Genomic DNA, 56,327 nt, shown 5'->3' on the forward strand with positions numbered 1-56,327 from the left:
CCAGTGACCATCGAGCGGCCCGAGCGGCGGCTCGGTCCACAACGCCTTCCAGCGGCCGTCGGCGCTGCGCAGGTACGCGCGGCCGTACGCTTCGTCGCCGAACGGCGTCGTATGCACTTCGCCCGTCGCCGCACCGGTGAGCACCGGCAGCAGCGACTGCCCCGTCACCGGATAGACGTAGCGATTGTTGTAGACGACCTTGCCCTTGTTCTGATCGACGCCTGTCAACGTGTTCACGAGCGGCGGCGCCGGCTGCGACGGCGCCGTGACGCCCGCGACCGCGAGGAAGGTCGCCGTGTTGTCGGTCACGTGCGTGAACGCACGCAGCGTCGGCAACTGCCGCGCCTGCCCCGGCAGGCGCACGATCGTCGGCGTCGACACGCCGCCTTCGGCCGAATAGCCCTTCGTGAGCCGGAACGGCGTCGCGCTCACTTCGGCCCAGCGCAGCCCGTATTGCAGCCGTTGCGCGTTCTGCTTGCCGTTGTCGGTGCCGAGCGTCGAATAGACCGGGTCCTGCCCGTTCGCGGTGTCGGTCGCCGTCGGGTCCGCCCCGGAGTCGATCGGCCAGCCTTCCGCGCCGTTGTCCGACTGGAACATGATGAACGTGTTGTCGTATTCGCCGATATCCTTCAAGTGCTGGATCAGGAGGCCGATGTTGTAGTCGAGGTTCTCGACCATTCCCGCATAGATCTCCATGTAGCGCGCCTGCGCGCGGCGCTCGGCCGGGCTCAGGCTCGACCACAGCTTGTCGACCTTGCCGGTGCCGTAGTCGCTGTAGCCGTCGGCGGCCGAATGCATGGCGCTGATGTACTTCGCGTTCGCGGTGCCGTTGTTCGCCGTGGCCGGCGATGCCGACGTCGTTTCCGGAAGGCCGTCAAATGGCTTGAAGTCGGTGGGGATTAGGCCGAGCGCCTTCTGTCGCGCGATCCGCGCGTTGCGGATCGCGTCGTAGCCGGCGTCGTACACGCCCGCATATTTGTGCAGCCACGGGTCCGGTACCTGCAGCGGCCAGTGCGGCGACGTGTAGGCCGCGTACGCGAAGAACGGGTTGCCGTCCCGCTTGTTCGAATCGATGTACGAGATCAGCTTCTGCGTATAGAAGTCGGTCGAATAGAACACGGCCGGACTGCCGCCCGCGCCGCCCGGTTGTCCGGGCTGGCCCGGCTGCACGTAGCTGCCGTCCTCCGTGTAGTTCGACGAGCCGGCCGGTTCGTGCGCGAAGTGGTTCGTCGCCGCGCCCGCGAGCAGCACGTAGCTGCGCTCGAAGCCCCACTGGTCCGGCGTCTGACCGCTGCCCGTCGCGCTGCCGACGATCCCCGAGCCGATGTGCCACTTGCCCGCGATATAAGTGTGATATCCGGCGTCCTTCAGCAGTTGTGCGAACGACAGCGCGCGATCGTTCAGGTAGCCCTCGTAGCCGGGAAGCCCGCGCCGCTCGTCGGTCGGCACGCCCATCGTGCCTTCGCCGACGAGGTGGTGATCGGTGCCGGAAATCAGCATCGCGCGCGTGATCGCGCAGACGGTGCCCGTGTGGTGGTTCGACAGGATGCGGCCCGACGCGACGAGCGCGTCGAGGTTCGGCGTGTTGATCTCGCCGCCGAATGCATGGATGTCGGAATAGCCGAGATCGTCGGCCATGATGTACAGGATGTTCGGGCGCCTGGCCGCGGGCGTCGCATTGGCCTGCGGCGGCGGATCGCTGTCGACGCCTCCGCACGATGCGAGCGACAGCGCGCCGACGATCGCGGCGCAGACGACACGGAAACGGAAGGCATGCCACGGCGACGCGGATTTTTTCATTTTGTCGAACGCACGATCTACGGATCGGCGATCTTAGCGTCGCCCGCGCGGCGCCCAAAGTCCGATTCGTCACATGCTAACGGCAACGGGGAATATGCGCGCCGGCCCCTGTCTTATGGCTCGCACCGCAATGCTTGCGTTGCGTCAGCCGCGCCCGCCGAGGCTGCCGCCGCCGTCCACCGCGAGCACCTGCCCCGTGATGAACGCCGCATCGTCGGACAGCAGGAACGCGATCGCCGCGGCTACATCGTGCGGCGTGCCGAGGCGACGGGCGGGAATCGTCGTGAGTACCTTCCGCTCCGCGTCGCTCCCGACCGGACGCGTCTGCCGAAACAGCTCCGTCTCGATCGGGCCCGGCGCGACCGCGTTGACCGTCACGCCATGTTCGGCCAGTTCCAGCGCCCACGTGCGGGTGCAACCGACGAGCGCGCTCTTCGCGGCCGAGTACGCGGTGCGATCGAGACTGCCGAAGATCGCCCGGCTGCATACGTTGACGATGCGGCCATGGCCGCGTGCCTTCATCGCGTCGGCGAAATGCTGCGTGACCTGGATCGCCGCGCGCACGTTCAGGTCGAACACCGCCTGCAGCGATGCGAAATCGACTTTGCCGAGCGGCTGCGGCAACGCGATGCCCGCATTGTTCACGATCCCGTCGATCTCGCTCGACGCGCCGATGCGTGCGAGCGTCGTGGCCGTCGGTTCGATGTCGGCGAGATCGCACGCGATCAACTCGCCCGGAAAGTCGATGTCTTGCGCATGCCGCGCGAGGCCGATGACGCGATGGCCGCGCTGCGCGAGCAGCGTGCTGGTGGCCAGGCCGATGCCGCGCGACGCGCCGGTAACGAGATAGGTGCGTGATGACATGATTCGAGCCTCTGACGAAATTATCGAAGACGGCGCGATGCGCGCGCTCGCGCGGCGCATTCACGATCCTCACCGATTGTGCGTCAGGTGGAGAAAACGCGTACGGTCGCCGTCGTTCGCGTCGACGACTCGATCGTGCGCCGTGGCTACGAAGCCTGAACGATGCGCCGCGGCACGCGCTCGCCGTCCGCGTCGTCCGACGCCAACATGCGCGGAATCTCGTCAACGAGCGCGTCGATGACGACGCGCACCTTCATCGGCACATTGCGCGACGCCGGCCGCACCACGAACACTTCGGCGCCCGACACGCTCTCGCTGTCCATCACGAGCGCGAGGCGGCCGTCGCGCACGTACGGCGCCATCAGCCAGCACGGCAGCCACGCGAGTCCCGCGCCGGCAGCCGCCGCGTCGGCGATCGCCTGCAGGTCGTCGAATCGCAGGCGCCCTGCCGGGCGATGGTCGTGCACCGCGCCGTCCGCGCCGATGATTCGCCACGGCGCCGGCTGCCCGCCGCGCGAATACGCGATGCCGCCGTGCGACGCGAGTTCGTCCAGCCCCGACGGCCGGCCATGGCGATCGAGATAGGCGGGCGATGCGCAGATGCCCATGCGCTGCACCCCGAGCTTGCGGCCGACCAGCGTGCTCGTGTCGGCCAGCGAGCCGATACGCACCGCGATGTCGAAGCCGTCGTTGACCAGATCGGCGACGCGATCGCTGAACGACACGTCGATTTCAAGCCGCGGATGACGCTCGACGAGGCGCCGCACGACGGGCGCCACGCATTGCCGGCCGAACAGCACGGGCACGCTGACCCGCACGCGCCCGGTCGGCTCGCGCCGGCCGGCGTCGAGCGCGGCTTCCGTCTCGCCGAGTTCGGCCAGCAACCGCCGACACTGCTCGTAATAGACGTGCCCTTCGTCGGTCAGGCCGAGCCGGCGCGTCGTGCGCTGCAAGAGCCGCGCGCCGAGCCGCTGTTCGAGCCGCGCGACGATCTTCGCAACAGCCGAGCGCGTCATGCCGAGGCGCAGCGCCGCCGCGGCGAAGCTGCCCGACTCCACGACATCGACGAATTCGACGATGCCTCTCAGCCGCTCGTCCATGCAGTTCCGCTCCGATGGAATGACAGGTTCGTGTCCGCGCTGGCGACAATCGTTGGCCGAATTCTCGCCAATGTGTCCCGTTGCGCAACACTATGATAGTCCGGTCCATCTCGAAAAAGGAGCCGACATGCACGCATGGCAAATCAAACCGGGGGACGGCATTGCCGGGCTCCGGCGCATCGACGCGACGCTTCGCCCGGTCGGGCCGACCGACGTCGTCGTGAAGATCCACTCGACCGCATTGAACTATCGCGACCTGATGTTCGCGCGCGGCGACTATCTCGGCATCGGCACCGACGCGCTGATACCCGTCGCCGACGGTGCCGGCGAAGTCGTCGAAACCGGCCGCGACGTCACGCGGTTCAAGCCTGGCGATCGCGTGATCAACACGTACTTCCCGCACTGGATCGACGGGCCGCCCACGCCGCCCAAGGTCTCGGGGTCGCCCGGCTCGCATTTTGACGGCGTGCTCGCCGAACGCTTCGTCTCCGACGAAACCGCGCTCGTCGGGATTCCTCCGCATCTCGACTACGACGAAGCGGCAACGCTGTCGTGCGCGGGCATCACCGCGTGGAATGCACTGTTCGTCGACGGCGGGCTGAGACCGGGCGCGACGGTCGTGCTGCTCGGCACGGGCGGTGTTTCGATCATCGCGTTGCAGCTTGCGCATGCGGCCGGACTGCGCACGATCGTGACCTCGTCGAGCGATGCCAAGCTCGAACGCGCCCGCGCACTCGGTGCGGACGCAACGATCAACTACCGCACCACGCCCGAATGGCAGCATGAAGTGCTGCGGCTCACCGACGGTGCGGGCGCGGATCTCGTCATCGAAGTCGGCGGACGCGATACGCTCGCGCGCTCGGTCGCCGCGACGAAAATGGGCGGCATCGTATCGGTCATCGGCGGCCTCAGCAGCTTCGGCACCCCGGAACTCGGGCTGCTGTCGCTGATCGGCGGCTTCAGGAAGCTGCACGGCCTCATGGTCGGCAGCCGCGCGATGCTCGACGACGTCGTGCGGCTCGTCGACGCGAAAGGGATCAAGCCGGTGGTCGATCGCGTGTTCGGTTTCGACGAAGCGCCGCAGGCCTATGCCTGCCTGCAGTCGGGCCAGCATTTCGGCAAGGTCGTGATTCGCGTCGCGTCGTGACGGATGAAGGCGGCGCACGCCGCCTTCTCATCACCGCACGCATCGCGACCGCCCCGCGCACCGTCGTCAGAACATCTGGCGCAGGCCGATCGCGGCCCCGACGTTGTTGGTCCTGCCGATCTGGTCGACCTTGCCGGTGAGCCGGTTGGTGGCACCCGGATAGTCGGCCGCGAACGCGCCGTTGCCGCGTGCGAAATCGACTGTCCCATATACCTCCGTGTGCTTCGACAGCGCATATTCGGCCAGCACGGTCGCCGAGTAGTTGATCCCGGAGCCGAGCGTGCCGTCAAGCCGCTCCGCGTTGCGCGCGTGGCCGTAATAGCCGGCCACCGTGATCAGCAGCGGCGCGGTGGCCTGCCAGTTCGCGCCGACGTAGAACGTATCGTCGATGCGATTCGGGCTGCCGCCGGCGAGCGTGGGCGCGCCGGCCTGCTGCATGTTGAAGTCCGTCGTGCCCGTCTTGTCCTGACCGTGCAGCCAGCCGGCCAGCAGGCGCACGGACGGCGTGACCTGATACGCGCCGCTCACGTGCAGGAAGTTCACCTTCGCGCCGTTGACCGCACTGCCGTTCACGGACGACACCGAGGTCTGCTGGTAGCCGGCGTTGATCGACGCGGGCCCTTGCGCGTAAGTCAGCTCGACACCGTACGTGCTGTCGAGGCCCATCGCGCCGGCATGATTGCCGAGCCCGTAGATCGCATCGATGCTGAAGCCGTTGTACGAGAACTTGTACTTCACCGAGTTCGGCACGGTCAGGAAATTGCCGATACCGTTGTATGCCCAACTGTCCTGCCAGTAGTCGCCGACGGTCATCGGATCGAACACGTCGCCCATCGTGTCGTACAGCGGGGCGTACTGGTTGCCGAAGGTCAGCGAGCCGTACCGGTCGCTCGACAGGCCGACGTACGCCTGCCGGCTGAACAGCGTGTTCGCGACGTGCAGCTTGCCGTCGCCGAGCTCGAAGCCGTTCTCCAGACGAAAGATCGCCGACAGGCCGCCGCCGAGATCCTCGCTGCCGCGCAAGCCCCAGCGGCTGTGCGTTTCGGGGCCGACGGTCATTCCGATCAGGTCCTTGCCGTCGGGGCCGGCGTTCGTCTGATAACGGATCGCCGTATCGACGAGGCCATACAACGTGACGGAACTCTGCGCAAATGCGGACGACGCCGCTGTCAAGACGAATACCGCGCCGGCACCACCGGATACGACGATGCGTTTCATGAAAGGCCTCCCTGAGCGATTGATTTTGTAAGCAGTCCGACAGCATTCGTGTCGGCCTGCCGGTATAGCGCTCGGGAGAATAATCGGTCATATTCGCCGCACCTATTGCTGCTTCCGGATTGGACCTTTCCAATACGCTCAACAATCGCAGTAGCAGCCGTGCGGCGACCGGTGAGTCGCGCCCGGGGTAAGATGAACGCCCCTTCCGTCGCTTTGCCGCCCAAGCCATGTCGACAACCATCGCCACCCTGCTGCCGCTCGCCGGCGTCCTGCTCCTGAGCGTGGCCAGCCCGGGCCCGAACTTCGTGATCGTCACGTCAACCGCGGTCGCGCAACGCCGCGCCGGCGTGATGACCGGGCTCGGCCTCGCCGCCGCGTCGGGCACCTGGGCGGCGGTCGCGATTGCCGGCCTCAGCCTGCTCGTGACCCACGTCGCCTGGGTGCACACCGCGCTGCGGCTCGCCGGCGCCACGTACCTGATCTGGCTCGGCCTGAAAATGGTTCTGACCGCGCGCAGGCCGCTCGCTGTTTCCGCACCGGCCGCGTCCTCCGACTGGCATGCCGCGAAGAAGGGCTACGTGGTCAGCATGACGAACCCGAAATCCGTCGCGTTCTACGGCAGTATCTTCGCGTTGATGGTGCCGGCACATGCGCCGGCGTGGCTCGATCTCGCGGTCGTCGTGTTGTCGATCGGAATTTCGGGCGCGTGGTACTGCACCATGGCGCTGCTCGCGTCGCACCCGTCGGTGCGCCGGCTGCTGATCCGGCGCAAGGCCGTGCTCGACACGACGGCCGGGCTGCTGCTGATGGGGCTCGGCGGGCGGATGCTGGCCGGGCGCTGAGCGCCGTCACGCGCCGGCATCGCCAAAAAAATGGCTGCTTGCGATACGCAGCATGCGACGCGCTGCATATTGCAACGGAATCCGAAATGAAATCGGGCGCCGGGTCGAATGGCGCGCTTCAACGGATCGACGAACGATGGCCGACGGGCGTGGCGCATCGTCGACGCACCCCGCCCATCACCGCATCAGCGTACCGGATCAATCGCCACGATCGGCGCGCCGCGCGCCTCGATGTCGCGCCCCGCGAGCAGGCACAGATCCTCGCGATGATGCGCGGCAACCACTTGCACGCCCACCGGCACGTTGTTCACGACCCCGGTCGTCACCGCGAGCCCCGGCAGCCCCATCGCCGGCAGCGCCCGCAGCGTGAGCTGCGCTTCCCAGACGCGCTCGAACCCTTCCGGCCCTTGCCGATCGAGATCGTCGGGAAACGGCAGCTCGGACGACACCGGCAGCAGCAACACCGCATATTCGTCGAGAAAGAGCCGCCATTGCCGCGTCAGCGTCGTACGCCGCACGAGCGCGCGGCTGATCACGTCGGCCGGCAGATCGCGCACCTTGCCGCGCACGGCGTCGATCACCGCGGCCGCACCCGGATCGCCGTCGCTTGCGACCGCGTTCGCCAGCGTATCGAATCCGTCGCCGAGCCAGAGCTGCTCCTGCAACAGCGCGGCCTCGCGCATCGGCGGCGTATCGTCGATTTCGTCGACGGTCCAGCCCGCGTCGACGAGCCGTCGCGCGGCATCGCGCAGCGCGGCCTCGACCTCGGGCACGACCTCCAGACCGCGCGGACGCACGCATAGCGCCGCGCGCTTCGGCACCGCGCGACCGTCGATCGGCACCGGCACGTACCACGGGTCGCGCGGGTCCGGCGCGGCGAATGCACGCAGCGCCAGCGCGAGATCGTCGATCGTGCGTGCGATCGGCCCCGTCGTCGACATCAGTTGCGCGCCGATCGCGCGCTCCGGCGATGACGCATTGAATGCCGGCACACGCCCGAGCGACGGCCGGATGCCGTGCACGCCGCACGCATAGGCCGGATAGCGCACCGAGCCGCCGATGTCGGTGCCGAGCGCGATCGGGCCGATCCCGGCGGCCACGGCAGCTGCCGCGCCGCCGCTCGAACCACCCGGCGTCAGCGAACGGTTGCGCGGATTGTACGTATGGCCGTGCACGAGGTTCGACGTGAACCAGCGCAGCGCGAACGTCGGCGAATTGGTGCGGCCGAGCAGCACGGCGCCGGCCTTTCTCAGGTTCGACACCGACGGGCTGTCGGCGCTCGCGATCAGGTTTTCCTGCAACCGCGTGCCGTTGGTCGTCGCGAACGTCGCGACGTCGACGTTGATCTTCACCGTCACGGGCACGCCGGCGAGCGGGCCCGGATCGTCGCCGCGGGCGATCGCGCGATCGACGTCGTCGGCCTGCCGCCGCACGTCGTCGGGGCGATGCTCGACCACCGCATTGATCGCCGGGTTCACCGCTTCGAGGCGCGCCAGTGTGGCATCCGCCACTTCCCGCGCCGACACTTCACGTTGCCGCACGCGTTTCGCAATTTCAGTCGCCGACAGTTGCCAGAGTTGCTGCGTCATGACTTCTCCTCGTGAAAGGACATCACAATCACCGACGGCGCCACGTCATCCGCAACGTGGCGCCGCATTCACTCACTGCGCGTCCTGCTTCGCACGTTCCGCGGCCGCGATGATCGCGTCGGCCACGGCCTTCGGCTGGCTCAGCATCGCGACGTGGCTGCCGTTCACGCGCGTGACCGTCGCGCCGATCCGCTTCGCCATCGCCTCCTGCAGTTTCGGGTCGATCATCCGGTCCTGCATCGCGACGACGAACGACGACGGCTTCGCATGCCACGCGGCCTGCGCGACCTTCTCCGAAATGCAGCCACCGTACCACGGCCCTTGCGTCGCCGCGACGACGCGTTGCTGCGCGGGCGGCAGGTCCGGTGCGAAATCCTGCGCGATCGCCTTGTCCGACAGCGTCGCGAAGCCGCCGCCGTCCTTGCGCAGCTCGCCGGCCCACGACGGTGCCGGCAACCCCTGCGTGACGTCGGCGATCGACTGGCCGTTGTCCGGCGCGAACGCGGCGACGTAGACGAGCGACTTCACCTTGTCGTCGTTGCCGGCGTCGCTGATCACGACACCGGCCCACGAATGGCCGACCAGCACGACGGGGCCCTTCTGTTCGTCGATCGCGCGCTTCGTCGCGGCTGCGTCGTCGGCGAGCGAGCTCAGCGGGTTCTGCACCGACACGACGTGCAGGCCGCGCGCTTCGAGCAGCGGAATCACGCGGTTCCAGCTCGAGCCGTCGGCGAATGCGCCGTGCACGAGCACGACGTTCGTGCCTTTCAGGTCTTCCTTCGGCGCGGCCTGCGCCGCGACCGCACCGAACAGCCCGCCGAGCACCGCCGCGGACACCAGAACCCGTTTCGTCAAACCGATCATCTTCATGCTCCTTTCCGTCGTGTCGTTCATCTGAAGTGTTGCCGATGCGGCCGCGCCCACATGCGGCGGGCGCGGCAATGCATCACGAATGTGCGTACAGGTCGTCGGCGTCCGTCCGCGCGTTCCGTGCGGCGCGCTTGTCGGCTGCTGCGTAGCGGTCGGCAGATGCCGACCCGGCAGCCACGTTGTCGTCCTGCGACTTCGACGGGCCGTTCTGGTCGGAGCGCGCGACCTGCTGCGCGGCGACAGCGTTCTGTGCTGCGGCGATATCGTCCGGGTAACGCGCGTCACTGCCGGCCGGGTTGTAGCCGGCCTTCTCGAGCCGGATGAGGTCGGCGCGCACGTCGGCACGCGTGAGGCCGTGGCCGGTATCGGCGAACGACAATGCGGGGATCGAAGCGAGCACGGCGACTGCGAGGATTCGAGCGGCTTTCATGAGATTTCTCCTTGGCGGAAGTTGGGGGTATCGATCAATCGGCGTCCGGTGCGAACGTCTTGCATCGAACGTTTTCTGCATGTCGACAGTAGAACCCGCTCACGTATCCGGCATGTTTCCGAAACAGGGGTGTTGTGCAATCCGATGTTTCCGCATCGGCTGCCGATACAGTGCGATACAAACTCGATAACCAGCACACCGCTCGCCCGCGCCCCACCACCACGAAAAAAGGCGTGCCTCGCGCGGCACGCCTTTCCGTCAAACCGATTCGGTCACGTCATGTCAGGGGGCAAGCCGCGTGAACACGAAATCGTGATTCTTCACGCGCGCCTGATGACACGCGAAGCAGGTCTGGTGCTGACCGATGTCGGCCGGCACGCCGTTGATGAAGCGCCCGAAGCCCCAGCCGCCCGTCGACGCATAACGGCGCGAATCCTTCACCATCACCTGCACGGTCGTCGCCTGGCCGGGCACCGTTGCCGGCGCGAACTCGTCGGACTGCTTGCGCTTGTAAGCGAGCTTCACGAGGATCGTGCCGTCCGGAAACGGCAGCGTCGACTGTTCGAGCGCGCGGATCGCGACGGGATTGCCGAGGACCACGCGCAGTTCGTCGAGCGGCGCCGCTTCCTCGGCCGGCGCGACCATTTCCCACTTCCGGTAGCCGGGCGGGATCGTCACGCCGTAGATCGGCGACGCCGCCGGCTTCGGCTGCTCCGCGAACGCGGCCGGACCGCTCGCCGACCACGCGCCCGCCAGCAGCGCACCCGCGACGAGCGCACGGCGCGCGCCGCGGCGCGACACGATCGTGCCGGCCCGCATCAGAGATGCTCCACTTGCAGGAGTGCATCGGCGAATGCCTGCGGCGCTTCCTGCGGCAGGTTGTGGCCGATGCCGCCCGTGATGGTCCGGTGCTGATACTTGCCCGTGAACTTCTTCGCATACGCGGCAGGCTCCGGATGCGGCGCGCCGTTCGCGTCGCCCTCCATCGTGATCGTCGGCACCGTAATGGCCGGGCCGGCGGCGAGCCGCCGCTCGATGTCGTCGTATTGGGCCTCACCCTTCGCGAGCCCGAGGCGCCAGCGATAGTTGTGGATCACGACGGCCACGTGGTCGGGGTTCTGGAACGATGCGGCGCTGCGTGCGTAGGTCTCGTCGGAGAACTGCCACTTCGGCGACGCGAGTTGCCAGATCAGCTTGTTGAACGCGTCGCGATTCGCCGCGTAGCCGAGCGCGCCGCGCTCGGTCGTGAAGTAGAACTGATACCACCACTGGAATTCCGCCTGCGGCGGTAGCGGCTTGCGGTTCGCCTCCTGGCTGCCGATCAGGTAGCCGCTCACCGACACCAGCGCTTTCACGCGCTGCGGCCACAGTGCCGCGATGATGTCGGCCGTGCGCGCGCCCCAGTCGTAGCCGCCGAACACCGCGCGATCGATCTTCAGCGCATCCATCAGCGCGACGATGTCGACGGCCGTCACCGCCTGCTGGCCGTTCCGCACGGTGTCGGCCGAGCGGAACGTCGTCGACCCGTAGCCGCGCAGGTACGGCACGATCACGCGATAGCCGGCCGCCGTGAGCAGCGGCGCGACTTCCGCGTAGCTGTAGATGTCGTACGGCCAGCCGTGCAGCAGGAACACGACGGGGCCGTTCTTCGGTCCGAGATCCGCATACCCGACGTTCAGCACACCGGCGTCGATCTGGTGGATCTTGCCGAGCGAGGCCGCGCCGGCCGTGCGCTTCGGCGTCGACGCATCGGGCGCCGACTGCGCGCGTGCCAGCGAGCCGAACCCGAGGTCGGCGAGGCTCAGGCTTGCGAGTGTCGTGCCCAGAATCAGGCGGCGGCGGGTGTTCACGGTATCAGGCATGACGCGTTCTCCATTGTCGATCGCTAAGGAAGTGACCCGCGGCACGTGCGGGTGCTTCGGTATTGCCATTCACTGCGGCGGCACATGGCACCGCGCCGCCCTTGTGAATCGCTTCACCGGTTTTATATCCGAACCATCCGGATGCCTTGTATCCCAACGTATCTGTGTTCGTGTACGACATACAACGATTCAAAATCGCATGCGAAACGGCGAGTCGCGGGGCCGCGCGGTACACGTGGCCCCGTGCGCCGGCGCTTCAGAACAGCTTGACGATCGCCGGCACGCTGAGCACCGCGACGTAATACCCCATGAACTGCACGCCCGTGTTGAACGCGAACAGGCGCGACAGCATCCCGCCGAACAGGCCGATCGTGACGATCACCGCGAGCCCCGGCAACTGCCCTTCCCACATGCCGATCACGACGATCAGCCCCGCGAACGTCGCGATGATCGCCTCGTGACTCAGCTTGCGCGCGACGAACGCCGCCGCGCGGTGCGCGTGATGCATCGCGAGCGGATACGCGATCAGCGCAGCCAGCAGGATCGACAGCAGGCCGTAGCCGAGGAACTCGGGCCAGCTCATCAGCGTATGCAGGTTGTGAATTTGCCCGCTCGCCGCGTCGACCGTGAAGCGCGGCGGCGCATTGAACAGCGGCGCGGCCGGGCCTGCCGCCACCGGGCTCAGCGGCAACCCGAACGCGATCAGCGGAATCAGCGCTTCCGCGATGTAGGTCGCCTCGGTCACACCGTTGCGCGCGGCGATCACGGTCGTCAGGCGCTGATACGCATGGCGCACGCGCGCGCCGACGATCTCGCCCATCAACACCGTCATCGCGACCGGGCTGAACACGAAGGTCGCGCTCGACACGACGGCCGTCCCGACCGTCCATCCGACCTGTTCGCGGTCGAGCACCTTCAGCGGATTCGGGAAGTAACCGCGCCAGCCCTTCACGTCCGGTGCGAGCACGAACGTCGACGGCCCGTCGCGGCGCATGCGCCGCCGCTCGGCCGGCGACAGGATCGAGAACAGATCGGCAACCAACGGGCCGATCGCGATTCCGAGGAAGTAGCTGACGCTCAGCTTCACGCCGTAACGACCGGTCAGCGCCTGCAGCCCGATCACCAGCATCACGAACGGCACGAGCAGCAGCACCGACGCCCAGCGCCCCGCCGAAAAGTACGCGATGCCGACCGCCGCCGCGAGGAACACCCACGGCGCTGCCTTCGAGATCGCCGCGCCGAACGGTGCGAGCAGCGACGCGAACAGCACTGCGAGCGGCAGCGCAACGAACGCGGCGACGATCGCGCCGGAAATCATCTTGCGCAGCGCGATGTGCGGTACGCCGAGCGCGCGCAGCAGCGTCGCCTGCTGCAACAGCGGCGCGGCCATCGTGTCACCGGGAATGCCGAGCAGCGCGACAAGCAGCGTGAGCGGCGCGATCGTCGTCGTTTCGTCCGTGCCGGAAATCAGGCCGATGCCCGAGAACACGATCGCGCCGAGCAGCCCCATCGCCAGCGCGGACGGCAACGCATGCATGAAGGCGTCCATTAGCGGCCTCCCGTGCGCGCCCGCGCGGACGACGCTTCATAGGAAGCGAACAGATCGAGCAGCCCGAGTTCTTCCATTTCGGCACGCGCGCTCGGTGACAGGTCGCTCGCCGAGCCGAGACCGCCCGATGCTTCGGCAAGTTGCCGGAGCGCTTCGTCGCGCTCGGGGCCGCCGGCCGCGTGCTCGATCACCGTGCGCTTCGGCTTGAACAGCAACGCGCACAGCACGCCGCCCAGCAGGCAGCCGCCCAGCCCGATCAGCATGGCATAAGCCCGCGCGATGGCCGCGTCCTGCACCCACGACGCGAGGGCGAACCGGCCGGCCTCGAAAGCGCCGAGGCTGATCGCGACGCCGAGCAGGACCGACCACGCCAGGTGTTTCGTGGCGACGGTGTCGCCCCACACCTCGACGAGCGTGTCGGCGGACGCATCGACATGCGCGGAGGGCCGCCCGCGAGGCGGCACCGCCGAAACGGCGCTTGAACCGGTCTGTTGCATGTGTCTCCTCCTTGATTGATATGTCGCCGGCCGTACCGGCGCGGCATGCGGCGTGCCGCACGAGCGCCGCGGATCAGGCGTCGCTGCGTCCCGCCGCCAGCAACGCAACCGCGAAATCCGCGCGCACGTCGTTCGCCGCGACCATCCGTTGCGCGATGCGGTCGATGTCCGCGCCGGTTGCGCCGGCCGCCACCGCGATGTTGCGCGCATGCAGCGCCATGTGACCACGCTGGATGCCTTCGGTCGCGAGCGCGCGCAGCGCCCCGAGATTCTGCGCAAGCCCGACCGCGACCGCAATCTCGCCGAGTTCCTGCGCGGACGTCACGTTCATGATCTTCAGCGCGAGACGTGCGAGCGGGTGCGTCTTCGTCGCGCCGCCGACGAGCCCGACCGGCATCGGCATCTCGATCGTGCCGACGAGGTCGCCGTTGCCGGCCTTCTCCCACGTCGTCAGCGACGTGTAGCGGCCGTTGCGGCTCGCATACGCGTGCGCGCCGGCTTCCACCGCGCGCCAGTCGTTGCCGGTCGCGACCACCACCGGATCGATGCCGTTCATGATCCCCTTGTTGTGTGTCGCGGCACGGTAAGGGTCGGTCGCCGCGAATACGTATGCATCGATCACGCGATCGATCACCGCTTCGCCCGAATAGTCGCCGGTCGCGAGCGTCTGCGCCGAGTACCGTACCTCTGCGCGCGCCAGGCGAAGATCGGCGAGGTTGGACAGTATCCGCAACCGTACCTGTCCGCCGGTGATCGCTTCGACGCGCGTCGCAACGGCTTCGGCCATCGTGTTGACCGTATTCGCGCCCATCGCGTCGCGCACGTCGACGATCAGGTGTGCGACCACCATCGGGCCGCGCGACGTGTCGGGAAACACGTGTACCTCGATGTCGCGACACCCGCCGCCGAGGCCGACGAGCACCTTGTCGCGACCGTTCGCCAGCTCGATCAGTTCGGCCGCGTGCCGCAGGATCGCGAGCCGCGCGCCGTACGGGTCGCCGAGGCCGACCACCTGCACCTGCGCGCGCATCAGCGGGCCGCTGCTCGACGTGCGGAAGCCGCCGGCCGCGCGCGACAGCTTCGCCATATACGATGCGGCCGCCACGATCGACGGTTCCTCGACGGCCATCGGCACGATCACGTCGCGGTCGTTGATCCGGAAGTACCCGGCAACCGCCATCGGCAGCTCGAACGTGCCGATCACGTTCTCGATCATCCCGTTCGCGGTTTCGAGCGACAGCGCGCCCGGCGAAGCGAACAGCGCGTGTTCGGCATCGCCGAGCCCGACGACGCGGGCAAGATGGGACAAACGTTGTGCGGGCGTAAGCGCACGGAAATTCGGCAATGCGGAATCGATGGACATGATGTCGTTCTGTCTCGGGGTGGCGATTTGGCCTGCGACGGTTGCCGCGGGCAGCGGATAGCCGAATAATAGTCACGCTGTACCCATTGAAAAGGTACAGACGGACCAGACAGCCGGACATCCGTACCCATGACAGTGAATCTGCCCGACGGAACATCGCGATGAAACAGCGTGCAAGAGCCAGCCTGTCTGGCGCCATGGCGGACAATCTCGCCAGACAGATCGAGGAAGGCGTGTTGCCGGCCGGCGCGAAACTGCCTTCCATCAGGGAATACGCCGAGGCGTCGGGGTGTTCGAAGAACACCGTGATCAGCGCGTTCGAGCTGCTCGCCGCCGAAGGCCTGATCGAGCCGCGCCGCGGCTCCGGCTTCTTCGTCACGCGACGCGCGGCGGCCGTGCCCGACATCGACGAGCCGAGTTCGCTCGACCGCGCGATGGACATCGTGTGGCTGATGCGCGAGCAGCTTCGCGAGAAGCCCGACGTACTCAATCTGGGCGAAGGCTTCCCGCCGATCGAATGGCTCGAGGAGACGCGGCTGAACCAGTACCAGCAGCGCATCATGCGTACCGGCTCCGCGTCGCTGTTCCGCTACGGCAGCCGCTTCGGGTACATGCCGCTTCGCCAGTCGCTGCAGCAGAAGCTCGCCGGCTACGAGATCGAGGCACCGCCCGCGCAGATCGTACTCACGCACGGCGCCAACCAGGCGATGGATCTCGTGCTGCGCTACTTCGTGCGCCCCGGCGACACCGTGCTCGTCGACGACCCGGGCTACTACCCGCTGTTCGGCAAGCTCAAGCTGAGCGGCGCGAACATCGTCGGCGTGCCGCGCGAGATCGACGGCCCCGATGTCGCGAAGCTGGCCGAGCATGTCGCCACATACCGGCCGAAGCTGTTCTTCACGCAATCGGTCGGGCACAACCCGACCGCGACCGATACCAGCGCGGCCAAGGCGCACCGGATCCTGCAGCTCGCGGAGGCGCACGACCTGATCATCGTCGAGGACGACGCGCTGGCCGACCTTCGACCACGCTCGCTCACGCGCATCTCGACACTCGATCAGTTGCGCCGCACGATCTATATCGGCAGTTTCTCGAAGTCGGTGTCGGCGGCGCTGCGCGTGGGCTTCCTCGCGTGCAATGCGGCACTCGCGAGCGATCTCGCCGACGTGAAGATGCTGACCCACGTGAGCAGCTCCGAATATTGCGAGCGCACGCTCGATGCAATCGTCAGCGACGGGCATTTTCTCAGGCATACGAATCATCTTCAGGAGAAACTGCGACGGGCGACCTCCACCGCGCTCAACGCGCTCGACCGGCTCGGCGCACAGGTCTATCGGTCGTCCGATCAGAGCCTGTATCTATGGGCCGCGCTGCCCGGCTGGCCGGATTCGATGGCGCTGGCGCAGGCGATGCTGGAGCGCGGCGTGATCCTCGCACCGGGCGCGGTGTTCTCGCCGCAGACAGATCGGCCGTCCGCGTATTGCCGGTTCAACGTCGCTTATCTGGCGGACAAGCGGTTTGCGCATGCGTTGAAGACGCTCACGCCGCAATGAACGCGGGCCGGCATCGCGACCGGCCCGCGTTTTCCCGTCAAACCCCGCTTACGCGCGACGCAACGGCCGGAACCCGGCACGCACTTCGCGAGCAAACAGCTCCGGCTCCTCCCATGCCGCGAAATGCCCGCCCTTGTCGACTTCGTTGAAGTAGATCAGGTTGTGATAGCTGCGCTCGGCCCAGCTGCGCGGCGCCTGGTAGATCTCGCCGGGGAACACCGTGATTGCCGCCGGCAGCGAGATGTCCACCGCGTTGAAGTTGTTCGAGTGATCCTCCCAGTAGATTTGCGCGGCGGATGTCGCCGTGTTGGTCAGCCAGTACAACGAAATGTCGTCGAGAATCTCGTCGCGCGGAATCGAGCGCTCGGGCACGCCGCCGCTGTAGGTCCACTGCGAGATCTTGTCGTACATCCATGCGGCCTGACCCGACGGCGAATCGGCAAGCGCATAGCCGACCGTCTGCGGGCGCGTGACCATCATCGCCGAGTAGCCGCAGTTGTCGCGGTAGAACGTCGCGAGCTTCTCGTACGCGGCCTTCTCCTTCGGCGCCAGCGACGCCGGTGCCGGCGCGTCCGTCTGGAGCAGCGTCGCGATGTCGGGCGGCACCGTCGCCGGCATGTTCACGTGAATCCCGGCCAGGCCCTGCACGCGCTGCATTGCCATCCGGTGCGAGATTACCGAGCCGCAGTCGCCACCCTGCGACACGAAGCGCGTATAGCCGAGGCGCGCCATCAGCTCGCCCCATGCGCGCGCGATGTGGTCGGAGCCCCAGCCCGTCTTCGTCGGACGGCCCGAAAAACCGAAGCCCGGCAGCGACGGCACGACGACGTGGAACGCATCGTCGGCACTCGCACCGTGTGCGGTCGGATCGGTCAGCGGGCCGATCGCCTTCAGCAACTCGAAGATCGAACCCGGCCAGCCGTGCGTCATGATCATCGGCATCGCGTTCGCGTGCCGCGAGCGCACGTGGATGAAGTGAATGTCGAGCCCGTCGATTTCCGTAATGAACATCGGGAAACCGTTCAGGCGCGCCTCGCCCTTGCGCCAGTCGTAGTCGGTGCCCCAGTAGCGCAGCAGCGCCTGCATGCGCGCGAGCCGCACGCCCTGCGATTCGTCGGCCACGGTCTCGCGGCCCGGCCAGCGCGTCGCGGCAATGCGGCGGCGCAGGTCGGCCAGTGCTTCGTCGGGGACATGGGCGGTGAACGGACGTATGCCGTCGCCGCCGGTTGCCGCATGCAACGCGGTGGGCAGCATCGCGGATACGCCGGCGGCCACCGAAGTGGCCAGCAGGTGGCGACGCATCGGAGAAAACTGTGTGGAAGACATCGTTCGGCATCTCCTTTCGTGAAGTGGAAAGTGAACATGCCGCGCGGCGGAACGCGCCTTCGCTTTCATCCGGGCGTGCACCGGTTGCGCGGCGTTGCCCATTTGAAAGGTCAGACGTATCCGGGATGTGTCTGGTTTGTACGCGTTTGTAGCGGGGACGCGGCCGACGTCGTCAGGGTGCGATCCAGCGCCCTTCGTAGCCGTCGTCGTTCACATCGAACACCGCGCGACGATGGCCGTCGCGGGCGAGGTCGAGCCAGTCGATGCGCGTCACCGTGACGTGGAGCAGGCAGAAGTTCCGGTAACCGTCGTCGGTGGTCGCCGTGCCCGGGTTTGCGGTGACGTGCGCGTCTTTCGGCGACGCGATCGGCGTGCCCGGGCGCAGCGGTGCGCGATACAGCAGCAGCGTATGCGGACGGCTCGATTGCCAGACCGCGCGCCGTTGCGCCTCGTCGTCGCATATCGTCACAATGCCTTCCGCGCGAATCTGCACGAGTGAATCGAGATCGCTCGCGACGATCGCGATACGCGGATCGCGGCGCAGCTCCACGACCTTCTCCGAGCGCGCATCGGTGTGGAACGACAGCCGACGATCGGCGCGGGTCACCTTCCGCAGCACGATCGTGCGCACCTTCGGCGCGCCGTCGAGGCCGAGCGTCGCGGCCTGCACCATGGTGAACGGCGAGCGCTGGGCGCCGACGCCGGACTCGAGGCACGACCAGAGGCGGCCGTACGTTTCCGTGAGCGATTCGATGTCGGACATGATGACGCGGCGATCCTGCGTGGTTCGATCGCGCCAGCTTAACCGTTTCGGCGGCGGGATTTCGATGCAGGCCCCCGCCATGCGGTTCAGTTGTAGCCGAGGACGACCGGTGCGGCGTCGTGCGTGTCGGTCGAGTCCGCGCCGAAGCGACCGAGCACGTCGGCGACGTACTGCGGCCCCGCGCCGATCTGCGACGACTTGTGTTCGACGGGGTGGATACCGTTCATGCCCGGCGCTTCGTCCATCCATGCGGTGTCGTTGACGGCGATGCTCATGTGTCTCTCCTCATCACGCGGCCAGCGCCGCACCATACGCGCGCACGAGGCGCGCCACGCCTTCCCGGATCGCGTCGACGTCGGGTGCGGCGAACGACAGCCGCAGCGAAGCGGCGTCGACGTTGTCCGCGAAGAACGCCTTGCCCGGCACGAAGACGACCTTGTTCGCGATCGCCTGTTGCAGCAGCACGTCCGACGACGCCGCGCCGATCCGCGCCCACACGAACATCCCGCCTTCGGGACGATGGAACGTGATCGCATCGCCGAAGCCGTCGCGCAGCGCGTCGCACATCGCATCGCACTTGCGCTTGTAGGCCGCCGTGATGCGCGGCAGATGACGCTCGAGCGCGCCGGCGGCAAGATACTCGGCGGCGGTGGCTTGCGTCCAAGGCGCGCTGCACAGGTCGACCGTCTGCTTCGCGATCACGCAGCGTCGCGCGATTTCGGCCGGCGCGATCGTCCAGCCCACGCGCAGCCCAGGCGCGACGATCTTCGACAGGCTCGCGAAGTGCACGATCCAGTCGCGGGCGCCTTCGACTTCGTTCGCGAGCGCAAGCATCGACGGCACCGGTTCGCCCGCGAAACGCAGGTCACCGTACGGATCGTCCTCGACGATCAGGAAATGGTATTGCACCGCGAGCCGCAGCAGCTTCAGGCGGCGTTCGCGCGCAAGCGTCGCGCCGGTCGGGTTCGCGAAGGTCGGCACCGTATAGAGCAGCTTGGGTTGCACGATCGCGCCGGATGCGAGTTGCGATGCGAGGCGGTCGACGTCGAGGCCATCGCCGTCGACGGGAATCGTCACGATGCGCGCCTGTTGCAGACGCATCGCCGACAGCGTCGCCGGATACGCCGGTTGTTCGGTCAGCACGACGTCGCCGGGGGCGACCATCACGCGCAGCAGCAGATCGAGGCCCTGTTGCGAGCCGGTGGTGACGAGCAGTTCGGCCGGCGTGCACGTCACGTTGCGGCGCGTCATCAACGCGATCAGTTGCTGCTTCAGTTCGGCGAGGCCGTCGGTCGGGCCGTATTGCAGGCAGCGAACCGGCTGCGCGTACGCGCGCTCGGCGGCCGCGTTCAGGCCGTCGACGTCGAACAGGTCGCTTGCCGGGTAGCCGCCCGCGAATGAAATCATCCCCGGTTCGGAGAGGTACTTGAACAGTTCGCGGATCGGCGAACCGGCGGGATTCTGGAATGAGGGCGTGAACGCGTACATGTCGTCGTGAGCTGGATGGCGGCGACGGCCGGGATAGCCGACAGGGGCCGCCCGCCAAGGCGCTTCTGGCGCAACGGCGGGAATTCGAGCCACGATTGTCGATAGTCATTAACGCCGCGGCAAACGATATCTACGCACTAGGTCTTGCGGTTTGGTCATCAATTGGACGGGACGCCAGCGGACCTTCGCGCGCCGGCAACCGGCTCATCGCCCCGCTGGCGAGCCATTTCCTCGGCGACGCGGAATCGCGCACTATTCATTCGGAGGCGATATGCCCTTCCCGACATAACACGCGATCGCCTCCAGCACGCCGAGATCCAGGTCTTGCACGCGCTCGGCGCCGAAATGGGACAGCCACTTGCGCCAGAGTGCCGTCTCGGCTGCCGTATATCCGGTTGCCGCACGGGGGTTCGTGTCTTCCAGTGCTGAACGCTGGTCCATATCTTCTCCTTGATTGACGCGAGCCGGGGCGGTTGCCGCCACCCCGGCATCAGGACGCCGTTAGACGGATTCCAGGGCGAGGGCGATGCCCTGGCCGCCGCCGATGCACAACGTCACCATGCCGCGTTTCACGCCATCGCGGCGCATCGAATGCGCAAGTCGGGTCGTCAAAACGGCACCGGTTGCGCCGATTGCATGACCGTGCGCAATCGCGCCGCCTTCGACATTCACCCGTTCCTCGTCGATGCCGAGCTCCCGGGCGACCGCGATCGGCACGGCGGCAAACGCCTCATTGATCTCGAAACGCTCCACGTCCTTCAACGACCAGCCGGCGCGGGCGAGCGCCATCTTGACGGCCGGCACCGGCCCGAGTCCGAACATGCCCGGCTCCACCGCCCCCACCCCATAGGAAACGAGCGTTGCGACTGGTTCGATGCCACGCGCCTCGGCATACTGGCGATCCGCCACGATCATCGCCGCCGCACCGCTGTTCAATCCGGGCGCATTTCCCGCGGTGATGGTGCCGTCGGAGCGAAACGCAGGCTTCAATCTGGAGAGCGACTCGACCGTCGTGTCCGGCCGCGGCTGCTCGTCGCGCTCGAATTTGACGGTCTGTTTCCGCCCCTCGATTTCGACCGCGACAAGCTCCGGGTCGAACACCCCGCGGCCTTGAGCCTGCGCGAAGCGCTGCTGCGAACGCTCAGCCCACCGGTCCTGCTGCGCGCGCGTGATCCCCATCGCTGCAACGAGGTCCTCCGTGTGCCATCCGGAATGCTGGTTGGAAAACGCGTCGACGAGGCCGTCCCCGAGCATGCTGTCGACGATCCCGGCATGCCCCATCCGATAGCCCCATCGCCCGCTTTCCAGCAGATACGGAGCGCGGTCCATGTTTTCCATTCCGCCCGCTACCGCGACCGAGCCGAAGCCAAGCCAGATTTCCTGCGCCGCATTCACGATGGCCTGGGCACCCGAGCCACACACGCGATTCACCGTAAGCGCAGGTACGGCCACCGGAACGCCGCCCCCGATGGCCGCTTGACGCGCGGGATTCATCTTGTTTCCTGCCTGAATGACGTTGCCCATCACGACCGCAGCCAATTCAGCCGGATCAACGTTGCTGCGACGTACCGCTTCGCGCACCACGACCGCGCCGAGCGCCGTCGCGGCAACGTCCTTCAACGTGCCGCCGAACGCGCCGATGGGCGTTCTGACGGGACTGCAGATCACTACATGTCGTGCAACCATTTCCACACTCCATTCAAAGGTCGGTTCCGGCGGAACGGATAGCACCGCCGCCGCACGAGTCGCCTGCCGGGAAGGGATGCCGCTTCACCTGTCCGGCACACGTAAAAACTGCTATTGCGCTGTCGAGCACGCGGAAAGGCGACGCGTGCCCGCCATCACGTCAGATCGACACCATTTCGAAATCTTCCTTGCCGACGCCGCACTCCGGACATTTCCATTTGGCCGGAATGTCTTCCCAGCGCGTTCCCGGCGCGATGCCGTCATCCGGCGCCCCTCGTTCTTCCGAATAGATCCAGCCGCACACCAGACACATCAACGTGCGCATCTCCACCGCTGTCGTGCTCATCTCGCCAACTCTCCAAAATTCGACATCTGTCGCGTCACAAATTCGCGCACCTGCTCGCGTACCCTCGCGTCGGACAGGATTCGCCCATGCCCCGCGCCCGGAGCCGGCCACAGCGTCGCATCCTGCAGACCGGCCACGACCCGCTGCGCTTCGCGATACGGCACCACCGAATCAGCCGGATCGTGCACGACCAGCACCGGAACGTCGAGCGACGTGCCGCGCGCGAGGATGTCCCAGTGGCTGACCGGTACGCCGTTGCGATGATGCAGTTCCTCAAAAATGCGCTCGACGACCGGGCGTGCGAGCGCCATGTCGCGGCTCGCCCAACGCTCCAGCACTTCGGTCAACCCGCTCGTCGGGGCGATCAGCACGATGCAGCGCAACGATGCAGGGCGCGAGCGTTCCGCCAGCGCGGAAACCGCCGCGATCGAACCGAGCGAATGCGCGATCACCACGTGCGCGCCTTCGATCGCGTCGAGCACCGCGCCGGTCGCGCGCGTGAACTGCGTCATCGTCGTATGCTTGCCCGGCGAACGACCGTGAGCCGGCGCGTCGAATGACGCCACCGAGAAGCCCAGGTTCTGCATCGGCTTCACGAAGCTCAGCATGCTGCTACTGTCGGTGCCCCAGCCGTGCACGAGCAGCACGCGCGACGCCCCGCCCTCCCAGCAATAAGCCCGGTCGATATCCGCATTGCCCTCGATCGGCATCTCCGTGGCGCCGAGCGGCACCCGATCGCTGACCGGGAGCCCGTAGCCGCGCGTGAAGCCGAACGCGTCGGCCGCCCGTCTCCCGGCGATGCGCGGCGCGAAGGCATTCAGCATCCGGAACGCGCGACGGCCCAGTCGCACGCGCAACGATGGCGCATTCGCCTTGCGCCGTGCGATCGGCGAGACTTCCGTATGGTTCACGGACACCATCACCGGCCCTCCGCCGCCGTACGCGCGCCGACGGGCACGGCTTCCCGGGACAGGCTCCGGTAGTAGCCCGATTCGGTGTCGTAGAAATGGCAATGACGAATCACGTGCCAAAGATCGCCGAACGTGAAATCCTTTTCGCGGATCATGCCGGGGAACGCCTCCTTGAGCGCCGCCTGGGCCTTCGGCAAGTTGTAGAACGGCACGATCGGCGCGACGTGATGCGCCGTATGCACCGAAATGTTGTGAGTCATGAAATGCAGCCACTTCGGATACCGGTAGTCGGTCGTCACGAGCAGGCGACTGGCGTTCGGCGTCCAGTGCTGCGACGGCAGGAACGGGATGTCGTCCGACGTGTGGTGCATCAGCGTCGTCGCGCTGAACCACGCGTGAATCATGAGCCACGGTACGACGAAGTACAGGAACAGGCCCGTGATGCCCGTGAAGTAGATCAGCGCCGGGAAGTAAAGCGCCGACGCGATCAGCACGAACGCGATCGAGCGTTTCACGTCGCGCCGCATCTCGCGCTTCGGATAGAAGCCCGGACGGAATCCCGACTCCTTCCAGTAGCTGACCGTGCCCGCCCAGAACAGCCACTTGCGCGTACCGGCGTACTCGAGACGCTTCAGGAACGACATGCGATCGTAAAGCGGCGCGGGAATGGGCCGCCAGTCCGTGTCGAGTTCCAGGTTGTTGGTATTCGCGTGATGCAGGTTGTGCGTATGGCGCCACGCGTGGAACGGATACAGCAGCGGCAGAAGCGACAAATGACCGATCGCCAGGTTGAACCATCGAGAGCGGGAGAACGAGTTGTGCCCGCAATCGTGCGCGATGCAGTGCAGCCCCCAGCCACCCAGGCCGGCGAGCAGCCACAGCGGAACGTAGAACAGCCAATGCGGTGCGTACGCGATGCCGACCAGCGCGCCGATGTACGCGGCATAGCTCACCACGAAACCGAGAACGCCGCGCCATGCACGCGGCTCGTACAACGACTTTGGAATCGCGTCGGTCAGCCGTACGCCCTCGAGCGCCTTCGATTTCTGCAGGAATTCATCGAAACGCGCGGGCGGCGCGCTCGGGAAGGTGTATTTGTTTGCCATGTCGATCTCCCGCTCATGCAGCCTGCAAGCCGAGCTCGGTCGACAGGTGGCGCGCCAGTTCGTCGATGCTGTTGTGTTCGAACAGCAGCGCCGGTGACAGCCGCTGCTCGACGACCTTCTCCAGATCGCCCGACACCTGTACCGCGACAATCGAATCGAGGCCGTATTCGTCGAAGCGCTTCGCGGGGTCGATGGCAGCCCGGTCCACCTTCAGCTGCCTGGCGAGCCGGTCGATCAGCCAGCTACGAATCGATGCTTCGGTGAGGGGGCCGATATCGGCGGCCACCGCCTTCTTGCGGCCGAACAGACCACCCAGAATTCCAGCTTGAGACATGATGAAAAGTCCTTCTATACGAGGGAAATGAACGAAATGACGACGGCAACCTTCTTCAATACGGATGCTTGGCGAGCTTGCGGATTGCGGCCGGCCCGGGTTGGCGCAGGTCCCACACGACGCCCAGCTTGCCGAGTGTCCACAACACCCACGCGCTGAGATCCGGCTCGTACCACTTCACCGAGTGGCGATATGACGCGGGAAACGCGTGGTGGTTGTTCTGCAGTCCTTCGCCGAACGTGAACACGGCGACCGTCCAGTTGTTTGCGCTGTTATCGTCTGTCTTGAACGGCCGTCCACCGAACATGTGGCACACCGAACCGACGCACCAGGCAGCCTGGTTGGCCAGGAAAATCCGCGCGAAACCGCCGAACAGCAGGCCGTTCCATGCGCCGTGCCAGGAACCGGCAATGGCACCGCCGATCCCGGCCGGCAGTGCGAGACCGAGCACGATCCACCAGACGTAAGTACGGTGATAGAAAAACAGCCGGCGATCGCGCAACACATCGGGGGCGAAGAACGTCCAGCCCGATACGTCCGCGGCCAGCATCCACGGCATGTGCGCATACCAGAGGCCGCGCAGCTTGGCGAACAGCCCCTGTCCGACCAGGTTCGGCGAATGCGGATCGCCTTGCTGGTCGCTGTACAGATGATGACGGCGATGCGTCGTCACCCAGAACATGATCGGGCCTTGGGCGGCCATCGACCCGCAGATCAGCAGCAGCCCCTCGAACCACTTCGAAGTCCGGAACGTCTTGTGCGCGAGGTACCGATGGAAGCCCATCGTGATCCCGCCCATGTGCAGAAAATAGAACACCCCGAACAGCACCAGATCGGTGACGGCGAAGTCTCCCAGCACGAGTTGACGTGCCGCCAGCGCAAAGCCGGCGAGCGGCACCAGCATCACGGCCAGGGCGGTGTAGCGCTTGACGCGCGCACCACTGCCCTTCAGCGGCGAAACACCGGGGATCTGGCCGTCGGCGGCCGACAGCCCGCCGGCGGCAGTCACGCCGGGTGCAACCTGAATCGACGAATTCATAGGATTCTCCAAACGCTAACAGGATTACGGCGAAGTTGAAGGGGCCGCCGCGCGGCGCTTCGGGGCGTAACGCACCTCCGTGACGAGCCCCAGCGCGTCGAGCAGGCGGATGATCCAGGCGGAGGGATCGAGTTGCCAGAACGCGTGATCGTTGTTGGCGAACGCCGGCTGCGCGTGATGGTTGTTGTGCCATGCGCCACCCACCGAAACGATCGCGAGCAGGCCCAGATTGCGACTGTGGTCGCGCGTCGCGTGCGGACGGGTGCCGATGGTGTGGCACAGGGAATTGACGGCCCACGTCGACTGATCGAGCAGGAAGATCCGCGCGAGACCACCCCACAGGAAGCCGCCGACGGCCCCGAACAAGGCCTGCCCGGCGGGCGCGAGCAACGCACCCGCGAGCGTGGGGATCGCGAGGCCCAGCATCACCCACCACGCGTATCGAAGATTGAGATTGACGATCAGGCGGTCGCGCAGCAGATCAGCGGCATATGCACTCCAGTTCTCGCGTCGCACGGTGAACAGCCAGCCCACGTGACCGTGCCAGAGACCCGCGAGCCGGCTCGGCTTGCCGTGCCGGTTCGCGCGCGGGCGCGGCGAATGCGGATCGCCGTCCTGGTCGGTAAACGCGTGATGCATCCGGTGCGTGGCGGCCCAGAACAGGATCGGCCCCTGGGCGGCCATGCTGCCGAGTACGCCGAGCATCACGGTGACGATCGGTCGCCCCTTGAACGAGCGGTGCGAAAAATATCGATGCATGCCGGTTTCGACGCCGATCGCGGTCGAGAAATACATCACCGCCAGCAGCACGAAGTCTGTTGCGCGCATGCCGTATATCCACGTGTAGGCGATCGCCAGCGCGAAACCGAGCGCGGGAATGCCCACGGTCAGATAAGCAAGCCGGCGTGCGCGCACGTCGGTGTCGGCTTCCGCGACAACGGCGGCTGCCGGTGTTCGCGAAGCCAGGGAATCCGCTTCAGCCATGACTGGCTCCGAAGAAATGGAATGTGAGAATGAAGTGTTGGCGGACGGCTTACGTGCGTGCCTCGAGCACGCTCAAGCGACCTTGCTGGAACGCTTGCTTGCACGCTTGCCGGCGCACCTTGCCGCTGGTCGTAAGCGGAATCGAGCCGGTCGGTCCCAGGTGCACCACCGCCGGTGAAACCCCGTGATCTCGCGTGACCGCCAACGTGATCGCCGCACGCACCTCGCGCATTTGCTCGGTATTCAGCCGGTGCGAGCGCTTGAGTTCCGCAACGACGACAAGCGACTCCACAGGACCGCCATCGATCGAAAACGCCACCACGCCGTTCGTGCGAATCGCGTCGTGCGCCGATTGCACCGATCCCTCGATGTCGTTCGGATAGAGATTGCGCCCGGCGACAATCACGATGTCCTTGATCCGCCCGGTCACGAACAGCTCGCCGTCGTTCAGAAAGCCGAGATCGCCCGTGCGGAGGTAGCGCATGGATTCGCCCTCGCCATCTCCGTCACTGGGCGTGGCCGCGAAAACGTCGGCGCTGTCGCCGCGGTTCAGATAGCCCGCGGCGACGTTCGGGCCACTGAACCAGATTTCGCCGATGGTCCGGTCCGGCTGTACGCGCTTCGTCTCAGGATCGACGATCAGCAGCCGATGCCCGACTGCCACGGGTCCGCACCCGACCAGCGTAGTGCGCCCGCGTCCGTCGGATTCCGGCGCGTGCGGCTCGCACCGGCCGCGAGCAAGTGCATCCTTGTCGACATCGATCAGGGTGATCGGCGAGCGCCCCACCTTGCCGGATACATAGAGCGTCGCCTCGGCCATCCCGTAGCACGGCACCACGGCGCGGCGCTCGAAGCCATACCGGCCGAAGCGCGCGAAAAAACGCTCGAGCGTCGCGTGGCTCACCGGCTCCGCGCCGCAGAACACGTGCTGCAGCGAGCCGAGATCGAGCGTGTCCGCCTCTTCGTCGCTGATGTTGTCGACGCACAGGTCGAAGGCGAAATTCGGTGCGACGCTGATGGTCACGCGGTAGTCGCTGATTGCCTTGAGCCAGCGATACGGCCGTTGGACGAAATGCTGCGGCGAAAGGATCACGAGCGGAAAGCCGCTGTACACCGCGAGCAGCAGCGCGCCCATCAGTCCCATGTCGTGATACGGCGGCAGCCACGTGCCCCCGACACGGTCGCGATCCGGGCCGATCCGTTCGGCGATCACCGCGCAATTGCTGACGAGATTCTGGTGCGTGACGACTACACCCTTGGGCTCGCCCGTCGATCCGGATGTGTACTGAAGCAGTGCAGGCCGGTCCAGGTCGACACGCCACTCCAGCGAGCCCCCAACGCCATATGCCGATGCTTCGATTTCGTGGAACGCACTTTCGTCGAGCGTCAGCAACGCAGGCGCGGCACGCTGACCGCCGTAGAGCTCGTCGAGCTGTGGCTGCAGTGAGCGATGAAGCTTGCCGGCGATGACCACGTCCGGGTGAGCGTCGCGACAAATCGATGCGAAGCGGGCTGCCGCGCGTGCGCCGGCCGGCGGAAACGAGGGTACCGCGGTGGCACCCGCCAGCAGGATGCCGAACAGCGCCGCGACGTAACCCAGACCGGGTTCGAGCAGAAGCAATACGCGCCGCTCGTGCAGCGGGTGCTGCAGAACCATGTCCCGCACATGGACGGCAGCGGCGGCGAACTGCCCGTACGACCAGCTCACGACATCGTCCTCGCCGTCGCGAAGAAAATGAAATGCGATCCGCTCCGGCGTGTGCTCGGCACGCTCCCGAAGAATGTCGAGCAGGGACGAGCGCTCCGCTGTCGCAGCGGAGGGGAAAATACTACCGGTCATCATGAGGCCCTCGGATAATCGATGTTGTTTTTGTGAAAGCTTTGTACGCGAACCCTTGCCCGACGATCCGCGCCCCTCAGCGTGCCACCGCGGATGCGAGCGCTCGCGGTCGCATATCCACCGGCGCACACAGGATCGCGGTAGCGAGGCCGAGCGCAATCTGCAGATAGCAGAGCGTGCGGAATTCGGCGAGGCGCGCTATCGCATTGCCGGTGATGGCGACCGTCAGCGCCACGCCGAACACGGATCCCATTTGGCGTATCGCCTGATTGACGGCCGAACCGACACCGAATCGCGCCGGCGGCAAATGCGCGACGGCCGCCGCAGACAGCGAAGGCATGACCATGCCGACCCCGAGCCCGGTGAGCAGCGCGCCCGGCAGCCACGCGTGCACATAATCCGGATTGACCCCGGGCACCAGCGCGAACCATATGCTCGCTGCCGTGGAGATCAGGCTGCCCGTCACCAGCAGAACCCGGTGCCCCGCGCGCGCCGCGAACCGCCCGCACACGATCGCCGTGGGAACGACCAGCAGCGGCCCGGGGCTGCCGGCCAGTCCCGCACGCGTCAGCGAATACGACCAGACTCCCGTGGTGAACAGGAACGTCTGAAAAAACATCATCGCAAAGCCGATCGCGAAGCACAGCGAAGCGAGATTGATGCAACAGTAAGTCCGATCGCGAAACAGCGAGAGATCGATTGCCGGGGACCGTACGCTGCGAGCCCATGCAACGAATACCGCCAGCACGCCCATCCCGCCCGCGACGGCGAATGCCACTTCCGGCGAAGTCCAGCCGACCGCCTCGGACCGCACCAGCCCGACCGCGATCGAACCCACGCCGAGGATCAGCAGCACGACGCCAACCAGATCGAGCGGTGCACCGCGCTCGGGATCGCGCGACTCGTCGAGAATGCGCCGTCCCTGCCATAGTGCGATTGCGCCGAGCGGCAGGTTGAGAAAGAAGGCCCAGGGCCAGCCGAAGCGCTCCACCATGAACGAGCCGAGGCTTGGACCCAATGCCCCGGCCACCCCGCTGACCGCACCCCACAAGCTCACGGCCACGGACCGCTTGCCGACCGGAAACGCCGCCAGCAGGATCGACAGCGATGCAGGCAACAACAGCGCCGCCCCCGCTCCTTGCACCGCGCGCATTGCCCAGAGCATCTCGACATGCGTGGCGATGCCGCAGCCGAAAGACCCTCCCAGGAACATGGCGAGTCCAAGCAGGAACGTGCGCTTGCGTCCGCGCAAGTCGGCGAGGCGGCCCGCCGGCACGAGCAACGCGGCGAAGACGAGCGTGTACGCGTTCAGAACCCACGACAGGCCGGCGGAGTCGGCGTCGGGAAACGCCCGTCGCAACGCGGGAAATGCCGCATACAGCACGGTCACGTCGATCGAGACGAGAAACACCGCAACACTGGCGATCCAGAACACCGGCCACGGCGAAGTCGAGCTTGGCTGCGCCTGCGCGGCGGAAACGCTGGGTCCGTTCATGGACTCATACCTCGCGCAGCTGAACGGACGTCACGCCGTCACCCGATTCGGATTCGGATTCGGATTCGGATTCGGATTCGGATTCGAAATACGACGGGTCGAGAAACGGGAGCGTTCGCGCCCGCATCCGCGCCTGAAACAGCGCAACGACCGGCCACGGACGCATCGCCATTGCCATGCCCTTGACCGTGCGCTCGTCTTCCCAGTAGATGACGTTCGCCACTTCCAGCGGCAACCCGCCGACCTCGCCTGTCCAGAGGCTCAGCGTCGTCGCGTTTTCCGACAGACGCGGCCCGCTCGCACGTCCGCCGTAGACCGCCATCGAATGGCCGCAAACGCGCTCGACGTCGTCACGACCGCGAATCGGCTTGCACGCCACCGGGCTGGTCAGAAACATCTCGTCGATGATGGGGAACGGCAACTTGGCGTCCAGCACTTCGTCGGCAGGTATCGGCGGCAACGCGGCATCGATGCCCGGGGGCAGCACCCATGCGTCTGCGTCGACGAGATCCCGGCTCGCGTCATACAGCGCCCGGCGAACCGGCGCGGGAAACGAGCCAAGGAAGATGTCGACCTGAATGCGCGTACCGGACCGGCGCGCCACCGTCACGCCGCGAATCCGGCGGCCCTGGAAGATGCCGTGCCATTCGTGCCCGCCGATGTCCGCACCGCTCCATGCGTGTTTCGGCTCGACTTCGGAAAAGATGCCGGCGGCGGCCGTCGCAAGACGCTCGACGCGGTCGCGGCCGACGATCTCTCCGAACGTCATGGGATGCAGCAAGACGACTTCGTCCTGCGCCGACATTCCGAGTTCGTGCAGCAACTCGCCGACATAGAGGCTGGACTGTCCTTGATGACGCATCGTCGCTTCCTTCTCGATCATCGTCGTTGCTTCCTTCGCGTGCGTCATACGGCCGCTCGAATGGATGCGTTCGCGCCCATTCGCTCCAATATCCGCCGCGCGGCGAACGCCGGCCGATCGAGCTGGATGTCGATCATCGGCGCCGTGGGGCTCCAGTTCGCCTGCAGGCTCTCCGCGACATCCTTGTCCTCCATCACCGTGGCGTACACCTCCTTCGCGGTGAACTCGGTGAACCGCTCGTTGTCGACGTCGAAATCGCGATGCATGCCGACGAAGACATGCGTCGTGGTATCCGTGGCGGGCGTGAAGATCGTCGTCGTATAGACATGGAAGACCTGGCCGCTCGAATCGCCGCAGGCGTGAGCCCTCGTCTCGACCCGCGTGTTGCCGATGGGCCAGTACAGCACCTCCTGGAAGCGGTCGATGTAGTCGAGTTTCAGGATATGGGTGTAGAGCGGCGGCGTCTTCTCGCGGCGCAGGTAGCGGCGCACGCGGACTTCGTCGTCGTTGATCACGATTTCGGGCGGCGTCTCGACGATGTCGAGCGAGCCGAGCGTCTTCGCATGCACGAAGGCGGCGTGCGAGATGTCGAGGATGTTGTCGATGCCGAACAGGTAGCTGCACGCGATCGTGCAATAGCTCATCTTCCCGGCAAGCTCGGGTGCCGAACAGACCCAATGGTTGGGGATCGCCGCCTCGTCGGCCTTGTCGGGCTCACCGGTCCACAGCCAGATGAAGCCGTATTTCTCGATGGCGGGAAACGACCGCACGCGTGCGCCCTTCGGGATCACGTTCTGGCTCGGAATGCTGACGCACGCGCCGGAGCAGTCGTACCTGAGGCCGTGATACCAGCACTGGAGTTCGTCGCCGACCACGCGCCCCCGCGACAGCGGAACCTGCCGGTGCGGGCACCGATCCTCGAGCGCGACGATCTGATTCGCCTGCGTGCGATACATGACGATCTTCTGATTCAGGATCGTCCGGGCAAAAGGCTCCCTCTGGACTTCCGCTGAAAGTGCTGCTGCGTACCACGCATTCTGGATAAACATAATTCCTCACTTTGCTACATGGGCGGCGGTATGGCACACCCGACGCGAGCCCGAGTCGCCGTGTGCGTTCGGGATCGGCTCTACCTGCGCGCGACGGCGACCATCCGGTCGTCGTCCCGGGCGTCGGCTCCGGCCGCTTCGCGATCGAGACGGCCGTCCGCCATCTGCTCGAGAAATTCGTCCGGCGCGGACTGCAAATTCACGCAGGGATACTGAAAGCGGCCGGTCGTGTAACGAAGCGCGCCCAGGAAGGACGGCTCGACCGGCGCACCTTCCGCCTCGAACAGCCCATGCGACGCCAGGTACGTGTGAAGCGCGGGCAACCGGTAGCACGGGACGGCCGGATACTGGTGATGTTCCAGGTGGAAATTGCTGCCGAAGAACAGCGCCGTATAAATCGGCGACGTGTAGCTTCGGCTGTCGCGATATCGCCCCGGCACGGTATCCGTGTGTTCGATGTACGCGCGGATGGTGCTGAATACGTACACCCCGATATACGGAATCAGCATGACCGTGAAACCGAGCCACAGCGAGCGGTGCCAGATGAATCCGTAGGCCGTTATCGCGCACAGGCTGAGCGCGATGTTGATCCGCGAGATCCAGCGCATTTCGCGCTGGCTGAACGGCAACCGCGTGTTCTCCGGCCACGGCAAACCTGCCGCCATGCGCGCGGCGTTCCTGGTGTAGATCCGCACGCCCTTGGAACGCGCGAGAAAGAAGCGCGACCAGAAGGTTCTGTACTGCGAATAGATCTGCACATCCGGATCGATGTCCTGACCCGTGAAGCGATGGTGCTTCCAGTGAGTCATGCTGAAGCCGACGATCAGGAAGCCCGGCACCAGCGACGAGCAGATGAGTGCCAGCGCGGCACTCACGTACTTGTTGCGATGCAGGTTCGTATGCATCCCCTCGTGTCCGACGAAGGTCAGCAAATGCATGCCATGTCCGCCGATCACACCCAGGACGATGGCCAACGCAATTCGGACGGGCGCCGACATCGGGACGTCGACGATGGCGAACGCCACTGCGGCCGGGATCAGGAAGAACGCGAGCGCGTGCGCCAGATAGAGGATCGTGGCGACGGCGCTGATCCGGTGGAAGTGCCGTGGCAGCTTGAGCCGCGACAATGCGACGTCACTGTCCAACGTGGCTGCGATGGTCATGGCCTCTCTCCTCGATTGATGCGATACAGGGCCGGCGATTGGCGAACGTGCCGCACTGTGGCTTGAAATCGCGTGGCCGCAACGACCACGCACCGCTGTTGCGCGCGTTCAAATGGATTCCCCGACTGGCGCGACGCGCTCGACGCCGGCGGCAAACGATTCCAGCTCGTCCGGCGCGCGCACGCGGGACCGCCGGGCGCGCGCCTCCTCTGCGAGATGCACGCGCCGCGCCATCTCGGCGCGAATCGCCTCGCCTCGCCGGGACATGTCGATCAACGGCTGGATCACGCCCGTTTCGCCGCCGGCCATTGCCTCGTCCGCCCACTTCTTGATATCGCTCGGGTCGAATACCGCAAAGGGCGAGCACTGGCGATTCTGCGAAGCGAGCAAGCGGGCCTGCAGTTCCGGATCGTTCGCAAGCTTGCGGTAAAGGATCCGGCTGAGCGGATTGTTGTGGCCGAGTGCGCTACGGGCTCGCGAGTATTCGAACAGGTCGATCGACGTTGCGTCGCGCTGGCGCCAGTAGCACTCCAGCGCATGCTCGTCGCCCTCGACGATTGCCTGGGCGAGCGCGCGCGCATCGCGAAGTGCGTCGGTAATCCCGAATCCGGGGGACGGATCCATGAAGAGGCCCGCATCGCCCACCAGGGCCCAGCCGGGCCCTGCGGCCTGACGGAAGAAAAAACGCAGCTTCAATGCGCCGAGCACCTTGCTGGCGGGCTCGTCGGCCACCAGCGGCGCGGTGTGAGGGTTGCCCTTCAGCGTCTCCGTGAGCTTCTCGAGCGCACGGCCCTTCCATTCCGGCAACTCCGTTTTCGGGAACGCCACGCCGATCAGCAGCAGGTCCCGGTTGGTCGGAAAAACGAAGACGACGTGGTCGCCGAAGGTGCAGTTCATCGCCCCGCCGCGATGGCGCGGATCGGTGTCGAACCAGTCCGGCCTCGGCCAGTACGCCCAATACATTGCACGAGGGCAGTCGTAACCGTGGTACTCCTCGGCGCCGACGAGCTCCGCCATCGTCGAATGCTGGCCGTCCGCGCCCACCACGACCCGCGCCCGGATCTCTTCACGCCCCCCTTCATGTTCCACCACGGCGCCCGTCACCCGTTCGCCGTCGCGCAACAGACCGACCAGCCGGGTCCGGGTACGGACCTGAGCCCCCGACGCTCGCGCCTCCTCCAGCAACAGCGCATCGAGATCCATGCGACGCGGACAGGAACAGCGTCCGCCGACGGGATACTCGATGCAGCCGAGCACGTCGTCGCCCCCATACATCATGCTGGGCACCGGCGGCGCGAAACGGCGAACCTTGTCGCCAAGCGCGAGTTCGTCAAGGAGCGCCATCCCGTAAGGCGAAATCCAGTGCGTGGACAATGGCTGGTCGCTCGGCAGATCGTTCGCATCGATTGCCAGAACGCGCTTGCCGGCGCGCGCCAGATGAATCGCGAGCGTGGCGCCCGCGCAGCGAGCGCCAACGATGAGGGTGTCTAACACGGAGAATTTCCTTCGGATAACGATGGGAACCGGAACTGCGCGTGACGCGGCCTCGCCGTCACCATCGAGTCGATGAAGAAGCGGCGAACCAGGGTGCAGCGCCGGATACCGACGACACGACGTACTTGGGCAATCGGCCGCGTCCGCGAAGCCGATGCGCGTCGCTCAATGCGCGCCCGCAGCGCGATCCGGCGGATATCGCTTGAACAGCACCGACGCATTCACGCCACCAAACCCGAAACCATTGGACAGCGCAATGTCGACGGGAACGTGCCGGGCCGAAGGACCGATCAGATCGAGTCCGGCGGCAGCCTCGTCGGGGTGCTCGAGATTCAGTGTTCCGGGCAGCACGCCATCCCGCAGCGCGAGAATGGAGAATGCCGCTTCGATCGCGCCGGCCGCCCCGAGCAAATGCCCGGTCGCCGACTTGGTCGACGAAATCGCCGGGCCGGCGCCCACGCCGAAGACCGTCTTCAGCGCCTCGATTTCTCCGGAGTCGCCGACCGGCGTCGACGTCGCATGCGCATTGACGTAGTCGACACGCTCCGGGGCGATGTCGCCCATCTCGAGGGCCAGTTTCATCGCCCGCATGGCGCCAGATCCGTCGTCGGGCCCGGCGGTCATGTGGTAGGCGTCAGCCGTGGTTCCGTACCCGATGATCTCCGCGATCGGACGAGCGCCGCGCGCGATGGCGTGGTCGAGAGACTCGACCACCAGCATCGCGGCCCCCTCACCCATGACGAATCCGTCCCGATCGCGGTCGAACGGCCGCGACGCACGAGTCGACTGATCGCCGAAGCCGGTCGACAGCGCGCGCGCCGCGGCGAATCCGCCCAGGCTCACCTTGTCGAATGCCGCTTCCGCGCCGCCGGCCAGCACGACGTCGGCCTCGCCGTTCCGGATCAGGCGCAGTGCATCGCCGATTGCCTGCACGCTCGCCGCGCAGGCCGTCACGGGACAGCCGAGCGGCCCGCGAAACTGATGCTTGATCGAAATCTGACCAGCCGCCAGATTCGACAGAAAGAACGGAATGGTGAACGGCGACAAGCGCCGCACGCCGCGCGTCTCGCCGATTCTCACCGCCTCGGCCAGGCCCGGAAAGCCGCCGATGCCCGACGCGACGACGGTGGCCGTCCGCTCGCGCTGACGTTCCTCTTGCGGCGCCCATCCCGCTTCCGCGAGCGCCTCATCCGCGGCAACCATCGCCATCTGGATGAAGCGGTCCATTTTCCTCAGCTCCTTGTTCGGCACCGAGCTTTCCGGATCGAAACCGCCGTCAGGATCGTCGGCCTTCGCAGGCACGGTCCCGCCGACCTTGGCGGCCAGGTCGCCGACGATTTCGTCGCCGAGCCGGCGAAGTCCCGACGATCCGCCGATCAGGCGCTGCCATACCAGTTCCTTGCCGCAACCCAGCGGAGACACAATGCCGATACCGGTTACTACCACTCGAAGCGTCATTTCACATTCCTCTCGCGGACCGGGACTTGCCGAGCCACATCATTAAAGCTGTTCATCTTCATGCGCACCTTTTGAAACACTGCTTGCAGGCGCCACGCCGGAAGCGCCGGGGCGCGCCGGACGCGTGGCGGACCGCAGACATTCACAATGCGCGTCGCGCACTTACACGGCTTGCTCGAACACATGCGACGCGCGAAGGCCGCGCGGCATGTCGAGCGGTACGCCGTACTCCGACACGTCGAGGTCCAGCGCGGAGCGCGTCTGTTCATCGATCTCGATCCAGAACGGCAGAGTCGGCTTACCTTCGATCATTTGGGGCGGCGCGGCGCGATGCACGTTGACCCCCATGCGCTTCAGAAGCCGTTCGTTGCCGAGCACGGAAAATGCAATGAGACGGTTCGCGCCGTGTGCGTGCGCAACGCGGACGATTTCGGACATGAGCGCGCGCGTGTTTTGCCACGACTCTTCGGCAGTCAACGACTGGCCGCGCGGCATGCTCATCGCGAAGCGGGACAACTCCCAAACATCCCGCGCACGGGGGAGAGAAGCGTCGCCCATCAAATCCGAGAAAACATTACCGAGCAGATACGGTTCGTCTGTCGGCAGCAATCGACCGCACCCGACGATTTCACCGTTGCGGTCGCAAGCGACGACATAAACCGTGTCTGCGTGATCGAAATCGTCAAATTCGATGCCGTTGTCGGTCGGCAATGACCATCCGAGTTCCTGTATGAAGACCTTATGCCGAAACTTCGCAAGTCGATACATCATCTCGCGACTCAAATCAGCGCTTCGCCCCGACAATAAAGTCAACATCTGAAAGCCCTCTCTCTCATCTCAGAATTGTTAGCGCGATTGAACCCGAAATTGACGGGGCAACCTAGCTGCCCGAATGGGCAGGGTGTGGCGCTTTGGACGAGACTCGCCGCGCCGAATGGACTGAAACACGCCGGCGAGAAAGCGGATTCTGGATTTAACTGGCAACGGCGAGCGGGGCGTTCGCACGAACCATCTCGAGCACGCCTGTCATGAACGGCTCCAAGCAAGGCTCTCTGGGTGCCTCGTCACGGCAGGAATAATCGTGCCGCCATCGAAACATCGCTGAAGCCGACGAGGGCGATTGTCGGCAACCGGCGGCTGCGCGACACGAAGCTTTAACGGCGAAGCGCTATTTACCTGCCGAGAAATAATGAAGCGCCTTGAATACGAAATCAGTGATCGGCAACAATGGCCGATTCAAGTTCGCGTTGACGCGCTCCCGAGCACAGCCAGTTCTGGATCAACGCTCGGCTGTATCGCGCGCCGTAATCATCGCCGTGCGTATCGAGCAGCATGACATTGCTGCTGACGTCGTCCGTGCCGACCTTCACTTCGGACCGCCCGGCCGCCACATACCATACGCACCCAACGCTTGCGGCCGGTTGCGTCTCGGTGCAGACCAGCTCGTAGTAGCCGGCATTGACTGCGCTGATCCCCTCACCCCACAGGTCATGTAACAAATCCGGGGTTTGCTGACACATATGCTGATGGAAACGCAGCGCGTAGAACGCCGGCAAGGTCAATCGTACGTATCCGTCATTCAGCTTTTTTGGCATGTTCGTTCTCTCATCGTGGCACCTGTTAAAATTTGCGCGGCTTAGTCCGGCAAGATTAGCAGCGGAAACGGGCCGGAGGCGTTTCAACGCTCGTAGCGCTCGTGTTGCGACTGTGAATATCCGCTGCGATCACGCGCATTTTTATTACAATTATTACAGACCGTCCGGGGAATACCATCGCATCATCAAGATCACGCACCGCGGGCGGTAAATGCCTGATGACGCGTCGATCATGAAGCAATTCCAGGATTTTCGAACTCGCGATTTTCGGAAATGAAACTCAGTGTGATTTAAATATATACATTCCCACATGCAACATCCCCCAATTCGGTCGACGGCAAGTCCCGACACCATCTCGAAATGGATTCGATAAAGATTTGCATTCGACGTCATGTTTTGCCGTTCGACACGTCGAAGCGTGAGACGAGCCCTGAACGACTTTTGAAGGACCGGCCAACGCCCCCGGCAACACGATTCCCTGGGGCAAGATTGACCGCAAAGGTAACGATATGCATGCATGGAAAGAAAAGTATCTGAATGGATACGCCGCGGCAAAATCCGAGGCCGACGTATTTTTGGAGTTGTCGGCGGATGTGCGCGCCCTTGGATTCGAGTACTGTTCGTTCGGTCTGCGCATTCCGTTCCCGGTGACCAATCCGCAGTTCATGCTGCAGTCCAATTATCCGCAGACGTGGGTCGAGCGCTATGTGAGTGAAAACTACTTTGCCGTCGACCCGACCGTCCGGCACGGGCTCAGCCAGTTGATGCCATTGATCTGGCGTGCCGACACCCAGACTCAAAGCATCGAATTCTGGAAGGAGGCGGAGCACTTCGGCTTGCGCCACGGCTGGTGCATGCCGTCCGTCAGCCGCACCGGCGCGATTGGACTCGTGACCATGGTGCGGTCCAGCGAACCGATCGACGAGTGCGAACTCGAGGAAAAGGGATACAAGATGTCATGGCTCGCGAACACGGCCAACTGTGCGATGAGCATGCATCTGCTCGCGCAGCGCGCGCCGGAATATGCCGTCGAGCTGACTGCTCGCGAGCGTGAGTCGCTGCAATGGTCTGCTGCGGGGAAAACCTACGTCGAGATCGGCAAGATCATGCATGTCGACGAGCGCACCGTGAAATTTCACCTGGTCAATGCGATGCGCAAGCTGAATGCCACCAACAAGACTGAAGCCGCGGTCAAGGCGGCAATTCTGGGACTCCTGTTCTGACGCCATTCCCTTCATCGGCCGTACGCCGACTGGTGCAACGCGGGGCCATGCCCGCTGGGCGGTAGGGCCCTCAAAGCGGCAGCCCCGGGGGCCCGATTCAATGGCCGGCGGCCTCGCAAGCCGCCCCGATTACCTAGGTAATTGACACGTATGGACCTAGGTAATTGGCGTCCCTACCATGGTTTTCGACGCGAACCCAAGCGCCCACATGAAGAGGACACGACCATGACCACCCAGGACGTCGATACCCGCACGCTACGACGCGTGATCGCCGCAGCGTCGATCGGCAATTTCGTCGAATGGTTCGATTTCGCCGCATACGGCTTTCTCGCCACCATCCTGACGCGTGAATTCTTCCCCAGCGGCGACCCCACGATCGGGCTCCTGAAGACTTTCGCGGTGTTCGCGGTGGCCTTCGCATTCCGCCCGCTGGGCGGCCTTGTCTTCGGCGTGATCGGCGACCGGATCGGACGCAAGCGCACCCTTGCGCTGACGATCCTGATGATGGCCGGCTCGACGACGTTGATCGGCCTGCTGCCGACCTACGCGAGCATCGGCTACTGGGCACCGTTGCTGCTCACGATCATTCGCTGCGTCCAGGGGTTCTCGGCAGGCGGCGAATATGCCGGCGCATGCGCGTACGTGATGGAACACGCACCGCGCCGCCGCCGCGCCTTCTTCGGCAGCTTCGTGCCGGTATCGACCTTCTCGTCGTTCGCTTGCGCGGCGGTGGTGGCCTATCTGCTCGAATCGTCGCTGTCGTCGCAGGCAATGGTCGAATGGGGCTGGCGCGTGCCGTTCCTGATCGCGGCGCCGGTCGGCCTCATCGGCGTCTACCTGCGTGTCAGCCTGAATGAAACGCCCGCGTTCCAGGCGCTCGAAGGCAAGCACGACATCGCGCATGCCCCGCTGATGGAAACGCTGCATTCGCAGTCGAGGAATATCCTGAAGCTCGGCGCGTTCGTGTCCGTGACGGCGCTGTCGTTCTACACGTTCACGACGTATTTCGCGACCTACCTTCAAGTGGCCGGGCACCTGTCTCGCGGCACGTCGCTTCTCGTGACGGTGCTCGCGCTCTTCTTCGCCGCGGCCCTGTGCCCTGTCGCCGGCTTCTTCTCCGACCTCGTCGGCCGCCGCGCGACGATCGCCACGACCGGCATCTTCATCATCGTGTCGGTTTATCCGGCGTTCTCGCTCGGCGGTTCGGGCGTGCTGTCGCAATCGCTGATCGGCGTCGCGCTGCTTGCGATCGGTGCGGTGTTCTCGGGCGTGGTGACGGCGCCGCTGATGTCGGAAGTGTTCGCGACGAAAACGCGCTACACGGCATCGGCGATCACGTACAACCTCGCCTACACGATCTTCGGCGGTACCGCGCCGCTCGTCGCCACATGGCTGATCGCCGCGACGGGGACCAACCTGTCGCCCGCGTACTACCTGATCGCCGTGTCGATCTTCGCGATGATTGGCGGCCTGGCGCTGCCGGAAACGTCGAAGACGGCACTCGAGGAAGCTGGTGCGGCGACCGCGAGCGCCGCGCGGGCCGCGAAGCGCGGCGTCGAAGGCGCCGTTTGAGCACAGGCCACGGATGAGTTGCCCGCAGGCGCTACCGCTACAATCTGGCAGGAGCAAACCCGTCCGATAGCCTAGGTCCGAACACGGTTCGGACCCGTCGACACGATGCCGACCATGACCGACACGATGCCAAGCCTCGACTACGAAGATCTCTTCAGGCATCTGCCCGTCGCGGCCATCGTCGCCAGAGAACGCATCATGGTCGACTGCAACGAGAAGGCGCTGCAACTGTTCCGGGCGACCCGCGACGACATCGTCGACCAGTCGTTCGCGAAGCTGTATCCGCAGCGGAAGGACTTCGCGACGACCGGCCGCCGCCTCGCGCCGCTGCTCGCGAAACATGCGGGGTTCAGCGACGACCGCATCATGCGTCGCGTCGACGGCAGTCATTTCTGGGTCACCGTATGCGGCTTCGGCTACAACTCGAAGCGACCCTTCGAGCTGGCCATCTGGACCTTCACCGACCTGTCCGAGAACGCGAAGCATCCCGACGTCGTCAGCACGTTGACCGATCGCGAGCGCGACGTCGCGGCATTCCTGGTTCACGGCCTGACCAGCAAGGAGATCGGCAAGGAACTGAGCATCAGCCCGCGCACGGTCGATATTCATCGTGCGAGCTTGTTGAGGAAGTACGAGGTACGCACGACCCACGAACTGATCACGTGCCTGCTGGCGTGAGTTGCGCGCGCAGGAACGGCGCATCCGGCATCCCCGCTCCGAAAAAAAGCCCGGCGAAGCCGGGCCAATCAGATCGAGACACAAGGAGAATCCCGCCCACCCCACACCGGGCGGTCACGCCGCGCTACACGACGTTCTTTTCGACGATCGGCCGGTTTTCGAGCACACGCTCCCAGCCGAGCGACGACAGGTCGAGCGATTCATACCGCCCGCCCAGGATCAGTTCGCTCACGCCACGCCCCGTCGCGGGCCCTTGCTGCAGCCCGTGCCCGCTATACCCGTTCGCGAACACGACGTTGTCGAGTTCGGGGTGATATCCGATGATCGCGTTGTGATCGAACACGTTGTACTCGTAGTACCCGGACCAGCAGTTCTCCACGCGCAGCGCTTCGAACTCCGGCACGCGATTCGCGAGCGTCGGCCAGATCACCTCGTCGAACAGGTCGTGATCGACCTCGTCGAGCGGCAGGTCGTCGGGATCGCGATCCGGGCTCGGCGACGTCCCGCAAATGTACGTGCGCCCTTCCGGCCGGAAATACACGCCCGTCGGATCGATCAGCAGCGGGCAATCGGTCAGCTTCGCCGGCGACGACACGTTGAAGATGCTGCGACGCCGCGCATACACGGGAATGTCGATGCCCATCATCGACGACAGCGTGCGCGTCCATGCGCCGGCCGCATTGACGAGCGTGTCGCATGCGTAGCGCTCGCCGCCGTTCGTCACCACGTGCGTGATCTTGCGACCGTCGCGAACGACGCCGGTCACATCGGCCGGCACATACCGCGCGCCCAGTGCCTGCGCCTTCTTGCGCAGCGCCTGCACGAGCCCGTAACCGTCGAACCACCCTTCGCCGCTCACGCCATAAGCGCCCGACACGAGATCGTCGACGTTCAGCCAGGGAAACTTCGCGCGCAGCGCATCGCGATCCATCAACCGGATATCGGCGCCGAGCTTGGTCTGCAGCGCATGGTTCTCGCGCAGCGTCGCATCGCCCGCCGGCGTCGCGAGAAACAGGTAACCGCCTTCGTGCAGATCGATCGACGGCCGCGTGCCGTCGACCTCGAGCCGTTCGCCGATCGTGCGCAGGAAGTCGATCCCGAACAGCGACATCTCGATCGACAGCGGCGTCGAGAACTGCTGGCGAATCGACGCGGCCGACAGCGCCGACGACGACTTCGCATAGGTGGGATCGCGTTCGATGACGGTCACGGACACCGTCGGATCGGTAGCGCGCAGGAAATAGGCGATCGAGCTGCCGATCACACCACCGCCGACGATGACGACTTGAGAACTCACGACTGACTCCAGTTACACGTATGAGGCGCCGCCGGCCGGCCGCGCCCGAAGGTTGTTCGTGCCGCGTCGCGCGCGGCGTCGTGCGGGCTGGCCACCCGGCGAATCGCCCCGACGTGCGCCGCGACCGCATCCGATCGCTTCGGCTATTTCAGCACGTCCTGCATCGCCGCGAAAGTCCGCGCGCGTTCGGGTATTCAGTCCGCCGTTTGCGTGGTGACGGGCTGCCACGCGGCGTTCTTCACTTCATACAGCGTCGAGCTCGGATTCTTCAGGTCGCCCGTGCTCGTGAACGCGATCGTGCCGGTGATGCCGTCGTAGCGCGTGCCCTTCAGCGCGCCGTTGAAATCGGCCGGCTTCGTCGAGTTCGCCTTCTGCATCGCGTTGATCGCGATCCACGTCGCGTCGTACGCGAAGGGCGCATACGCGAGCATGTCGACGCCGTACTTCTGCTTGAATTTCGTTTCGAACTGCTTGCCTTTCGCGAGACGCGCGAGCGGCTGCCCGTATTCCCACACGGCCGCGCCTTCGGCCGCGTTGCCGGCGAGCTTGATGAAGTTCGCGTTCATCACGCCGCCGCCGGCCAGGAACTGCGCGCGGATGCCGAGCTGACGCATGCGCTTGACCAGCATCGCGGACTGCGCGTCGAGGCCGCCGAAGAACACCAGGTCGGCATTCGTGCTCTTGATCTTGGTGAGCTGCGCGCTGAAGTCGACGGCCTTGTCGTTCGTGAATTCGCGCGCGACGATCGTGCCGCCGTTCGCCTTCGCGGCCTTCTCGAATTCGTCGGCTTCGCCCTGGCCGAACGCGGTGCGGTCGTCGATGATCGCGATGCGCTTCGCCTTGGTCACGCTCGCCGCATACGCGCCGGCATTGCCGGCGTTCTGCGCATCGGTCGCGATCACGCGATACACGGTGCCGAGGCCGGCGCGCGTGATGTCGGGATTGGTCGCCGACGGCGTGATCATCGGAATGCCGGCCTTCGCGTAGAGCTTCGACGCGGGCAGCGTCGTGCCGGAATTGAAGTGGCCGATCACGACGGCCACCTGCGCGTCGGTCAGCTGCTGCGCGGCCTGCACGCCGATGCGCGGATCGCTCTGGTCGTCCTGCGACGCGACGACGAACTTCACCGGCTTGCCGCCGATCGTCGTGTGCGCGGCGTTCGCCTCGTCGACGGCCATGCGCACGCCGTTCTCGATGTCCTTGCCGTATGCGGCGCCGCCGCCGGTCAGCGGCACAGCCACGCCGACCTTGACGACCGTCTCCTGCGCGTGGGCCGCGCCGGTCTGGAACGCGAGGGTCGCGGCGGTCAGTGCAATGCCGGAAAGAGAACGAATGCGGAACGTCATCGGCCAATCCTTCTTCTGTGGGTCGGGATGCGACGCGCGATCGTCGCGCGCCGGCGACCTCCCCCGTGCCGGTGATTTTTCCGATGCCGGCGTGCCGCCGATGGCGCGTCACTTGCCGGTCGATCCCCGCGGCTCCGTCTCCGGGAACCCGTCGGCGCGAAAGAGGTGAACCGATTGTGGGTAGCCAATTCGCGTGCAGCAAACGAAATATCGGAACTATGTTGTGAGCAATTGTCATCAAGTGCCGACGCTACCGACGGCACGCGGCCCGCGCGACGGCGGGCCGGGAAGAGGAAACATCGGCGGGATGCGCGCATGCCGCGTTGCATCGGGCCTGCGCCGGGTAATGCCGATGGAGCATCACCGTCGTATCGGACAGCGGCAACGCACCGCACATCGCGCGATTCGGTCGATGGCGCCGGACCGGTCAATGCCTGTCGGTGCCCGTCTGCTTGCGCACCGCATCGGCCGCCTCGCCGGCCTTCTCCTGGACCTTGCCGGCCTGCTGTTCCGCCACGCCTTCCGCTTCCGTCTCGCGGTCGCCCGTCACCTTGCCGAGCGCTTCCTTGACCGAACCCTTCACCTGTTTGAGTTTGCCTTCGATGCGATTCCTGTCCATGGTCGTCTCCTGCGATGAGTTGGGGAGAGAGCCGACGGCACGGCAGCCTGCGCCGCACCGCCGAGTGGACAGGATCGCAGCCGCGCGCCGTGCGCGGCAGATGCGGATGCACCAGCCTGCATGGTGCATTCGCACCGATGGCCCGACGCCCGGCGTCAGTCCTTGCCGTTCGCGCCGCCCTTGTCGGCGCCCTTCTCGCCTCGCGCGCCGTTCGCGTCGGATGCGCCGACGATCCCGCGCTCGCGCGCCCACACGATCGCCTCGCCGCGGCTATGCACGTCGAGCTTCGCGTAGATCGTCGCGACGTGATTGCGGACGGTGTTCGGCGCGAGCCCGAGGCGGGCGGCGATCTCCTTGTCGGCGAGGCCGTGACACAGCAGGTCGAACACGTCGCGCTCGCGCGCGGTGAGGTCCGACAGTTGCGCGCCCGCGTCCGGCGCATTCGCGCGGCGTACGTTCGCCAGTTTTTCGATCAACGTGCGGCTGAACCACGACGCGTCCTGCATCGCGGTCTCGATCGCATAGACGAGTTCCATCTCGGTGCGCTTGCGATCGCTGATGTCGAGCAGCGCGATCAGCAGGCAATCCTGCCCGTGAATCGCGACCGGTTCGGCAGACACGACGCAATCGCGCACTTCGCCGTCGCGCGTGCGGATCTGCACGTCCGCGTTGCGCACGTTGCCGTCGCGCGCGAGCTGGCCGTCGATGCACTGCCGGGCGCCGCGCTCGGCCCACAGCCCGATCTCGTCCGCCGACTTGCCGAGCAGATCGTCGCGCGCGTGGCCGGTCATCCCGACGAAGGCGTCGTTCACGTCGAGCAGCTCGAAGCGGCCGGCCGTGACGATCGCGGTCGCGACCGGCGCCATCCGGAACGCCTTCGCGAAACGCTCTTCGCTCTGCCGCAGCGCGAGCTCGGCCTGCTTGCGCGGCTCGAGATCCATGAACGTAAACAGCATGCACGCCTCGCCATTCATGTCGATCGGCTGACCGGCGACCACCACCGCCTTCGTGCCGCCGTCCGCGCGCTTGAGCACGGCCTCCATCTGCGGGATCGTCGCGCCCTCGCCCAGCCGCTCGATCGCGAGTTCGCGCCGCTCGGCGTGTTCGAGCACGTCGAGTTCGTAGACGGAGCGGCCGAGCACGTCATCGCGCGCATGGCCGGTCATCTCGAGGAAGCCTTGATTGACCTTCACGTAGCGCAGGTCGTCGAGCCGGCAGATCACGGCCGGCGCCGGGTTCGCGTTGAACGTGCGCTCGAAGCGGTCCTCGGCGCTCGCCCATTCGGTCGCATCGTGCAGCACGAGCGCGAGGCAGTCGGGCTCGCCGGCCGCGTTCGTCAGCACGAGGCTGCGGATGCGGTGAACCCAGCTCACGTTCTCGTCGGCGGCCGATTCGACTTCGACGGTCACGTCGCTGAATTCCTCGCCCGCGATCACGCGATCCATCGGATAGTGGCCGTCGCGCACCGGATGGTTGTTCCGGTAGCGCAGCCGGAAGCGCTCGCGATACTCGGTGACGTCCGCGCCGAGCGCATCGAGCTCGGTGACGCCGTGCATCGCGAGCGCGGCCTCGTTCGCCCACACGATGCGCTGGTCGGGTTCGATGAGGATCACGCCCTCGGTGAGCCCCGCGATGATCTGGTGCAGCTGGCGCCGGTCGGTATGCGACTTGAGCGCCTGTTCGTTGACTCGTTCGTCCATGGGTCGGTGGTCCACGTGGTCGACAGGGTTGCCGGGTCGGTCGCGTCCGCGCCGATGCGCGCCAGCCTGCTCCGGCCGGCGCGTGCACGCGATGATCGCGTGCGGCCGACGCAAGCGACAGGCGCGGATGCACCATGCGCAATAGTACATTCGCATGCCGCGCCGCCTGCGTGCGCCATCCCGCCGAGCCGCGCGCGGCACGAGTCGCGCGCCGGCATCCCGCATCGCGCGCATCACGACGCACACGACGCACTTCCCGTTCCCGCTCCTTCGTTCCGTCCCCGTGCAAACGCACTAGCCGATCCGGTGAATTTGCGCGATGTCCGCGTGCATTCGCGCCGGTACGCTGGTACTGCATCGGCGCCCACGCGCCGCCCTTTCATACCGCAGAGGAGGATCACCTGATGAAGCTCCATCAGACACCCGATCCGACGCGCCCCGAGCCGGCCCCGGACAATCCGCCCGAACCCTCGCCCGGCACCGATCCGCCGGTGCCGCTGCCGCCCGACGTGCCGCGCCCCGACATGCCGCCGCGCGAGCCCGGCTACGACACGCCGATCGCGCGGTAACGCGCGGCGCGCCTGCGCAGATTCCCCATCCACCACGCCAATCGAAGGAGCACATCCATGAACAAGACCTCGAACCTGTCGGCGCTGCTCGCCGTCAGCGCGGCGTTCCTGCTTTGCGCCGCTCCGCTCACGAACGCACAGGCGGCGTCGTCGACCGACGACGGCATGAAGACCGAATCGAACCAGCCCGTCACCGACACGTGGATCACGACCAAGGTGAAGAGCGAACTCGCGACCACGGATGGCGTGAAAAGCATCCACGTCGGCGTGAAGACGGTCGACGGCGTCGTCACGCTGACGGGCGTGCTGCCGTCGAGGGTCGCGGTGAAGAAGGCCGTCGCCGTGACGCGCTCGATCAAGGGCGTGAAGCACGTCGACGCATCCGGCCTGAAGGCGAAGGCCTGAACTGTCGCGCGGCCGAGCGCCGCGCTTTTTTCCCCTTACTCCAGGAGCACACCATGAACGAAGACAAGATCAAGGGTCAATGGAAGCAGCTGACCGGCAAGCTGAAGGCCAAGTGGGGCAAACTGACCGACGACGATCTCGCGGTGGCCGAAGGCAACCGCGACTATCTGACCGGCCGGATTCAGGAACGTTACGGGATCGCGCGCGACGAGGCCGAGAAGCAGTTGAAGGAATTCGATCGCGAGCTTTGACGCGCCGGTCGTCTCACCCCGCCGCGATGCGTCGTGCGTCGCGGCCACGCGGAGGACCACGACATGGGCAAATATCTGATCGCATGGCTGCTCGGCGTACCGCTCGGCGTGCTGGTGCTGTTTTATCTGGTCACGCACCTGTTCTGACGATCTCGGCACCCGTCCAATGCAAACGGGCCGTCGGCTGTCATCAGCCGCCGGCCCGTTCGTCTGCGTGCGTCGCGCTTACTTCGCCGCGTTCGCCGTCATCTTGAAGATGCCTTGCGCGTTGCCCGCGTCGAAACGCAGGTCCGTCACCCAGCGGCGCGCCGCCTGGTCGAACGTGCGGCGGCGCGTGATGAATTCGTAGAACGAGCCGGGCACGTTGCGCTTCACGGTCCCGCCGTCGCGCGTGCGGAATTCGCGCTCGACGATGTCCGCGCGATACGCGGTCTGGAACACGCGGCCCGAACGCGAGCGCTCGACTTCCGGCTTCATCGGCCGGCCCTTCGCCTTCTCGTCGTCGGACAGCTTGAACACGTCGGTCACGCGATCGGTCGCGTGGTTGAACGCGTTGCCCTCGGTCGCGATCCACGCCATCTCGGCCGATTCGAGCAGCAGCGTCTCGTAATCGAGTTCGCTCGGCAGGTCGTGCTGGCGCGCGAACGCGCCGACGATCTCCGGCAGCAGCGCATGCGCGGCGTCGAGCGGCAGCCAGCCTTCGCGCTCGATCTCCCACAGCAACGCGACCGCCGCCGGCGACAGCGGATCGCGCGACGAGCTCACGACGTTCGTCACGGCCTGCTGGAATTCCCGGGAGAAGCGCTCCGGATGCAGTTCGCTGACGAAGAACTGCGCGATCTCGTCCGGCGCGTCTTCATGTGCATATGCGCGGCCGGTCATGCCGAGCTTGTCGAGCGGATAACGGCCGTTCAGGCGGAAGCCGAGCGGACGCAGGATGCGCGTGAACGCGGCTTCGCCCGGCGGCAGCGCGCCCGTGTGCGGCCAGCGCACCGTGCGCAGCGCGCCGTGGTCGAAGTAGACCGAGCCGCCGTTTTCGATCGCGTCGGCCGTGTACGCGCGGCCGTTCGCCGAACGTTCGAGCAGCCCTTCGAACAGCGCCATGTTCATCGCCTGCGCGATTTCCGCGCGCGTAACGACGTCGGTTTCCCATTCGTCGAGGATGGCCGGCATGTTCAGGGTCGCGAACAGGGCGTCGGTCTTCGCCTGTCCCAGCAGCTTCGTCAGCAGGCTCTCGATATTCGGATTGCGCATCAGGATTCTCGTGTTCGGGGGACCGCCGGCAAGCGTGCCGGCAACTCGAATGGCCGGCCGCCCAAGCGGGCGCCTGGCCTTGCGTGGGATGCATTATTCAAAGGGTTGCAGCGGGGCGTAAAGCGAGATTAAATTGACACGTGATGAGTTTTTGGAATTATCGGCCGTCTCCGCATTCGTCCTCCGGCCCGCCGCGGGCGGGTCCGTTCGTCAGACAAAACGAGCATCATGCGCAAATTCAAGATCCCCAACATGGGTGCGCTCGTGGCTTTCGAAGCCGCGGCGCGCCACGAGAGCTTCACGCACGCGGCCAAGGAGCTGTTCCTGACCGAAAGCGCGGTATCGCGGCAGATCGCGACACTCGAGGCGAGCCTCGGCGTGCGGCTATTCGCGCGCGTGAAGCAGCGCGTCGTGCTGACACGCGCCGGCAAGTTGTACGGCACGCAGGTGCGGCGCGCGCTGGAGGCGCTCGATCGCGACACGCTGTCGATCATCGCGCACGGCAGCGGCGGCGGCTACCTGGAGCTCGCGGTGCTGCCGACCTTCGCGTCGCACTGGCTGATCCCGCGCATCAAGAGCTTCTACGACCGCACGCCGGACGTGCGCGTGAACATGGGCAGCCGCACCGACCTGTTCTCGTTCGAGGACACGCACTTCGAGGCCGCGATCCACTACGGCAAGCCGACCTGGCCCGGCACGTCGTCCGACTACCTGTTCGGCGAGGAAGTCGTGCCGATCTGCTCGCCCGCGCTGCTCGACGGGCCGGTCGAACGCGTGGAGGATCTGCTCGCGTATCCGCTGCTGCACTCGACGACGCGTCCCGGCGCTTGGGCGCAGTGGTTCGAGACGCACGGCGTCGAGGACATCCGCACGATGCAGGGCGTGCGCTACGAGCTGCACACGATGCTGATCAGCGCGGCCGCGGCCGGGCTCGGGATCGCGCTGGTGCCGAAGTTCTTCGTCGAGGAGCAGTTGCAGCAGCTCGGCCTCGTCGTGCCGTGCGACGCGGCGACGGTCGGCGATTCGGCGTACTACCTCGTGTATCCGACGGAATTCAGTCACAGCAAGCCGCTGGAGTCGTTTCGTGCGTGGTTGCTGGAGCAGGCGAGCGCGTATGCCGCGCCGGGGCGCGCGGCGGATGACGCCGACATGGAGGACGACGAGGACGTCGAATAACAGCGCTTCCGGCTATTTGCGGCGCGGCGGCTTTGCATGCGTGCCGCACGGGCACACCGGCCGCGACGACCCTCGCCAGCCGCGCACCGTCAGGCGTTTCCAACCCCGGGCACGCCGTGTTCAGATCGCGGATCACGAGCGTCGCGCGCCCGTCGAAGACGGCATATCCCGTCCGGCCTTGCGACGGGCAACCGGAGCCCGCGACCGGGCCCCACGTCAGCAACAAGGCGACACAGCACGCGGGCGCGGCCGGTCACGTTCGACACATCGATTGCCTGGCGGATCATGGGCAGGGGGGCGGGCCATCATGACGAAGACCCGCATTGTCGCCCAACACATGCGTGACGCACGTCACATGTGCCACTTCACCGTGGCGGTCAGCGTACGCGGATCGCCGGGCATGTTGTACAGGTCCGCGTTGCCGTGCGCGGCGATGAAGTAGCGGCGATTGAACAGATTGTCGAGCGTGAGCGTCACGTCGACCTTCTTGCTGCGATAGCCGGCCCCCAGGTTGAAGACGGTGAACGACGGCAGCGTGACGAGATCGCTCGCCGACGTATAGCGCGCCGACTGGAACTGCATGCCGGCCGCCGCATAGAAGCCGTACGGCAGCTCGCGCTTGAGCCACAGGTTCGCGCTGTGTCGAGGCATCAGCCCCGGCGTGTTGCTCGACACCGTGAGGCCGGCCGCCGTCGATTGCGCGGAACCGTCGACCGTGCCGTTCATATACGCATAGCCCGCATACACCGACCACTTCGGCGCAATCTCGCCGGTGAAGCCGAGCTCCATCCCGCGCACGTGCTGCGTGCCGATCGGCAACGCATAGCCCGGGTTCGCCGGGTCGCCGATCTGCTGATTGGTCTGGCGCATGTCGAACAGCGCGACGCTGGCCGTCGCCTTGCCGCCAAGGTCGAAGCGCGAGCCGACTTCATACGCGGTGGTCTTCTGCGGTGCGAGCGCGGCGCCGTTCGCGAACGCGCCGGAACTGATCAGCGTATCGGCCAGCGGCGAGAACGACTGGCTGAACGAGCCGTACAGCGTCAGCCATTCGAGCGGTTCATAGATGAGGCCGACGCGCGGGCTCCACGCGTGATCGGTCCGGTCGAGATTGACGTTCGACGACGTGTAGTCATGCCGGATCTGGCTCAGGTAGTCGAAGCGCAGGCCCGCGAGCACCTTCCAGTGTTCGGTCAGCGAGATCAGGTCCTGCGCGTAGACGCCCGTGAGCCCGACCACGGTCGACGCGTTCGTCTTCGCCGGCGCGCCGATCGGCACGCCGGGCAGGACCACCTGCCCCGGATTGAAGAGATCGTAGGTCGCGACCTTCGTCACGCTGTAGACCGTGTCGAATTTCTGCTGCTGCGACAGTTCGAGCCCGTACAGCAGCTCGTGACGCATGCCGAACAGCGATGTCTTCTGCGTGAGCTCGAACAGCCCGTCGATGCCGTGGTCGGTGCGCTGGCGCGTCGACTGGTCGAGCGTGACGACCGGATGCGCGGACGTCCTGATCGGCTCGAACGTCACGTAGTTCTTGCGTTCGAGCGAGAAGTCGTACGCACGGATCGCGCCGTGGAACGACAACGAATCGCTGATGCGGTGATCGAGCGACACCGTCGCGCTCTTCGCGGAGATGTCGTTGTACGAGCTGTTCCCCCCGTCGGCCGAACCGAAATACGTGTTGATCGGTACATCGACCGGCCGGCCGCGGTAAGCGGGCAACCCCTGGTCCGACGTGCGGCGATCGTGCAGATAGTCGAATTCGACGTTCAGCACCGTGTCGTTGTCGAGCTTGAACTGCGCGGACGGCGCGATCGCCTGCCGGTTGAGCTGAAACTGATCGCGGAAGCTGTTCGAGTTCTCCGCCGCGCCGTTAAGGCGGAAGCGTGCGGCGTCGTTCGCATTCCAGCCGAGATCGAATTCGCCACGTCGCTCGCCGCGCGTGCCGAGCGTCACGCCCACATCGTTCACCGGGTTCGCCTGCGGCCGCTTCAGCACGCGGTTCACGATACCGCCTGCCGAACCGCGCCCGTACAGCACGGCCGCCGGCCCCTTCAGCACCTCGACGCGATCGACGTTCGACAGGTCGCGGTAGTACAGCGCATCGTCGCGAATGCCGTCGACGTACTGGTCTGTAATGCTGTTGAAGCCGCGGATCGTGATCTGGTCGCGCTGGCCGTCGCCCACCGAGAAGCCAACGCCAGGCACGTTGCGCAGCGCATCCTGCATCGACGTGGCGTTCTGGTCCTCGATCACCGCGTGCGGGACGACGTTCACCGTCTGCGGCACGTCCATCAGCGACATGTCGGTCTTGGTCGCCGCGCGCGAACGGCCACCGTCGTACGACGCGTGCTCGGCGGCCGCGTTGACGGAGATCGCGGGCAGGGTCGCGGCGGCATCGCTCGCCTGGGCAAACGAAGTGCGGGCGCCAGCCAGCGCCGTGACGATCAGAAGCGCATGACGGGCGCTCGTGTTGAGTTTCATCGTGAACGTAGAGGTGTCGAATAAAAACGGCAAACGGGACGTATCCGGCCAGCGCGCGACTCGCGTGGCGAATCGACCGACGAAGCCCTTTCCGTCAGGAAGACGACGCGCGCGGACGACCGCCCCGTCGTGCCTGCCGAGCGGCACGACCGGCACGAAAAGAGCCGTAACGTGTCATCACGGCTCGTAATGGGGCAAAATAATAAACGAGAATGATTCGTGTTTTTAGTTAATTTTCGGCGTGTCGCCTGCCCGCAACGCGAACGCGCATTCGCGCCCCGCATTCCTGACGAATGCCTTTCGGTTTTGCGCTATCGAGCCGCCTGGCTCGCATAAAAGAAAGGATGCAATTGGCCGCCGAATGCGGCTGCCGCAATGGAAAAAGATGGACTCGGGGAAACTGCAACGGGGCCGCTGAAGAGGATTGCGAAGGATCGGGGTAAGGCAGGCGGGACGCATTCAAAGTCCGGTGCGCGCCGAGCCGGGCAACCCCGACCCGGCGCTCCGGGCAGCCGACCTCGCTTCGGCAGCGCGGCGGACCTTCTCTCTTTTCTTCACTGCGTGTGTTTTCTCTCAGGTTCCGGGGCAATTTTTGCTTCGCCGCGTCGAGCCATTATCCGCCCAATCCGGCTGAAGTGAAACGTTTGCGCATGCATGGAGCCGCTTATTCCCGCCATTCGGACACATTCCTTCAAATCACTTACGCACCGTGCGATCGCGTTCGGCAAATCTTGCAATCGGTTCGGCGTTCCTTTTAAATGGAACTGGTTCCATTCCGCGTTTCGGCCATGTCGTCGCGTGACGCCACGTGACGCCGCTTCGTCCGCGCGTCATGATGCCGATTCAGGATCGAGGATCGTTCAGCTCAGGATTCCGCATCGCCCGTCCTTCCCGGACACCCCGTCAAACGAGACCGTCATGCCCGATTCCGCTTCCCTGCAGCAGCTGTTTCCCGCCTATCAAGACATCCCCGCCGAGTTCCGGCTCGCCGCGCCGATCCACCAGCGCGTGTCGCTGGTCGACGGCGAGTTGCGCCCGTGGGACGGGGCGACCAAGACCGTGCTGTCGCCCGTGTGCGTGCGTCAGCCGGACGGCAGCGTCGCGCAGATGGAGATCGGCAGCTATCCGGTGATGGGCGAGACGGAAAGCGATGCGGCGCTCGACGCCGCGGTGCGCGCGTACGACTCGGGCCGCGGCGAGTGGCCGACGATGAAGGTCGAGCAGCGCATCGCGTGCATGCAGGACTTCATCAAACGGATGGTCGCGCAGCGCGAGCTGGTCGTGAACCTGATCATGTGGGAGATCGGCAAGAGCCTCGCCGATTCGCAGAAGGAGTTCGACCGCACCGTCACGTACATGACGCAGACGATCGATGCGCTGAAGGAACTCGACAACGCGAACTCGCGCTTCGTGATCGCGGAAGGCACGATCGGCCAGATCCGCCGCACACCGCTCGGCGTCGTGCTGTGCATGGGGCCGTACAACTATCCGCTGAACGAGACTTTCGCGACGCTGATCCCCGCGCTGCTGATGGGCAACACCGTGGTGTTCAAGCCGCCACAGTACGGCACGCTGCTGTTCGAGCCGCTGCTCGAGGCATTCCGCGACGCGTTCCCGCAAGGTGTGATCAACACGATCTACGCGCCGGGCGCGGTGGTCGTGCCGCACATGCTCGCGTCGGGCAAGATCAACGTGCTCGCGCTGATCGGCTCGAGCAAGGTCGCCGATCACCTGAAGAAGCAGCATCCGAAGTCGCACCGCCTGCGCGCGATCCTCGGCCTCGATGCGAAGAACGCGGCGATCGTGCTGCCCGACGCCGATCTCGATCTCACCGTGAAGGAGTGCCTGCTCGGCGCGCTGTCGTTCAACGGCCAGCGCTGTACCGCGCTGAAGATGCTGCTCGTGCATCGCTCGATCGTCGACGAATTCCTGAAGCGCTTCACCGCCGCGCTCGAACAGCTGAAGATCGGCATGCCGTGGGAGAAAGGCGTCAGCATCACGCCGCTGCCGGGCATGCATCGCACCGCGTACATGACCGACGCGATCGACGACGCGAAGGCCAGGGGCGCGCAGGTCGTCAACCATTCGGGCGGCGAATTCAGCAAGACGCTGTTCTACCCGGCCGTAGTGTATCCGGTGTCCGAAGGGATGAAGCTGTATCGCGAGGAACAGTTCGGCCCGATCATTCCGGTCGCGCCGTTCGACGACGTGGAAACCGCGCTCGACTACGTGACGACGTCGGAGCACGGCCAGCAGGTCAGCATCTTCGGTTCCGATCCGGCGCAGATCGGCGCGCTCGTCGATCCGCTCGTGAACCAGGTGTGCCGCGTGAACATCAACTGCCAGTGCCAGCGCGGGCCGGACGTGTTCCCGTTCGCGGGGCGCAAGGATTCGGCGGAAGGCACGCTGTCGGTGACGGACGCGCTGCGCGCGTTCTCGATCCGCTCGATGGTCGCGGCGAAGCAGACCGACGGCAGCAAACAGCTGCTCGATTCGATCGTGTCGGATCACTACTCGAAGTTCGTCAACACGGGCTTCATTTTCTGAAGCGCCGAAGCCGATCCGCCGCGTGTTCGCGCGGCGGATCGTTCGTCTGGTTGCACGCGTGCGGGCTGTCCGCCCACACGTTTCACACGTTTCAAACGTTCGACGCCAGCAACCGGATCCCCGCCACGCCGAACACCACGGCGAGACACGCTTCCATCGCGCGGCGGCCGCGCACGTACAGCCGGCGTGCACCGTCCGTCGAGAACACCAGCGCATAGCCGCCGAACACCAGGCATCCGATCGCGATGCAGCCCGGCACGACCGCGCCGTGCGACGCGCCCGCGCCGTTCGACGACAACGCGACGATCGACACCCACACCAGGATCGCTTTCGGATTCGTCAGATGCAGCATCGCGCCGCGCACGTAGAAGCGCGACAGCTTCCGGTCTGCCGTCGCCTTCGGCGTGGCGGCCGCCTTGGCCGACCACGCGGTGCGGCCCGACTTGAACGCGAGCCACAACAGGTACACGCCGCCGAACAGCTTGATCGCGACCAGCAGCTGCGACCATGCGAGCAGCGCGGCCGACACGCCCAGCGCGGCCACCGTCGCCCAGAACATCGAGCCCGAGATGACACCGAGCGCGAACGCGAGCGCCGCCTTGCGGCCGTGGTTCGCGGCGACCGACATGATCGCGAGATTGCTCGGCCCGGGGCTGGCCGTACCGACGAAATAGGCCGTGTAGGCCAGCAGCAGATTGGCCGAGAAGAAGGCGTGGACGCTCATGTCGAACCTCGCGGAGATGATGCGGTGATTGTTCGCAATCACGCCGCGGCTGCCCATGCACAGTTCTCCGTTTATTCGCTGGGCCAGTTGGGCGGCGCGCGTGACACAGGTTGCGCATGCATCCGGCATGCGGCGAACAAGACGTCTCGGATATGAAACATCCGGCACATGCGTCGCGAGCGTTCCTCGCGAGGCGGGTGACGCCGCCGCTCGCCGCGGGAGACCATCCCGACCTCGGGCCGACGCCCGGAGCGGCACCGGCACACGCGCGACACGACGTTCCCCCGATTCGTCGACCGAAACACACGGCCGGTTTCAGCCCGGCGTTACGTTACATCGATGAAGCAATTCATACGTCCGGCCCCTGTCGCGCTGCCGTTCGCGATCGCGCACGGCGTATGGACGCCCTGCTCGATTTTTCGTGAAAGCCAGTATCGGCGGGACGCGACGGCCGCTGCCACGCCCCGCGTCAACATTGCTCAACACTTCGATCGCGGGGCTGGTACGGAACCTGCATTCCCATCGGATGACAATCGCGCCACCGCTCGGCGCGGACATGAACCCGGATCGGGGCCTCCATCGGACACGCCCGAACGATCCACGCAAGTGATGAGGCTCTTCATGGATGCGCTGCCCAACTCATCCGATACGTCGTTCCAGATCTTTCTCGCGAAACTGCTCGAACAGCCGCAGCCCGAATGGACGGAAAAACAGCAGATGGAACTCGAGATGGCACGCACGCTGTCGACCCAGATGGTCAACTACGCGGAAGGCATGCGCGGGGGCAACGCGGATCTCGCGCGCTGCCTCGTGCTGCTGCGCTACGCGAAGGTCCTCGACTTCATGCTGACGTCGCTCGCCG

General features: G+C 65.8%; 52 protein-coding genes (2 of these 52 running past the window's edge). 12 read left to right on the top strand and 40 right to left on the bottom strand.

The window, feature by feature from the left end; translation table 11 throughout:
• From ACV22W_RS04500 to ACV22W_RS04510, 3 genes are all read right to left on the bottom strand, one after another.
• On the bottom strand, positions 1-1,800 hold the 5' portion of the coding sequence (locus tag ACV22W_RS04500) for an arylsulfatase (RefSeq protein WP_448018023.1). It extends 150 nt beyond the left edge of the window; the window shows 1,800 of its 1,950 coding nt (coding positions 1-1,800); it begins with the start codon at positions 1,798-1,800; the stop codon falls past the left edge of the window.
• 144 nt (positions 1,801-1,944) lie between these two features.
• Positions 1,945-2,664 (bottom strand): SDR family oxidoreductase, encoded by a 720-nt coding sequence (locus ACV22W_RS04505; RefSeq protein WP_448018025.1) that lies wholly within the window; start codon positions 2,662-2,664, stop codon positions 1,945-1,947.
• Positions 2,665-2,810: 146 nt separating this feature from the next.
• Entirely contained in the window at positions 2,811-3,764 is a 954-nt protein-coding gene (locus ACV22W_RS04510; RefSeq protein WP_448018027.1) for a LysR family transcriptional regulator, read from the bottom strand.
• 127 nt (positions 3,765-3,891) lie between these two features.
• On the opposite strand from ACV22W_RS04510, the gene ACV22W_RS04515 reads away from it, so the two are divergent.
• Entirely contained in the window at positions 3,892-4,911 is a 1,020-nt protein-coding gene (locus ACV22W_RS04515) for a zinc-dependent alcohol dehydrogenase family protein (protein WP_448018029.1), read from the top strand.
• Between the two features lie 66 nt (positions 4,912-4,977).
• Here ACV22W_RS04515 and ACV22W_RS04520 read toward each other — a convergent pair whose 3' ends face one another.
• Complete coding sequence (locus ACV22W_RS04520; RefSeq protein WP_448018031.1) at positions 4,978-6,129, bottom strand: porin; 1,152 nt, start codon at positions 6,127-6,129, stop codon at positions 4,978-4,980.
• Positions 6,130-6,356: 227 nt separating this feature from the next.
• Between ACV22W_RS04520 and ACV22W_RS04525 the strand changes: the two genes are divergently transcribed.
• A complete protein-coding gene (locus ACV22W_RS04525) occupies positions 6,357-6,971 on the top strand; it encodes a LysE family translocator (RefSeq protein WP_448018033.1) in 615 nt (204 codons plus the stop codon).
• A 185-nt stretch (positions 6,972-7,156) separates the two neighbouring features.
• Here ACV22W_RS04525 and ACV22W_RS04530 read toward each other — a convergent pair whose 3' ends face one another.
• The 8 genes from ACV22W_RS04530 to ACV22W_RS04565 form a co-directional block, all read right to left on the bottom strand.
• A complete protein-coding gene (locus ACV22W_RS04530) occupies positions 7,157-8,560 on the bottom strand; it encodes an amidase family protein (protein WP_448018035.1) in 1,404 nt (467 codons plus the stop codon).
• Between the two features lie 72 nt (positions 8,561-8,632).
• Positions 8,633-9,424, bottom strand: coding sequence for an alpha/beta fold hydrolase (locus ACV22W_RS04535; protein ID WP_448018123.1), 792 nt, complete (start codon positions 9,422-9,424; stop codon positions 8,633-8,635).
• Between the two features lie 82 nt (positions 9,425-9,506).
• Positions 9,507-9,860 carry a DUF4148 domain-containing protein gene (locus tag ACV22W_RS04540; RefSeq protein WP_448018037.1) on the bottom strand — a complete coding sequence of 118 codons (354 nt, stop codon included), beginning with the start codon at positions 9,858-9,860 and terminating at the stop codon, positions 9,507-9,509.
• 282 nt (positions 9,861-10,142) lie between these two features.
• A complete protein-coding gene (locus tag ACV22W_RS04545; RefSeq protein ID WP_059702865.1) occupies positions 10,143-10,679 on the bottom strand; it encodes a cytochrome P460 family protein in 537 nt (178 codons plus the stop codon).
• A complete protein-coding gene (locus ACV22W_RS04550) occupies positions 10,679-11,722 on the bottom strand; it encodes an alpha/beta fold hydrolase (RefSeq protein ID WP_448018039.1) in 1,044 nt (347 codons plus the stop codon). Before ACV22W_RS04550 ends, ACV22W_RS04545 begins: the two co-directional genes overlap by 1 nt.
• Positions 11,723-11,978: 256 nt before the next feature.
• Positions 11,979-13,271, bottom strand: a complete 1,293-nt coding sequence (locus tag ACV22W_RS04555; RefSeq protein ID WP_448018041.1) for a tripartite tricarboxylate transporter permease — start codon at positions 13,269-13,271, stop codon at positions 11,979-11,981.
• On the bottom strand, positions 13,271-13,768 hold the full coding sequence (locus ACV22W_RS04560) for a hypothetical protein (protein ID WP_448018042.1): 498 nt from the start codon (positions 13,766-13,768) through the stop codon (positions 13,271-13,273). Before ACV22W_RS04560 ends, ACV22W_RS04555 begins: the two co-directional genes overlap by 1 nt.
• 73 nt (positions 13,769-13,841) lie before the next feature.
• Entirely contained in the window at positions 13,842-15,131 is a 1,290-nt protein-coding gene (locus ACV22W_RS04565; protein WP_448018044.1) for a hydroxymethylglutaryl-CoA reductase, degradative, read from the bottom strand.
• 161 nt (positions 15,132-15,292) lie between these two features.
• On the opposite strand from ACV22W_RS04565, the gene ACV22W_RS04570 reads away from it, so the two are divergent.
• Positions 15,293-16,684, top strand: a complete 1,392-nt coding sequence (locus ACV22W_RS04570) for an aminotransferase-like domain-containing protein (RefSeq protein WP_448018046.1) — start codon at positions 15,293-15,295, stop codon at positions 16,682-16,684.
• Positions 16,685-16,732: 48 nt separating this feature from the next.
• Here the strand turns inward: ACV22W_RS04570 and ACV22W_RS04575 are convergent, their stop codons facing one another.
• The 21 genes from ACV22W_RS04575 to ACV22W_RS04675 all read right to left on the bottom strand — a co-directional run bounded on the left by ACV22W_RS04575 (position 16,733) and on the right by ACV22W_RS04675 (position 37,623).
• Positions 16,733-18,010 carry an epoxide hydrolase family protein gene (locus ACV22W_RS04575; protein ID WP_448018048.1) on the bottom strand — a complete coding sequence of 426 codons (1,278 nt, stop codon included), beginning with the start codon at positions 18,008-18,010 and terminating at the stop codon, positions 16,733-16,735.
• A 172-nt stretch (positions 18,011-18,182) separates the two neighbouring features.
• A complete protein-coding gene (locus tag ACV22W_RS04580; RefSeq protein ID WP_448018050.1) occupies positions 18,183-18,773 on the bottom strand; it encodes a pyridoxamine 5'-phosphate oxidase family protein in 591 nt (196 codons plus the stop codon).
• An 86-nt stretch (positions 18,774-18,859) separates the two neighbouring features.
• Positions 18,860-19,048, bottom strand: coding sequence for a hypothetical protein (locus ACV22W_RS04585; protein WP_448018052.1), 189 nt, complete (start codon positions 19,046-19,048; stop codon positions 18,860-18,862).
• Between the two features lie 13 nt (positions 19,049-19,061).
• Positions 19,062-20,261: an aminotransferase-like domain-containing protein gene (locus ACV22W_RS04590; RefSeq protein WP_448018054.1), complete on the bottom strand. Its 1,200-nt coding sequence runs from the start codon at positions 20,259-20,261 to the stop codon at positions 19,062-19,064.
• A gap of 252 nt (positions 20,262-20,513) precedes the next feature.
• The gene (locus ACV22W_RS04595) at positions 20,514-20,702 is read right to left on the bottom strand and encodes a hypothetical protein (RefSeq protein WP_448018056.1); all 189 of its coding nucleotides are present in this window, start codon (positions 20,700-20,702) and stop codon (positions 20,514-20,516) included.
• A gap of 60 nt (positions 20,703-20,762) precedes the next feature.
• Positions 20,763-21,947 carry a thiolase family protein gene (locus tag ACV22W_RS04600; RefSeq protein ID WP_448018058.1) on the bottom strand — a complete coding sequence of 395 codons (1,185 nt, stop codon included), beginning with the start codon at positions 21,945-21,947 and terminating at the stop codon, positions 20,763-20,765.
• A 160-nt stretch (positions 21,948-22,107) separates the two neighbouring features.
• On the bottom strand, positions 22,108-22,293 hold the full coding sequence (locus ACV22W_RS04605) for a rubredoxin (protein ID WP_059532220.1): 186 nt from the start codon (positions 22,291-22,293) through the stop codon (positions 22,108-22,110).
• Positions 22,290-23,213 (bottom strand): alpha/beta fold hydrolase, encoded by a 924-nt coding sequence (locus ACV22W_RS04610; RefSeq protein WP_448018060.1) that lies wholly within the window; start codon positions 23,211-23,213, stop codon positions 22,290-22,292. The genes ACV22W_RS04605 and ACV22W_RS04610 overlap by 4 nt, the downstream gene beginning before the upstream one ends.
• Positions 23,213-24,310, bottom strand: coding sequence for a fatty acid desaturase (locus ACV22W_RS04615; RefSeq protein ID WP_448018061.1), 1,098 nt, complete (start codon positions 24,308-24,310; stop codon positions 23,213-23,215). Before ACV22W_RS04615 ends, ACV22W_RS04610 begins: the two co-directional genes overlap by 1 nt.
• Before the next feature lie 13 nt (positions 24,311-24,323).
• Complete coding sequence (locus ACV22W_RS04620) at positions 24,324-24,644, bottom strand: acyl carrier protein (protein WP_059532229.1); 321 nt, start codon at positions 24,642-24,644, stop codon at positions 24,324-24,326.
• A 55-nt stretch (positions 24,645-24,699) separates the two neighbouring features.
• Positions 24,700-25,683: an acyl-CoA desaturase gene (locus ACV22W_RS04625; RefSeq protein WP_448018062.1), complete on the bottom strand. Its 984-nt coding sequence runs from the start codon at positions 25,681-25,683 to the stop codon at positions 24,700-24,702.
• 24 nt (positions 25,684-25,707) lie between these two features.
• Complete coding sequence (locus tag ACV22W_RS04630) at positions 25,708-26,667, bottom strand: acyl-CoA desaturase (protein ID WP_448018063.1); 960 nt, start codon at positions 26,665-26,667, stop codon at positions 25,708-25,710.
• Positions 26,668-26,716: 49 nt separating this feature from the next.
• Positions 26,717-28,510, bottom strand: coding sequence for a fatty acyl-AMP ligase (locus tag ACV22W_RS04635; RefSeq protein ID WP_448018064.1), 1,794 nt, complete (start codon positions 28,508-28,510; stop codon positions 26,717-26,719).
• Positions 28,511-28,583: 73 nt separating this feature from the next.
• Positions 28,584-30,002 carry an MFS transporter gene (locus ACV22W_RS04640; RefSeq protein WP_448018065.1) on the bottom strand — a complete coding sequence of 473 codons (1,419 nt, stop codon included), beginning with the start codon at positions 30,000-30,002 and terminating at the stop codon, positions 28,584-28,586.
• 4 nt (positions 30,003-30,006) lie between these two features.
• On the bottom strand, positions 30,007-30,912 hold the full coding sequence (locus ACV22W_RS04645; RefSeq protein ID WP_448018066.1) for a hypothetical protein: 906 nt from the start codon (positions 30,910-30,912) through the stop codon (positions 30,007-30,009).
• Positions 30,909-31,913 (bottom strand): aromatic ring-hydroxylating dioxygenase subunit alpha, encoded by a 1,005-nt coding sequence (locus tag ACV22W_RS04650; protein WP_448018067.1) that lies wholly within the window; start codon positions 31,911-31,913, stop codon positions 30,909-30,911. The genes ACV22W_RS04645 and ACV22W_RS04650 overlap by 4 nt, the downstream gene beginning before the upstream one ends.
• Positions 31,914-31,993: 80 nt before the next feature.
• Entirely contained in the window at positions 31,994-33,076 is a 1,083-nt protein-coding gene (locus ACV22W_RS04655; RefSeq protein WP_448018068.1) for a fatty acid desaturase family protein, read from the bottom strand.
• Between the two features lie 108 nt (positions 33,077-33,184).
• Positions 33,185-34,570 carry an NAD(P)/FAD-dependent oxidoreductase gene (locus ACV22W_RS04660; RefSeq protein ID WP_448018069.1) on the bottom strand — a complete coding sequence of 462 codons (1,386 nt, stop codon included), beginning with the start codon at positions 34,568-34,570 and terminating at the stop codon, positions 33,185-33,187.
• A gap of 165 nt (positions 34,571-34,735) precedes the next feature.
• Complete coding sequence (fabF, locus tag ACV22W_RS04665) at positions 34,736-36,028, bottom strand: beta-ketoacyl-ACP synthase II (protein ID WP_448018070.1); 1,293 nt, start codon at positions 36,026-36,028, stop codon at positions 34,736-34,738.
• A gap of 162 nt (positions 36,029-36,190) precedes the next feature.
• Complete coding sequence (locus tag ACV22W_RS04670) at positions 36,191-36,844, bottom strand: acyl-homoserine-lactone synthase (RefSeq protein ID WP_448018071.1); 654 nt, start codon at positions 36,842-36,844, stop codon at positions 36,191-36,193.
• A 395-nt stretch (positions 36,845-37,239) separates the two neighbouring features.
• Complete coding sequence (locus ACV22W_RS04675; protein ID WP_448018072.1) at positions 37,240-37,623, bottom strand: DUF4902 domain-containing protein; 384 nt, start codon at positions 37,621-37,623, stop codon at positions 37,240-37,242.
• 509 nt (positions 37,624-38,132) lie between these two features.
• Here ACV22W_RS04675 and ACV22W_RS04680 point away from each other — a divergent pair.
• The 3 genes from ACV22W_RS04680 to ACV22W_RS04690 all read left to right on the top strand — a co-directional run bounded on the left by ACV22W_RS04680 (position 38,133) and on the right by ACV22W_RS04690 (position 41,096).
• Positions 38,133-38,846 (top strand): LuxR family transcriptional regulator, encoded by a 714-nt coding sequence (locus ACV22W_RS04680; RefSeq protein ID WP_448018073.1) that lies wholly within the window; start codon positions 38,133-38,135, stop codon positions 38,844-38,846.
• Positions 38,847-39,071: 225 nt separating this feature from the next.
• Positions 39,072-40,418 (top strand): MFS transporter, encoded by a 1,347-nt coding sequence (locus ACV22W_RS04685; protein ID WP_448018074.1) that lies wholly within the window; start codon positions 39,072-39,074, stop codon positions 40,416-40,418.
• A gap of 105 nt (positions 40,419-40,523) precedes the next feature.
• Positions 40,524-41,096 carry a LuxR C-terminal-related transcriptional regulator gene (locus ACV22W_RS04690; protein WP_448018075.1) on the top strand — a complete coding sequence of 191 codons (573 nt, stop codon included), beginning with the start codon at positions 40,524-40,526 and terminating at the stop codon, positions 41,094-41,096.
• 124 nt (positions 41,097-41,220) lie between these two features.
• On the opposite strand, the gene ACV22W_RS04695 is transcribed toward ACV22W_RS04690, so the two are convergent.
• From ACV22W_RS04695 to ACV22W_RS04710, 4 genes are all read right to left on the bottom strand, one after another.
• On the bottom strand, positions 41,221-42,393 hold the full coding sequence (locus ACV22W_RS04695; RefSeq protein WP_448018076.1) for an NAD(P)/FAD-dependent oxidoreductase: 1,173 nt from the start codon (positions 42,391-42,393) through the stop codon (positions 41,221-41,223).
• A 194-nt stretch (positions 42,394-42,587) separates the two neighbouring features.
• Positions 42,588-43,739 (bottom strand): branched-chain amino acid ABC transporter substrate-binding protein, encoded by a 1,152-nt coding sequence (locus ACV22W_RS04700; protein ID WP_448018077.1) that lies wholly within the window; start codon positions 43,737-43,739, stop codon positions 42,588-42,590.
• Positions 43,740-44,166: 427 nt separating this feature from the next.
• Positions 44,167-44,358, bottom strand: coding sequence for a CsbD family protein (locus tag ACV22W_RS04705; RefSeq protein WP_448018078.1), 192 nt, complete (start codon positions 44,356-44,358; stop codon positions 44,167-44,169).
• Between the two features lie 155 nt (positions 44,359-44,513).
• Positions 44,514-46,058, bottom strand: a complete 1,545-nt coding sequence (locus tag ACV22W_RS04710; protein ID WP_448018079.1) for a helix-turn-helix transcriptional regulator — start codon at positions 46,056-46,058, stop codon at positions 44,514-44,516.
• A 404-nt stretch (positions 46,059-46,462) separates the two neighbouring features.
• On the opposite strand from ACV22W_RS04710, the gene ACV22W_RS04715 reads away from it, so the two are divergent.
• Genes ACV22W_RS04715 through ACV22W_RS04725 form a run of 3 tightly spaced genes read left to right on the top strand, consistent with a single transcriptional unit; the run spans position 46,463 to position 47,283 of the window.
• Positions 46,463-46,627, top strand: coding sequence for a hypothetical protein (locus ACV22W_RS04715; RefSeq protein WP_167357956.1), 165 nt, complete (start codon positions 46,463-46,465; stop codon positions 46,625-46,627).
• Between the two features lie 57 nt (positions 46,628-46,684).
• The gene (locus ACV22W_RS04720) at positions 46,685-47,032 is read left to right on the top strand and encodes a BON domain-containing protein (protein WP_059819716.1); all 348 of its coding nucleotides are present in this window, start codon (positions 46,685-46,687) and stop codon (positions 47,030-47,032) included.
• A 53-nt stretch (positions 47,033-47,085) separates the two neighbouring features.
• Positions 47,086-47,283, top strand: coding sequence for a CsbD family protein (locus ACV22W_RS04725; protein ID WP_059819717.1), 198 nt, complete (start codon positions 47,086-47,088; stop codon positions 47,281-47,283).
• A 225-nt stretch (positions 47,284-47,508) separates the two neighbouring features.
• Here the strand turns inward: ACV22W_RS04725 and ACV22W_RS04730 are convergent, their stop codons facing one another.
• A complete protein-coding gene (locus ACV22W_RS04730; RefSeq protein WP_059690385.1) occupies positions 47,509-48,537 on the bottom strand; it encodes a DUF1338 domain-containing protein in 1,029 nt (342 codons plus the stop codon).
• A 228-nt stretch (positions 48,538-48,765) separates the two neighbouring features.
• Between ACV22W_RS04730 and ACV22W_RS04735 the strand changes: the two genes are divergently transcribed.
• Positions 48,766-49,713 (top strand): LysR family transcriptional regulator, encoded by a 948-nt coding sequence (locus ACV22W_RS04735; protein WP_448018080.1) that lies wholly within the window; start codon positions 48,766-48,768, stop codon positions 49,711-49,713.
• 351 nt (positions 49,714-50,064) lie between these two features.
• On the opposite strand, the gene ACV22W_RS04740 is transcribed toward ACV22W_RS04735, so the two are convergent.
• Positions 50,065-52,194 (bottom strand): TonB-dependent receptor, encoded by a 2,130-nt coding sequence (locus tag ACV22W_RS04740; protein ID WP_448018081.1) that lies wholly within the window; start codon positions 52,192-52,194, stop codon positions 50,065-50,067.
• A gap of 918 nt (positions 52,195-53,112) precedes the next feature.
• Here ACV22W_RS04740 and ACV22W_RS04745 point away from each other — a divergent pair.
• On the top strand, positions 53,113-54,741 hold the full coding sequence (locus ACV22W_RS04745; protein WP_448018082.1) for an NADP-dependent glyceraldehyde-3-phosphate dehydrogenase: 1,629 nt from the start codon (positions 53,113-53,115) through the stop codon (positions 54,739-54,741).
• A 91-nt stretch (positions 54,742-54,832) separates the two neighbouring features.
• On the opposite strand, the gene ACV22W_RS04750 is transcribed toward ACV22W_RS04745, so the two are convergent.
• Complete coding sequence (locus ACV22W_RS04750; RefSeq protein WP_059532440.1) at positions 54,833-55,465, bottom strand: LysE family translocator; 633 nt, start codon at positions 55,463-55,465, stop codon at positions 54,833-54,835.
• Between the two features lie 621 nt (positions 55,466-56,086).
• Here ACV22W_RS04750 and ACV22W_RS04755 point away from each other — a divergent pair.
• A protein-coding gene (locus ACV22W_RS04755) for a hypothetical protein (RefSeq protein ID WP_059466123.1) crosses the window boundary here: on the top strand, positions 56,087-56,327 show its 5' portion. 83 nt of this gene lie beyond the right edge of the window; the window shows 241 of its 324 coding nt (coding positions 1-241); it begins with the start codon at positions 56,087-56,089; its stop codon lies beyond the right edge, outside the window.

This window comes from Burkholderia sp. AW49-1 (assembly GCF_053427845.1).

What these genes read in the sequence shown, in the direction of transcription:
- ACV22W_RS04505 (WP_448018025.1), bottom strand. Translation starts at nt 2,664, where the DNA reads ATGTCATCACGCACCTATCTCGTTACCGGCGCGTCGCGCGGCATCGGC.
- ACV22W_RS04510 (WP_448018027.1), bottom strand. Translation starts at nt 3,764, where the DNA reads ATGGACGAGCGGCTGAGAGGCATCGTCGAATTCGTCGATGTCGTGGAG.
- ACV22W_RS04515 (WP_448018029.1), top strand. Translation starts at nt 3,892, where the DNA reads ATGCACGCATGGCAAATCAAACCGGGGGACGGCATTGCCGGGCTCCGG.
- ACV22W_RS04520 (WP_448018031.1), bottom strand. Translation starts at nt 6,129, where the DNA reads ATGAAACGCATCGTCGTATCCGGTGGTGCCGGCGCGGTATTCGTCTTG.
- ACV22W_RS04525 (WP_448018033.1), top strand. Translation starts at nt 6,357, where the DNA reads ATGTCGACAACCATCGCCACCCTGCTGCCGCTCGCCGGCGTCCTGCTC.
- ACV22W_RS04530 (WP_448018035.1), bottom strand. Translation starts at nt 8,560, where the DNA reads ATGACGCAGCAACTCTGGCAACTGTCGGCGACTGAAATTGCGAAACGC.
- ACV22W_RS04535 (WP_448018123.1), bottom strand. Translation starts at nt 9,424, where the DNA reads ATGATCGGTTTGACGAAACGGGTTCTGGTGTCCGCGGCGGTGCTCGGC.
- ACV22W_RS04540 (WP_448018037.1), bottom strand. Translation starts at nt 9,860, where the DNA reads ATGAAAGCCGCTCGAATCCTCGCAGTCGCCGTGCTCGCTTCGATCCCC.
- ACV22W_RS04545 (WP_059702865.1), bottom strand. Translation starts at nt 10,679, where the DNA reads ATGCGGGCCGGCACGATCGTGTCGCGCCGCGGCGCGCGCCGTGCGCTC.
- ACV22W_RS04550 (WP_448018039.1), bottom strand. Translation starts at nt 11,722, where the DNA reads ATGCCTGATACCGTGAACACCCGCCGCCGCCTGATTCTGGGCACGACA.
- ACV22W_RS04555 (WP_448018041.1), bottom strand. Translation starts at nt 13,271, where the DNA reads ATGGACGCCTTCATGCATGCGTTGCCGTCCGCGCTGGCGATGGGGCTG.
- ACV22W_RS04560 (WP_448018042.1), bottom strand. Translation starts at nt 13,768, where the DNA reads ATGCAACAGACCGGTTCAAGCGCCGTTTCGGCGGTGCCGCCTCGCGGG.
- ACV22W_RS04565 (WP_448018044.1), bottom strand. Translation starts at nt 15,131, where the DNA reads ATGTCCATCGATTCCGCATTGCCGAATTTCCGTGCGCTTACGCCCGCA.
- ACV22W_RS04570 (WP_448018046.1), top strand. Translation starts at nt 15,293, where the DNA reads ATGAAACAGCGTGCAAGAGCCAGCCTGTCTGGCGCCATGGCGGACAAT.
- ACV22W_RS04575 (WP_448018048.1), bottom strand. Translation starts at nt 18,010, where the DNA reads ATGTCTTCCACACAGTTTTCTCCGATGCGTCGCCACCTGCTGGCCACT.
- ACV22W_RS04580 (WP_448018050.1), bottom strand. Translation starts at nt 18,773, where the DNA reads ATGTCCGACATCGAATCGCTCACGGAAACGTACGGCCGCCTCTGGTCG.
- ACV22W_RS04585 (WP_448018052.1), bottom strand. Translation starts at nt 19,048, where the DNA reads ATGAGCATCGCCGTCAACGACACCGCATGGATGGACGAAGCGCCGGGC.
- ACV22W_RS04590 (WP_448018054.1), bottom strand. Translation starts at nt 20,261, where the DNA reads ATGTACGCGTTCACGCCCTCATTCCAGAATCCCGCCGGTTCGCCGATC.
- ACV22W_RS04595 (WP_448018056.1), bottom strand. Translation starts at nt 20,702, where the DNA reads ATGGACCAGCGTTCAGCACTGGAAGACACGAACCCCCGTGCGGCAACC.
- ACV22W_RS04600 (WP_448018058.1), bottom strand. Translation starts at nt 21,947, where the DNA reads ATGGTTGCACGACATGTAGTGATCTGCAGTCCCGTCAGAACGCCCATC.
- ACV22W_RS04605 (WP_059532220.1), bottom strand. Translation starts at nt 22,293, where the DNA reads ATGAGCACGACAGCGGTGGAGATGCGCACGTTGATGTGTCTGGTGTGC.
- ACV22W_RS04610 (WP_448018060.1), bottom strand. Translation starts at nt 23,213, where the DNA reads ATGGTGTCCGTGAACCATACGGAAGTCTCGCCGATCGCACGGCGCAAG.
- ACV22W_RS04615 (WP_448018061.1), bottom strand. Translation starts at nt 24,310, where the DNA reads ATGGCAAACAAATACACCTTCCCGAGCGCGCCGCCCGCGCGTTTCGAT.
- ACV22W_RS04620 (WP_059532229.1), bottom strand. Translation starts at nt 24,644, where the DNA reads ATGTCTCAAGCTGGAATTCTGGGTGGTCTGTTCGGCCGCAAGAAGGCG.
- ACV22W_RS04625 (WP_448018062.1), bottom strand. Translation starts at nt 25,683, where the DNA reads ATGAATTCGTCGATTCAGGTTGCACCCGGCGTGACTGCCGCCGGCGGG.
- ACV22W_RS04630 (WP_448018063.1), bottom strand. Translation starts at nt 26,667, where the DNA reads ATGGCTGAAGCGGATTCCCTGGCTTCGCGAACACCGGCAGCCGCCGTT.
- ACV22W_RS04635 (WP_448018064.1), bottom strand. Translation starts at nt 28,510, where the DNA reads ATGATGACCGGTAGTATTTTCCCCTCCGCTGCGACAGCGGAGCGCTCG.
- ACV22W_RS04640 (WP_448018065.1), bottom strand. Translation starts at nt 30,002, where the DNA reads ATGAACGGACCCAGCGTTTCCGCCGCGCAGGCGCAGCCAAGCTCGACT.
- ACV22W_RS04645 (WP_448018066.1), bottom strand. Translation starts at nt 30,912, where the DNA reads ATGACGCACGCGAAGGAAGCAACGACGATGATCGAGAAGGAAGCGACG.
- ACV22W_RS04650 (WP_448018067.1), bottom strand. Translation starts at nt 31,913, where the DNA reads ATGTTTATCCAGAATGCGTGGTACGCAGCAGCACTTTCAGCGGAAGTC.
- ACV22W_RS04655 (WP_448018068.1), bottom strand. Translation starts at nt 33,076, where the DNA reads ATGACCATCGCAGCCACGTTGGACAGTGACGTCGCATTGTCGCGGCTC.
- fabF (WP_448018070.1), bottom strand. Translation starts at nt 36,028, where the DNA reads ATGACGCTTCGAGTGGTAGTAACCGGTATCGGCATTGTGTCTCCGCTG.
- ACV22W_RS04670 (WP_448018071.1), bottom strand. Translation starts at nt 36,844, where the DNA reads ATGTTGACTTTATTGTCGGGGCGAAGCGCTGATTTGAGTCGCGAGATG.
- ACV22W_RS04675 (WP_448018072.1), bottom strand. Translation starts at nt 37,623, where the DNA reads ATGCCAAAAAAGCTGAATGACGGATACGTACGATTGACCTTGCCGGCG.
- ACV22W_RS04680 (WP_448018073.1), top strand. Translation starts at nt 38,133, where the DNA reads ATGCATGCATGGAAAGAAAAGTATCTGAATGGATACGCCGCGGCAAAA.
- ACV22W_RS04685 (WP_448018074.1), top strand. Translation starts at nt 39,072, where the DNA reads ATGACCACCCAGGACGTCGATACCCGCACGCTACGACGCGTGATCGCC.
- ACV22W_RS04690 (WP_448018075.1), top strand. Translation starts at nt 40,524, where the DNA reads ATGCCGACCATGACCGACACGATGCCAAGCCTCGACTACGAAGATCTC.
- ACV22W_RS04700 (WP_448018077.1), bottom strand. Translation starts at nt 43,739, where the DNA reads ATGACGTTCCGCATTCGTTCTCTTTCCGGCATTGCACTGACCGCCGCG.
- ACV22W_RS04705 (WP_448018078.1), bottom strand. Translation starts at nt 44,358, where the DNA reads ATGGACAGGAATCGCATCGAAGGCAAACTCAAACAGGTGAAGGGTTCG.
- ACV22W_RS04710 (WP_448018079.1), bottom strand. Translation starts at nt 46,058, where the DNA reads ATGGACGAACGAGTCAACGAACAGGCGCTCAAGTCGCATACCGACCGG.
- ACV22W_RS04715 (WP_167357956.1), top strand. Translation starts at nt 46,463, where the DNA reads ATGAAGCTCCATCAGACACCCGATCCGACGCGCCCCGAGCCGGCCCCG.
- ACV22W_RS04720 (WP_059819716.1), top strand. Translation starts at nt 46,685, where the DNA reads ATGAACAAGACCTCGAACCTGTCGGCGCTGCTCGCCGTCAGCGCGGCG.
- ACV22W_RS04725 (WP_059819717.1), top strand. Translation starts at nt 47,086, where the DNA reads ATGAACGAAGACAAGATCAAGGGTCAATGGAAGCAGCTGACCGGCAAG.
- ACV22W_RS04730 (WP_059690385.1), bottom strand. Translation starts at nt 48,537, where the DNA reads ATGCGCAATCCGAATATCGAGAGCCTGCTGACGAAGCTGCTGGGACAG.
- ACV22W_RS04735 (WP_448018080.1), top strand. Translation starts at nt 48,766, where the DNA reads ATGCGCAAATTCAAGATCCCCAACATGGGTGCGCTCGTGGCTTTCGAA.
- ACV22W_RS04740 (WP_448018081.1), bottom strand. Translation starts at nt 52,194, where the DNA reads ATGAAACTCAACACGAGCGCCCGTCATGCGCTTCTGATCGTCACGGCG.
- ACV22W_RS04745 (WP_448018082.1), top strand. Translation starts at nt 53,113, where the DNA reads ATGCCCGATTCCGCTTCCCTGCAGCAGCTGTTTCCCGCCTATCAAGAC.
- ACV22W_RS04750 (WP_059532440.1), bottom strand. Translation starts at nt 55,465, where the DNA reads ATGAGCGTCCACGCCTTCTTCTCGGCCAATCTGCTGCTGGCCTACACG.